The sequence below is a fragment of the uncultured Thiothrix sp. genome (genome assembly GCF_937876535.1).
Taxonomy (GTDB): domain Bacteria; phylum Pseudomonadota; class Gammaproteobacteria; order Thiotrichales; family Thiotrichaceae; genus Thiolinea.
Genome location: NZ_CALFHZ010000019.1, coordinates 1 through 57,671, shown reverse-complemented (window position 1 = coordinate 57,671; position 57,671 = coordinate 1). Strand labels below are relative to the sequence as shown.

Sequence of the window (57,671 nt, the reverse complement as noted above, 5' to 3'; positions counted from 1 at the left end):
CAGCATATTCCTTATGCGATGGAAGAGGTGAGCTATGACTTTGAAGTCTTAGGCCCTTCCATGACTAATCCGGATATGATCGATATTCTGTTAGCAGGTACGCGCTCTGAGAATGTCGAAGTGCGGGTGGCTGCAGCAGAAATGGCAGGTTTAACTGTTGATATTGTGGATACAGAAACTCATGCTTTAGAAAAGGTATTGCGTAAGCTTACGAATGAGTTGGAGCAATATGACTCAGTAGCCGTCGTCGATTTCGGTGCAACGATGACCAGTATCACGGTGTTCGAGCAAGGGCGTTTAACTTTTTCACGCGAACAATCTTTTGGTGGTCGCCAACTGACTGAGCAAATCATGCATCGTTATGGCTTAACTTGGCAGGAGGCTGGTTTAGCGAAAAAGGAAGGTAATTTACCTGAAAACTATATCTCAGAAGTTTTAGATCCTTTCAAAGACAACATGGTTCGCCAGCTACATCGTTTCTTACAGTTTTATTATGCTTCCAGCCAACGTGAAAGTGTCAGTCAAATCCTTATTTCAGGTGGTTGCGCCCGAATTCCGGGTATTGATGAGCAAATTCAATCAGTTATTGGTACACCTGTAAAAGTAGTTAATCCCTTCACGCAAGTCGGCCTTGGTTCTAAGGTCAGCCCTGTGCGTTTTACTAACGATATGCAAGCCCTACTGATTGCGGCAGGCTTGTCCTTGAGAGGATTAGACTAATGGCAGGCTTAAACTTACTACCTTGGCGTGATAAAGAGCGCGAACTCAAGAAAAAGCAATTCTTTGCTCTATTAGGGGCTTCAGCCGCTTTAGCGAGTTTGATCGTGTTTGCTGGCCATACTTATATGCGCAATGCGGTCGACTACCAAGCATCACGTAATAAATTATTAACCGACGAGATTGCTGATCTAGATAAGCAGATTGAGCAAATTAAAAAGCTTGATTCTACCAAACAAGCCTTATTAGATCGCATGCAAATCATTGAAACTTTACAAAGTACCCGCCCAGCGATTGTGCACTTATTCGATGAGATGGCCAATGCTTTACCTCAGGGTATGTATTTAGAAGCACTTAAACAAAGTGATACAGTGGTTCATGTAGAAGGTAAAGCAGAGTCGAATGCCCGAGTTTCTACCTATATGGATAGCTTAGATGCTTCCCAATGGCTGAACTCCTCTAACCTAAATATTATTTCTGTAGCACGTCAAGATGGGCGGCCGACACCTCTCCGCGATTTTAAACTTGATGTCCAACAACTATTAAAACAGGACGAGGAGAAGAAAAATGAATCTGCAGGAGGTTAATAATCTCGCGGAGGATCCGGGTAGTGTACCTTGGCCGGTCAAAGTAATTGTAGTTGTAGCCTTAATGGGACTTATTATGTTCTTAGGCTATAAATTAGTGATTACAAGCAGTATTGAAGAGCTAGATGGTTTGCAACGTAAAGAAATAGAGCTTCGTACTACGTTTGAAACTAAACAAAAACGTGCTAGCCAATTGGCTGCTTATGAAAAGCAACTTGAGGAAATGCAACATTCTTTTGGTACTTTAATGCAGCAATTACCGAGTAGTACTGAAATACCTGCTTTGATTCTAGATATTTCTGAGAAAGGTGTTTCTAATGGTCTAGAGATAGAACTATTTGAGCCTTTGCCTGAAATCCTAAAAGAGTTCTATGCAGAAAAACCGATTAAACTGATTGCAATGGGAACTTACCAGCAATTAGCGACCTTTGTAAGTGATATTTCTGGTTTACCGCGGATTGTAACTATTCATAATATTAATCTTTTACCAGAGGTTAATAAAAATGCTGGTACTACCCCTCAGCCCAGTAGTTCAGCAGAGCAAGAAGGCCCACGGCGCTTACGAATGGAGGCTCTGATTAAGACTTATCGCTACTTAGAAGAGAGTGATATAAAACCTAATCCAGCTGATAAAGCAGCAACAGCTCCAGCAGCTGCTCCAAAAAAATAATGAATTAAGTGAGCCTGCGGAGAATGATTATGTATAAAAATAATTTAAGAAAATCAACCCTGTTAAGCTTGCCAGTATTACTGAGTGCTTTAATATTAACGGGCTGTGGCGATAACATGTCTGATCTTCATGCTTATATGAATGAAGTTAAAGCACGTCAGCCTGCGCCTATTGAGCCGATTCCAGCGATTAAACCTTATGTGCGCTTTATTTATCCAGGCCATGATACGGATCCTTTTGATAGTGCAGTCTTAGAGGCTAAGACAGTAGCAGAGATTCCTGAGTCAGTATTGATTGATAAAAATCGGGTTCCAGAATTTTTAGAAACCTTCCAATTAGATAGTTTGCGTATGGTTGGTACAGTATTTAAAGATAAAGAGCTCTGGGCGCTGATTAGAATCCCTGATGGGGCAGTGCATCGGGTAAAAACTGGTAATTATATTGGTAAAAATCATGGGAAAATTACAAGTATTAAAGATGTAGGGCTGTCATTATCTGAAATTGTAGATAATGGTTTTGGTGGCTATAAAGAGCGTGATAATGAGTTGGCTATTTCTACGTTAAATCAGCCCTGATAATTTTATTGAGTAAGGTTAGCTATAATGAAAATAATAAAGCAAACCACTGCACGTAATGTTGTATTGTTATCGTGCCTATCGTGGGCAGCAGTTGCTGCAGCTGCTAATAATCAGTTGGAAAATATTAGCGTCAATGAAGCAGCAGCAGGTAAAGTTGAGGTTCTGCTAAATTTTTCTTCTCCAGTCGCTATTCCTAAAGGTTTTGTGATGGAGAATCCGCCACGGATTGTCTTTGATTTTCCAGGGGTAGAAGTTGCTCCTACTGCACGGCATAACCATACTAAGCGTGGAGTAGTGAATGCTGTTCAAGCTGCTGGCTCAAAAGGGCAAGCTCGCCTAGTATTTAACTTAGACTCATTAGTCGATTATACGGTTGAAAGCAGTGGCAATGATATGGTGCTTCTGTTCTCACCAACTGGTAAATCGACCCAAAGTGGTCAAGCCAAAACTACACAACCTGAGCTACCTGTAGCGGATATTAATCCCGAGGATTCTTACCATTGGTACACTAAGCCAGGCCAAGAGAAAGCTGCCCCTGCCCCAACGGTTGATCCGAAAAAAATTAATCCAGCAGCTCAAACTATTGCGCAAGTGGCACCGCCTCCTGTCAGGCTCGAGGAGGTTCCTCCACCGCCTAAGGTGACCCAGCCTTTAGTTTATAGACCTGGAGTGCCAGTCCCTGCACAAACTAAAAAGGTAGCTAAACCCCCTATAGTGAGTGCACTAGCGGAGGCACAATCGATTTATGGTTTACGCTCTGTTGATTTTCGTCGTGAGCCTGATGGTGGTGGACGAGTCATTATTACTTTGCCAGACAATGAAACCAAGATTACCGATGATAAAACCGCAAACACGCTCAACCTAACTTTAGAAGATGTCGATGTGCCTATGAACTGGCAAAAACGTCTTGATGTTGTCGATTTTGCGACCCCTGTATCCACGATTCAGATTTCTCAACGTGAGATGAACGGGCGCGTTAGTGTGATGGCTAGTGAGGATTTTACTTATCGAACAGAGCGCGATAAAAATATCTATACAGTTTATATCGATAAAATTAAAGCACCCAAGAAAGAACAGCTAGGTGAGAAAAAGAAGAAAACCTTTACTGGTGAAAAGCTCTCACTGAATTTCCAAGATATTGAAGTGCGTGCAGTACTGCAGTTGTTAGCAGATTTTACTAATAAAAATATCGTGGTGAGTGACACTGTAGAAGGTAATATCACAGTACGCCTCAAGGATGTCCCTTGGGATCAGGCTTTAGACATTGTGCTAGAGTCAAAGAATCTGGGGATGCGTGAGAATGGTAATGTCATTTGGGTAGCCCCGAATGTGGAGTTAGATGCAAAAGATGCTCAGGAAATCGAAGTAGCCAAACGCAAGATTGAGTTGGAACCATTAGTTACTGAGTATGTACCAGTTAATTTTGCTAAGGCTGCTGATTTAGCTACTCTCATTAAAAGTAAAACGGTGGCAGAAGGTGATACTAGCCATTCATTGTTATCACCCCGCGGGAATGTGTCCTTCGATGATCGGACTAATACGCTCTTAATTCAAGATACAGCCACACAAGTAGCTGAAATTCGCGATTTGATAAAGGTGTTGGATGTTCCTGTCCAACAAGTAGCTATTGAGTCACGGATTGTTATTGCTAATGACTCTTTTGGTAAGCAATTGGGTGCACGTTTTGGTGTAACTCCTCATTGGTCAAATAGCGGTTCTAGTGGGATCGCGGGTGCGGGTTTAGGTTCTTCAACGGATACTTATTATAACTCTCTGGCTAGCAACTCAACAGGAACAGCAGGCCAAGTGAAATTACCAGGTCTGACCGACCGCTTGAGTGTGAATCTACCAACTTCCGCAGCAGCGGGTAAGTTTGGTTTCTCAATTCTTACTTCTGACTTTTTGTTAGATTTAGAGTTGTCCGCCTTACAAGCTGAAAGTAAGGGTGAGATTATTGCGACCCCTCGGGTTGTTACTTCGAATCAAACCAAAGCGGTTATTGAACAAGGTGTGGAAATTCCCTATCAAGAAGCGAGTTCGGCGGGTAATACAAGTACTTCCTTTAAGAAAGCCGTGTTGAGTTTGGAAGTAACTCCACAAATTACGCCGGATGAGCATATTTCAATGGATTTGAAGGTCAATCAAGATACGGTAGGTGCGGTGTATAACAATATTCCAAGTATTGATACCCGCGAAATCCAAACCAAAGTTTTGGTAGAAAATGGGCAAACCGTCGTCTTAGGTGGTGTTCATGAGGAGAATCGTATTAAAGGATCAACTAAAGTGCCCGTCTTAGGCGATTTACCAATGGTAGGTCAAGTATTCCGCAATACGAATCGGAGTGATACCAAGCGTGAGCTGTTAATCTTCGTTACGCCGAAAATTATCGACAGCAAATCTAAGTAATTGCTGGTTTTAGGAATCAAGTCAGATGATTTGGCTTGATTCCCTTGCGCACTGCTGGCATAACTCCACCATGCAAGACAACATCATCTTAGTTGGCCTCATGGGGGCAGGCAAATCGACTATTGGTCGGCAATTAGCGCGGCGTTTTAATCTTGAGTTTTATGACTCGGATAAGGTGATTGAGGCGCGCACTGGAGTGCCGATTCCAACGATTTTTGAAATGGAAGGCGAACAAGGCTTTCGGGATCGCGAGGAGCAGATTATTGCTGAGCTTACTCAATTGCGTGGGGTGGTCTTAGCGACCGGTGGTGGAAGCATTCTACGGGCTAATAATCGCGCTGCTTTGAAAACGGGAGGCAAAGTTATCTATCTTCGTGCTTCAGCCGAACATTTGTATAGTCGGATTCACCACGACAAAAATCGCCCTTTGATGCAAACTGATAATCCGCTGCAAACTTTACGTAATCTCTTACAAGCACGTGAAGCTCATTATCTAGAAGTGGCTGATTTGATTGTGCCTACTGGTAAGCAGAAAGTGGCGCATATCGTTAATCTCATCGCACAAAAATTGAACCAGCTACAGGATGTATCTTATGCAAACGCTCAATCTTGATCTTGGTGATCGCAGTTATCCTATCTATATTGGTCAAGGCTTATTGCAGCTGCCTGAGTTGTTAACAGTGCATGTACAAGGCAAAAGTTGCGTGACTGTATCCAATGAAACTATTGCACCCTTGTATTTGGATTCAATTAATACAGCTCTAAAGGCTTATAAACAGTCTGCAGTGATTTTGCCGGACGGTGAGGCTTATAAGAACTTAGATACTCTCAATCAGATTTATACTCATTTATTGGAAGCCAAAGCTGACCGCAAAACGACGCTCATTGCTTTAGGTGGTGGTGTAGTAGGGGATATGACGGGCTTTGCCGCGGCTAGTTACCAACGGGGTGTAAATTTCATTCAAGTACCTACTACCCTGTTGGCGATGGTTGATTCTTCAGTCGGTGGTAAAACTGGAGTCAATCATGCTCTAGGTAAGAATATGATTGGTGCATTTCATCAGCCACAAGCCGTTATCATTGATACCAATACTTTAAGTACTTTGGCGGATCGAGAACTTAGTGCGGGCATCGCTGAGGTGATTAAGTATGGTTTGATTCGTGATCTAGAGTTTCTGGCTTGGCTGGATGAGAATATGGATGCTTTGTTAGCACGTCAGCCAGAGGCTTTAAGCTATGCAATCTATCGGTCTTGTCAGCATAAAGCTGAAGTTGTGGCCTCTGATGAGCGTGAGTCTGGTCAGCGTGCTTTATTGAATTTAGGCCATACTTTTGGGCATGCGATTGAAGCGGCGATGGGCTATGGGCAATGGTTGCATGGCGAGGCAGTGGCTACCGGCATGGTCATGGCTGCTGAACTGTCAGCACAAATGGGTTGGTTGGCTCAAGCTGATGTAGTTTATATCCGCCAATTATTAGAGCGAGCGCATTTACCCGTTGATCCACCTACTACGATGACGGGTGATGATTTTATGCGATATATGTCAGTGGATAAAAAAGTCTTGGATGGTAGTTTGCGCTTAATTCTGATGAAATCTTTAGGCGAAGCGATTGTCACCGCAGACTTTGATGCAGATGCACTCAAGCGTGTACTACGTCGCGAAGTAAAAGGGTAAATCAAGATGACTGCTTCCTATGCCGCACAACCTGAAACGACACGTGGACGGCGTTTTCCGGAAGCAGCCCCAGCTTACCGCTCAGAATTTCAGCGTGATCGTGATCGCGTCATTCACTCCAAAGCATTTCGACGCCTTGAATATAAAACCCAAGTTTTTGTCAATCATGAAGGTGATTTGTATCGCACGCGCCTGACACACTCCATTGAAGTCGCACAAATTGCCCGCACGGTAGCGCGCAGCATGGGCTTAAATGAAGACCTGACCGAAGCCATTGCGCTCGCCCATGATTTAGGACATACCCCATTTGGACATGCTGGGCAGGATGAGCTTAATGCTTGCATGCAAGCCTATGGTGGCTTTGAGCATAATTTGCAATCTTTACGGGTCGTGGATTGGCTGGAAGATAGCTATGCGGAGTTTGCAGGTTTGAATCTCACTTTTGAAACGCGCGAAGGTATTCTCAAGCATTGTGCAGTTAAACATGCACAGGGCTTAGGTGAGGTAGGTGAGCGCTTTTTGACTAAGACTCAAGCCTCCCTAGAAGCACAGCTTACCAATTTAGCTGATGAAATTGCCTATAATAATCATGATATTGAAGATGGTTTACGTTCAGGGCTGATTAGCTTAGAACAAATGCAACAAGTTCCGATTTTTGCACAGCAATATGCTTTAGTAGTACAGAAATATCCGCAATTAGAGGGACGTAGTTTAGTGCGCGAAACTTTGCGGCGCTTAATCAGTGCTATGGTGGTGGATCTGATTGAAACCAGTCAGGCAGCTATTGATGCATCTAGGGTGCAAACTTTAGATGAGGTACGTCAGCAAGCTAAACCTTTGATTCAGTATAGCGAGGCTATGTGGGCGGCTAAGAATGAGCTCAAGCGTTTCTTGCGGGAAAATCTCTATTTTCACCCTACGGTGTATCGTATGTCGTGGCGTGCACAGAGAGTAGTACGTGAACTCTTTAACGCTTATTTGCAGGACTCACGCCTGTTACCACCTAAATACCAAGCTTTTATAAAACAGTATGAGCAGGCTGCAGGCGAAACAGGGCGCGCGCGCGCGATTGCTGATTATATTGCAGGGATGACAGATCGCTATGCGCTCAAACAATATGCTGAGCTATTTGATATGGACAGAGTAAAATTCTGAAAAAACTATTAGAGTGTAAACCGCAGCTTACACTTTATCTTATAGTATTCAGTTTCTCTCTACATATCGACCCTAAGTCGTTGACCTAGGTTATGACAACATAACCTAGGTACTTTTATCTAATCACCATCAATCTTAATAATTCAGCATTCTTTGTGCAGATGCAGCATAATGTTCAGCACTATGAAAAGTTTGATTTAATCTGTCCATGACACCTGCCATTCTGACGGTTCGTAAAGCTGGTTTACCTTTCCAAACTCATGAATATCAACATGACCCTACGGTTAGCTCCTATGGCTTAGAAGCGGCTGAAGCGCTACAAGTGGAAGCCTCGCGTGTTTTCAAAACTCTGGTGGTAGCTTTAGACAGTGATATGAAAAAAATGGCAATAGGCATTGTACCTGTGACACAGCAGCTGGATGTTAAAGCATTAGCCAAAGCAGTCGGTGCAAAAAAAGCCGAACTGGCAGATCCCAAACAAGCTGAGCGTACTACCGGCTATTTAGTGGGGGGTATTAGTCCTTTAGGACAAAAACGTAAATTACCCACCGTGTTGGATGAGTCTGCTCTAAATTTTAAGACGATTTTTGTCAGTGCAGGTCGACGTGGCTTAGAACTTGAATTGTGCCCGACGATTTTAATGGAACTCTGTCAAGCGGATGCGGTCGCTATTTGTCGGTGAAAAAAATTCTTTACAATGCAGCACTGCTGATTAATTAATAAACTATTCGAACATTTGAGAATTAGAAGGAACTACTATGCTGGAGCAGAGTAAACATAAAATTCGTAAAGCCGTTATCCCCGTAGCAGGCTTAGGTACTCGGATGCTACCTGCGACTAAAGCTATTCCCAAAGAAATGCTCCCAGTAGTGGATAAGCCGTTGATTCAATATATTGTGAATGAATGTGTTGAAGCTGGCATCCGTGAAATTGTGTTAGTCACACATAATAGTAAGAACTCTATCGAGAATCATTTTGATACCAGTTTTGAATTGGAAACTATGCTGGAAAAGCGTGTAAAGCGCCAGTTATTGGATGAGGTGCGGTCAATCTGCCCTAAAAATGTCACGATTATGCATGTGCGCCAAGGCGAAGCTAAAGGTTTAGGTCATGCGATTATGTGTGCACATCCTGTGGTTGGACATGCCCCCGTCGCAGTGTTATTGCCCGATGTTTTAATTGATGATGCTGCGTGTAACTTAAAAACTGATAATTTAGCTGAGATGTTGCGCTTATATGATGAAACGGGCATTAGTCAAATTATGGTTGAGCCTGTGCCAATGGATAAGGTTTCATCTTATGGTGTAGTAGATATTAATGGGCACACCCTAGAGCCGGGTTGTTCTGTGGCGATGAGTGCGATTGTCGAAAAACCTGATGTGGACAGTGCACCTTCTAATCTGGCTGTAGTTGGGCGCTATGTTTTATCTCCGCATATTTGGGATTGGTTAAAACGCACTCCCTTAGGTGCAGGTGACGAGATTCAGTTAACGGATACGATTGCACTTTTAATGCGCGAGTATCAGGTTAATGCCTTCCATTTAAGTGGTAAAAGCCATGATTGTGGTTCTAAACTAGGCTACATGATGGCCAATGTTGAGTATGGCCTGCGCCATCCCAATATTGCTAAAGATTTTGCGAAATACTTAAAAGAACAAGTGAAGTCTTTATAAATTACAAATGTTTTTTTAGGAGTGACTGGATAAATCCAGCGCTCTCATGTGGATTAATTTCAGTATTGCGAATCAAGCGATCAAAGTGCCGTGTTAAAGCACGAATTTCCTCTAAAGTATTAATTACCACATACATATCGCCCACATAAATGACTGCACGTTGCGAGCCAAACACGGTTAAGGGGGCAGAGAAGGTTTTGCGCCCATCATAAAGAAATAAGCGATAGCTTGGATAAAGATCATCTAGCAAGCGTTGAATATGCTCCAACTGCTGGCGACGTAAGCGCTTCGGTAGTTCCTCCCAGATTCCTACACCTTGCGCAAGCATTTTCAACCGTTGCAAGGGTAAGCAAACTTCCATTTCTGATTCATCAATCCGGTTATAGGCCAGTTGCGAGTTGGTTTCCAATTTGCGAATTTCGAGCGGCACTTGCGTATATTGGCGCTCGTAGTCAATGACTTCTTCAATCATCAAAGAGTCGGGTAGATTAGAGGGAACATAACGAATTTTGTAACCAATCGCATCGCGATGCCATTGTCCTAGTTTAGTGTGTTGCCCATTCAGGACTTGCTCAATTTCCAGCGCAGAGGACACCGAAGAGCGGATATGCTCATCCTGTGATAAGCCTAACAACCAATCAATACTGACCTTGTAGGCTGCTGCAATATTGCTCAGTGTTTCTGCACGCGGTAAGCGCAATAATTGATCGGACAAGAGTTGCGCCAGCGCTGAGCGATTAACGCCAATCGACTCGGCAAACTGCGCCTTATTCAATCCAGAGTGTTGAATCAGTAATTGCAAACGCTTCTGGAAAAGCTCTCCGGTTTCTCGTTTAGAATTGGTCATCACTACTAGCTTTGTTACTTAGTAACACCATTTGTTTACTTTAGTGAACTAATCCTAGTTTAGTTATTTACTAATAACAAATGTGTCATAGTGTTTAGTGGGCAAATCCATTCGCAAGCCTTAAAATGGCTTAATAGCGATTGGGGATGAATGCCATGACAGAAAAACTAAAAAAAATAGAATATCTTACCCTGGGTTTAGTATGCAGTTTTTATCTACTCTGGGGTGTTTTGACGAGCTTGCATAGCTTATTTCCTATCTGGGTTCTCGTCCCAGCATTGGCGGTTTTGCTAAGCTTTTACGGCTCTTTGCAACACGAAATCATTCATTATCACCCTACGCCTTGGCAAAAACTCAATGAGGGCTTAGGTTCGCCGCCTTTGGCTTTATATTTACCGTTTATTATTTATCGCGATACCCACCGCCAGCATCATGTGCTGGAGAATATCAGTTATCCCAGTAAAGACCCTGAGTCTTATTACATGACGAGCGAGCGCTGGGCGGCGATGCCTGTTTGGTTGCAAGGTCTGTATACCTTAAATAACACTTTACTAGGGCGTATTTTGATTGGGCCAGCCTTGGGTGTGACTGGTTTTTTAATCAGTGAATTTAAAAAACTACAAGCGGGTGATAAATACACTCAACAAGCGTGGCTCGCTTATTTGCCTTGGTTAGGGTTAGTGCTTGCGTGGTTGCTGTATTGGCAATTTCCACTTGGTGTTTACTTGTTAGCCTGCTATTTCTCGATTTCACTGACCTCGATTCGTATCTTTGCCGAGCACCAAGCAGTGCACACCCCTGAACAGCGTACTATTGTGGTCGAGGCGAATGGCTTTTTAAGTTTTCTTTTCCTGCAAAATAGCCTGCATTCGGTGCATCACAAATATCCTGCTTTGCCTTGGTACAAATTGCGCCAAACCTATCAGCAAGAGCGAGAGGCAATCTTGCAAGAGAATGGCGCGTATGTGTTCAAGAATTATCTTGAGCTTTTTAAGCGTTATGCGTTTAAAGCGAAAGAGGGTGTAGTGCATCCGTTATAATTCATTGATCTTCATTAGACTTGCGTCTTAGATTACGATAAAAGTCATTAAGCATTAGCCATTGCTTGCTCAGCTCGATACTTATTGTTAAAAATAGATTTCGATTGGGTAATTGCTAGGCATCCTATGCGTTTTAACGAAGATACGCGCGTCAAAATCCCAACGCTTTTGCACCTAATGCGCTTGGGTTATACCTATCTGTCTTTGAAAACAGTTCAATGGGATGAGGAAAACAATATTTTCCCTTCCTTGTTTCGTGAAGCTGTTAGCTTGCTTAATCCAGAGCTGGCCCCTGATGATATTGAGCGATTGCGTGAAGACACCAGCCTATTGCTCAACAATGAGGATTTAGGCAAAGCTTTTTATGAGCGGCTGATCCAGCGTTCCGGTATACGTTTAATTGATTTCGGTAATTTCGACAACAATAGCTTCCACGTTGTCACTGAATTAACGTATAAAAATGGTGATGATGAGTTTCGACCCGATATAACCTTGTTAATTAATGGAATGCCGTTGGTATTCATCGAGGTTAAAAAGCCTAATAATCGTGATGGAGTGATAGCGGAACGTAATCGTATTAATACGCGTTTCCAGAACAAGAAATTCAGGCGCTTTGTCAACGTCACTCAGTTGATGCTGTTTTCCAATAATATGGAATATGACAATGATTCGTCTGAACCGCTGGAGGGTGCATTCTATGCTTCAAGCTCCTATCAGCAGGCAGTGTTCAATTATTTCCGTGAAGAAGAGCCACTGAATATTGCTGCCTTGCTAAGCCCTGAAGATGATGTTACTGAAGCATTAGTGCTTCGAGATAACAACTGCTTAATTATCAAAAATAGCCCAGAATTTATTACCAATAAAGACCCGAACACTCCAACCAACCGTGTATGTACGTCATTACTGAGTCGAGAGCGTTTGCGCTTTATCCTGCGTTACGCCATTGTTTATGTGAAAGAAAAAAATGCTTGGGAGCAGCATATAATGCGCTACCCGCAACTGTTTGCCACTAAAGCGCTTGAGCAAAAACTTAATGCAGGCAAGCGCAAGGGAATTATTTGGCACACCCAAGGCAGCGGAAAAACCGCGCTGGCGTATTACAGTACTCGTTATCTGGTGGATTACTTCCAGCAGCAACAGGTTATTCCAAAGTTTTACTTTATCGTAGATCGGCTGGATTTGCTTAATCAAGCTTCCAAAGAGTTTATCAGTCGCGGATTAACCGTTCATAAGATTAATTCCCGTGAAGCTTTCGCACAGGACATCAAGCAAACGACGGCGCTTCACAATGACACGGGCAAGCTCGAAATTACGGTCGTCAATATCCAAAAGTTCAAGGATGATCCAGAGGTGATGCGCGTGAAAGATTACGCGGTCAATATTCAGCGTATTTACTTTTTGGATGAAGTTCACCGCAGCTATAACCCACAAGGGAGCTTTTTGGCTAACCTTGAACAGTCAGACCAAAACGCCATTAAAATTGGGCTGACGGGTACTCCGTTATTAGGCACAGACACTAATTCTAAAGTCTTGTTTGGTGACTATATCCACAAGTATTACTACAACAAGTCTATTGCTGATGGTTACACCTTGCGCCTGATTCGCGAGGCGATTGAAACCAATTATCGAATGGCTTTGCAGGAAGCACTGGCAAAAATTGAGGTGGAAAAGGGCAAGTTGCCGATGAAGGACATTGTTGCCCACCCTACTTTTGTAAAGCCGATGTTGGCCTATATCGTGCGCGATTTTGAAAAAAGCCGTGCCACCCTGAATGATTCAAACATTGGTGGGATGGTGATTTGCGACAGCTCTGAGCAAGCCAAGGAACTGTTTGCACAGTTTCAGGCCGATTATGCGTTTAAGTCGATTGCGGAAATGCCAAGTGACTATGACGCGGGGGTCTTGCTAAAACACAAAGTGAAAACTGCTGCCTTGATTTTGCATGATGTCGGCTCGAAGGAAGAGCGCGATACGTGGGTGGAGGATTTCAAGGCAGGCACTATTGATCTGCTGTTTGTCTACAATATGCTGCTGACAGGGTTTGATGCTAAACGCTTGAAAAAGCTCTATCTAGGTCGTGTCATTCGTGACCATAATCTGCTGCAAGCCTTGACTCGGGTGAACCGCACTTATAAGCAGCATCGCTATGGTTATGTGGTGGATTTTGCTGATATTCGTAGCGAATTCGACAAAACCAATAAAGCCTATTTTGATGAGCTACAAAGTGAGCTGGGCGATGAAATGGAGCATTATTCCAAGCTGTTCAAATCCGCTGAGGAAATTGCAGCAGAGTTGGAAGCGGTCAAGGATGTACTGTTTCAATACGATACCTTAAACAAAGAGCTATTCTCACGCCAAATCACTGAAATTCAGGATCGGGCACAAATATTGTTACTAAAAAAAGCTCTGGCGGATGCTCGCAGCCTGTATAACTTGTGCCGTTTGTTAGGTTTTAATGAATTGTTGCAACGTCTGCCGTTCGCGCAAATCAACGCATTGTATAATGAGGTGGATAATCATTTAGCAATGCTTAACCTTAAAGATCGCCTTGAAAATCAATCTGATACCAGTGGCTTATTGAATATGGCACTGGAAGAAGTGCTGTTCAAGTTTGTCAAAATCGGTGAGGAGGAACTCAAGCTGGCGGATGAGTTGAAAGATGCCTTGCGCCGTGCCCGCGAAACCATGACCAGCAATATTGATCCTAAAGACTCCGACTTCGTGCAACTCAAAGAGGAACTAGAACGCCTGTTTAAGAACCGTAATCTTAAGGCAGTTAGTCAGGAAGAGATGAAGCATAATATGCTCACTCTCAACAAAATTCAGGACAAAGTACGCGAAATCAACCGCAAAAATCGTTTGTTGCAAAGCAAATACGCAGGTGACATCAAATTTGTGCGCGTGCATAAACGACTGCTAGAGCACGGTGCAATCTCTGATAGTGAGCGGCGCATTTTCGAGGCACTGCAATTGGTTAAACAACAAGCCGATGACAGCGTGCTGCAAAACAGGAACATCCTTGACAACGACAGTTATTTTGAGCGCATGATGCAGCGGCATGTGGTACAACAATTTCAACAAACACAACACATCAAGCTAACCCCCGCTAGTACCCGCTATATCAATCAGTTGGTCGTGAAAGAGTATCTGGATGAATTTAATGGGGTGACTCCTTGGTAGCAGGCTTTGCAATTAGTATTACCGTAAGTAATAATAAAGGTCTAAAGTAATACTGGAGAGCTTGGTATGAATGCTTTTGTTTCGACAGTGACACAAAAAGGTCAAGTTACCATCCCCAAGAGTGTACGGGATAGCCTGCATCTGGTCACAGGGGACAGGGTTGAATTTGTCCTTAATGATCGGGGGGAAGTAGTCATCAAGCCTGTTACCCGCAAGGTAGTTGAAGTTGCTGGGCTGTTAAGCAAATACAAGAAGTCCCGTCCGGTGAGCATTGAAGAAATGGATCAGGCGGTTGCCCAATACATCAGAGATGAGGCTTTATGAAAGCGGTTGATACCAATGTGCTGGTACGCTTTCTGGTACAGGACGACGAGCAACAGATGCAAATCGCCACTCAATTGTTGGCAGATGCCGAAGCCAACAAGCAGCCCTTGTTTGTCAGTAACGTGGTCGTGCTGGAACTGATGTGGGTGCTGAAAAGTGTTTATGAAGTACCCCGAGACGAACTACTAGGCTCTTTGAGTGAATTGCTGTCTATGGTGGCACTAGAATTTCAGGATTCCTTGAGCGTCCGTGATTTTGTTGGCAGCGCACAAAACAACACCTATGATCTGGCAGATTTGCTGATTGCCCATGTGGCGCGGGGCAAGGGCTGTGATACGACGCTGACCTTCGATAAGAAAGCTGCTAAAGCCCCACATTTCACCAAACTGCCTGTATTGGAGTAAGCCCTTGGTAGTCCTCGATTTTAAGAAAAGCACCACCGAACTGATCGATAATTTGAAAAATATCTGTGCTGCTTACGGGCTGGGTAATGATGGCAATGAATTCAAGATCATCACGCAGGTTTTCCTGTATAAATTCCTCTGCGACAAGTTGGCGTATGAGCTGAAAAAAGCGGATCCGGCTACTGCTAACGCCGCAAACTGGGAGCAGCACATCGCTAGTCTCGACCTTGATGATTATGAAATGCTGACCATGCTGTTACCCGAAGGCACGGCATATTTGCGCCCAGAACACTTGATTTCCAATTTATTTGCGCGGCAAAACGAGGCTAATTTCGCCAAGCTGTTTGATGATACCCTGCGTGAAATTGCGATTGTCAACAGCGATATTTTCTCGGTGAAAACTGGCGGTGGAGCACAAGTGCGCTTGTTTGATGCACTCAGCCAGTTTATTGCAGACCCTGCTGAACGCGACAATTTTTGTAAAGTGATTATCAACAAACTGGTGAACTTTAGCTTTGAGCATATTTTTACGCAGGGTTTTGATTTCTTTGCAGATATTTTTGAGTACTTGATCAAGGACTACAACAAGGACAGTGGCGGCAAATACGCGGAATATTATACCCCACACGCGGTCGCTAAGATTATGGCGGCGATTCTCGTGCCCACTGATCTTCGTGGCAAAGTAATGAATGTCAAATGCTACGATCCGTCGGCCGGATCGGGAACTTTGCTAATGAATCTTGCTCATGCGATTGGGGAAAATCGATGCAGTATCTATTCGCAGGATATTTCGCAAAAATCGTCTGGGCTGTTGCGACTCAATTTGATTCTGAATAATTTAGTGCATTCCATTCCGAATATTATTCAAGGCAATACCGTGTTGTCGCCCTATCACAAGGATGGGGCTGAGCTGGCGAAGTTTGATTACATTGTTTCCAATCCGCCGTTCAAAATGGATTTTAGTGATTTTCGTGACGATCTGGATACCAAGGAAAACAAGGCGCGTTTCTTTGCAGGGATTCCGAATGTGCCGAATAAAGCCAAGGATAAAATGGCGATTTATTTGCTGTTTATCCAACACATTATGTATTCGCTAAAAGACAAGGGCAGGGCGGCAATTGTTGTGCCGACAGGGTTTATTACCGCGCAATCCGGCATTGATAAGAGTATCCGTGAGCGTTTGGTGGAGCAGAAAATGCTGGCGGGTGTGGTGTCAATGCCAAGCAATATTTTTGCGACCACGGGGACGAATGTTTCAATTTTATTCATTGATAAGGGCAACCAAGACAAGGTAGTGCTGATTGATGCGTCCAACCTTGGCGAAACGATCAAGGATGGCAAGAATCAAAAAACAGTGCTTACCCCAACGGAAGAGCAGCACATTATCGACACTTTCAATGCTAAAACGGCAGTAGATGATTTTTCGGTGGTGGTCAGTTACGAGCAAATCAAAGCAAAGAACTACTCATTTAGCGCGGGGCAGTATTTTGATGTGAAGATCGAATATACCGATATTACTGCTGATGAGTTTGCCGCCAAAATGAAAGGCTTTACCGATAACCTTGATACGCTGTTTGCTGAATCGCGCCAACTTGAAGCTGAGATTAAGACCCAGTTAGCGAGTTTACGCTATGAGTGAACTGTTTTGTTCGTTGTCATTGAAGACCCTCACCCCAACCCCTCTCCCAGAGGTAGAGGAGCTAAGAAAAACAAGCTCTTGCTCCCCCTCTACCTCTGGGAGAGGGGTTGGGGTGAGGGTTCTTAAAAATTCGACTACCTTTAGCAATTGTTCAACAGCTTGTTGGACGATTAAGAAACCCCTCCTAACCTCCCCTTGTCAGGGGAGGAACAAGAAAAGTGTGCTACTGCCTCTTCGCCCCTCCCCTGACAAGGGGAGGATGGGAGGGGTTTCTTCTTCGACGAACGCCGAATCCCGCCAGCTTGAAACCCAGTTAGTGAGCCTCTGCTATGAAATTTAATAGCTCGAAATACAATGAGCATTGGCAAGATAAGAAGCTTGATGAACTTGGTACTTTCAATAGAGGTAAGTCTAAACATCGTCCAAGAAATGATCCGGCTTTGTTCGTAAATGGTAAATATCCGTTGATTCAAACGGGAGAAGTTAAGGCTGCCAATCTTTTTATTAGATCACACACTGATAAATATAATGATTTTGGGCTTAAACAAAGTAAACTTTGGCCGAAAAACACACTTGTTATAACTATTGCAGCTAACATTGCGGAGACAGCCCTATTAGGGTATCCAATGTGTTTTCCTGATAGTGTTGTTGGTTTTGTTGCCGACTCGGACGAATCATCCGAGCTATTCATGCACTACGTATTTACATATATCAGGCGGTCAATTCAGAATTCTGCAAGTGGAAGTATTCAAGATAACATCAATATTGATTATCTAACTAAACTCATGTTCAAAATTCCTGAAAAGTTTTATCAGGACAAGATTGCAGCGGTTCTCTTCTCCATCGACCAAAAAATCGAAATTAACAACCGCATCAACGCCAAACTCGAAGCCATGGCGAAAACACTCTACGATTACTGGTTTGTGCAATTTGATTTCCCCGATGAAAACGGTAAGCCCTATAAGTCATCGGGCGGAAAGATGGTGTATAGCAAGGAGTTGAAACGGGAGATTCCGGCGGTATGGGAAGTGAAAGAGCTTCACCAAATTGCAAATATCACAATGGGGCAATCGCCTGAGGGAAGCAGTTACAATGAAGATGGGAACGGCACTGTATTTTTTCAAGGCTCAACAGACTTTGGGATACGCTTTCCAAATATTCGACAATACACCACTCAGCCTAGCAGGTTCGCAAAAGCTGGTGATATTTTACTAAGTGTCCGCGCACCTGTTGGTACAATGAACATTGCTGATATTGATTGTTGTATCGGTCGTGGTTTGGCTGCACTTAAAAGTAAAGACGGATTTGATGCCTATCTTTTCTATGTGATGGATTATTTCAAGCGTTTATTTGACCGAAGAAATAGTGAAGGAACGACCTTTGGTTCAATAACTAAAAATGATTTGTTTTCATTGCAAGTAGCCTATCCCGATAAACTACTATTGCAGGCGTATGATGATGTTATTGCAGAAAATAATAAACTTGTTCTCAATAATCAAAAAGAAAACCAAAAACTAACAGCTCTGCGAGACTGGCTATTGCCCATGTTAATGAATGGACAAGTCCAAGTCACTGACAGCAAACAACATTAAAACGGTTTAAATCCCTGACTCAAGCGATAACTCTCACGCATAAAATCATAATCCTGATCCTGCACCGCTACCAAACCCTGTAAGCCAGCCGCTTGTAAACGCGCTAACCACGCGGAATGATTCAGGGCTAACAACGCTTGGCGAATGGTTTGCGTAGTATCATTATCCACTGAATTATGCATAACCAGTGGCGGGGTAGGTGCAGGGTTAATTTGCTCAATGGCCTTGAGTTGACCAAGCACCGTTTGCATCTCTGGCTTTTGCGTTTTCAGCCAGTAATCAAATACGGTACAGTCAATCGCTGCCACGTCCGTCTCGCCCGCCGCAATCATGCGCAGGGAATTAGAGTGTGAGCCACTTTCGGACACTTGAGCAAACGTCGGCGGATTCGGTAGTTTTGCCCAATGCGCCCATAAAGCATGATTACCGGAATAAGAGTCTGGGTCATTAATCACCAGACGCTTATTGGCTAAATCAGCAATGGATTGAATGCCACTATCACGCCGCACCACTAAATAAGAGAAATACTCTGGCTTACTGTGTCCTGCAAAAATCGGCTTAGCGAGCACCTGATAGCGTGCTTGTCGATCTTGTTGCAAGGTATACAGCAAGCCACAAATCCAACCCATTTGAATCTGCCCATTCGCTAGTTTTTCGCTAGCTTCTAGCCACGGCGTAGTTTGATCAAAGCGCACCGGTATGCCAGTTTGCTCGGTCAAATAATCTGCCAATAGCGCACAGATCGGATACGTATTTTCCCCTAGACAGGAAATCAGTGTGATAGCCTGCATCGCTTAAGCTCGTAAATAGGTCAGTTGCGGATCAAACAGCGCTTCAGTAATCACCGTGGCTTTGCGCTTTTTGCCTAATAATTCAATCTCAACTTGCGTGCCTGCTTGAATTAATTCGGGCGGTAAGAAACCAATCGCTACCGATTTTTGTGCCCAATGCGCATAGCCACCAGACGTGACTGAGCCAACAATTTTACCATTGTGCCAAATCGGTTCATCGCTGTGCACATCGGCATCGTCGGTTTCGACAATGAAGGTGGTGAGTTTACGTTTTGCCCCTTGCACTTTTTCTGCTAAAGCAGCGGCCTTACCAATGAAATCAGCCGTTTTGTTATAAGCCACAAAGCGACTTAAGCCAGTTTCGAGTGGGGTATAATCGGGTTTAAATTCACGCAGCCATGAACCAAAGCTTTTTTCCAAACGCAAACTCATCATGGCACGCATGCCAAACGGCTTAAGATTAAACTCCTTACCGGCTTCAGACAGCGCTTCGTATAAAGCCAGCTGCTGGCTATTATCCACATAGATTTCATAACCTTGATCGCCGGTATAGCTTACACGCTGTACGATGGCATCCGTTAAACCCACCTCACCTTGGCGCACGCTCATGAAGGGGAAAGCTTCGGTGCTTAGATCAATATTAGTGATCTTACTCAATAGAGCGCGGGCATTTGGCCCTGCAATTTGGAAGCCAATGCGTTGCAAGGAAATATTGCGAATCTCCACTCCAGACTCTGGCAAATGCTGCTCAAACCAGCGTTGATGATAAGCTTGTGCGCCGTAAGAAGCGGTGAGTTGGAAATGATTTTCGGCCAAGCAGCTAATGGTGAAGTCACCAATAATTCGACCTTTCGGGCTTAATAGTGGCGATAAACTTAGGCGACCGATTTCTGGAATACGCCCTGCCATGATGCCATCTAGCCATTCGCGCGCTTTGGGACCTGTGACTAAGAATTTACTGAAGTTGTGGATTTCATTAATGCCCACATTATTGCGCACATTGCGGCATTCTTCGCCGACCGTAGCGAAAGCATTGGAGCGCACAAAGGTCGGTGTTTCATAACGTGGCTCGCCTTCACGCGCGAAGTAATTCACATGCTCTAAGCCATAGCCTTGCCCAAAGACTGCACCTTGCTCTTTCCACACGCTATACATCGGCGTGGTATGTAGTGGGCGACCGGCTGGGCGCTCTTCATTCGGGAAGGAAATCGAGAAGCGTTTTTGATAGTTCTCAGTCACTTTATGGCGGGTATAAGCGCGAGTCGCAAATTTGCCAAAGCGTGCTACATCCATGGCGAATACATCACGAGTGGGTTCGCCTTCTACCATCCATTCGGCTAAGGTTAAACCCACACCACCACCTTGGCTGAAACCGGCCATCACCGCACAAGCTGACCAGAAATTGCGTAAGCCACCGACTGGGCCGACTAAAGGATTACCATCAGGCGCGAAGGTGAAAGGGCCATTGATAATAGTTTTAATCCCTGCGCGACCCAAAACCGGATAGCGATTGCAGGCAAACTCTAAGGATTCGCTGATACGATCTAATTGATTAGGCAATAATTCATGGCCGAAATCCCAAGAGGTCACATCGACTGCCCACGGGTCGCAACGCTGCTCGTAGAAACCAATCACCAAGCCGCGACCTTCTTGACGCAAATAGCTTTCACCGGCTGGGTCCATCACATGCGGCAATTCCGAACCGTGGTTATAAACTTCAGGAATTTCATCCGTAACTAGGTATTGATGCTCCATCGGATGCAAGGGCAGCTCAATTCCGACCATACGCCCAACTTCACGCGCCCACAATCCTGCCGCATTTACCACATGCTCAGCAATCACATTACCCTTATTCGTGACAATTTCCCAACTGCCATCAGGACGCGGGTTTAAAGCACTCACATGCGTATGTAGGTAAACTTCAGCGCCTTGCTTTTTTGCCGCAATCGCATAGGCATGAGTCGTGCCATAAGGATCAAGGTGTCCATCGAGTGGATCGTAAAGGCCACCGATTACACCGTCGGTATTAGTAATCGGCGAGAGTTTACGGATTTCATCAGGGCCAATAATTTCCGTATGTAAGCCCATGTATTGATGTTTAGCACGCTCAGCTTTAAGGTAATCCATGCGCTCAGGTGTAGTGGCTAAGGTAATGCCACCGACATGATGTAGACCGCAGGCTTGCCCAGAAATTTGCTCCAATTCACGATATAGATTAATCGTATAGCCTTGCAGTGCCGCCATATTGGTGTCGGCATTTAGGGTATGGAAACCGCCAGCCGCGTGCCATGTCGAACCTGAAGTGAGTTCAGAGCGCTCAATTAAAACAACATCTTGCCAGCCAAGTTTGGTTAAATGATATAAAACGCTCGCACCCACAACACCGCCGCCAATCACTGCGACCCTAACATGTGATTTCATAAATGATTCCTTAATCCTTAAAAGTCCGTAGCGACGCCGCCTTCACTCTTACGGCGTGCAACAAAATCGTCTAGCTCTTCGCGAATCGCAGCATCTAAAGGCGGTGGTTCGTAGCTTTGTAGAATTTGTTTATAGAGTTTGTGTGCATGCTCGTAAGTGGTCGGGCTACCCGCTTCCTGCCAAGTTTCGAAATTGCGCCAATCGGAAACTAGGGGGGCATAGAAAGCATCTTTATAGCGTGCCATCGTATGCGCAGTACCGAAATAGTGACCGCCTGGGCCGACATCTTTCACTGCTTCCAACGCAAGGCTAGCCTCATCCACGGTGACACCTTGTAGATAAACCGCCATCATTTGCAGCAAATCAGCATCCACGATTAACTTTTCAAACGAAGCACATAAACCGCCTTCCAACCAGCCTGCACCATGCATGAGGAAGTTAGCCCCGCCCATAATCGCGCCCCACAAGGCCATAGTCGATTCATAGCCTGCTTGCGTATCGACGGTATTAGAGGCACAGACATTCGAGGAGCGGTAGGGGATTTTATAACGGCGGGCAAGTTGTCCGCTAATATGCGCGGCCTGCACATATTCCGGTGTGCCAAATGCAGGTGCGCCGGATTTCATATCTACATTCGAGGTAAAGCCACCATACGCGGCGGGCGCACCACGCCTGACCATTTGCGTAAAGGCAATACCGGCTAAAGCTTCGGCATTTTGCTGAGCCACTGCACCCGCTACTGTCACGGGAGCCATTGCCCCTGCAAGGGTAAAGGGAGTGAGCATCACCACTTGATTACGTGCCGACATCTCCATAATGCCTTGCAGCATGGGTTGGTCGAGGCGTAAGGGCGAGCTGGAGTTAATAATGGTGAATAAACTAGGTTCTTGTTCCAGTTGCTCATGGCTAATTCCACGCGCAATCCGTGCAATTTCAATCCCATCACGATTGCGTTGTCTGCCAAGCGAATAGGCATGAAAGGCTTTATCGGTGAGGGTCACGCAATCCGCTAAACAGTCCAAATGGCGCACTGAAGCATGAATATCGACTGGCTCTACCGGATAACCGCCCGTGAATTGCAGAATGTTCAAGCTCTGCATCAAGCGCAGGAAGTTTTGATAGTCGGCATGCTTCCCCGCGCGTCTTCCGCCATCCATGCTACTGGCATTCGGCGCACTAGCCACCGTGCCAAAACTGGTGAAATTTTTACCGATTTGCAGATTGTGCTCTGGATTACGCGCGTGCAGAGTGAAAAGCTCAGGGACACTGGAGATATAATCCATGATCATATGCCGATCAAACTGTACCCGATTACTGCCAGCCGTGATTTTCGCACCGCACTGTTTCATTAAAGCGCGCGCCTCATCGTCCAGAATATCCATGCCCACTTCTTCGAGGATACGCATCGAGGTATTATGAATTTGCTCGATCTGCTCTTCATAGATAATTTCAATGGGCTTATACGGGTTTTTGAGCTGTTGCCATGGCAATTGGTGCAGATGAAAGTTGGAGCCACTCTCAGCGTGGCGTTGCCTAGTACGGCGGGGGCGAGCTTGGGAGGCTGCTTCGGTGGAAACGGCGGGTTCTTGGCTCATAAAATACACTCTCCTATTGAATAGCTTGAGCGCAAATCAGAGTGTAAGGGTGGTGCTTCACTCCGAGTTTTTCGGTAAGGTCTTTTCTAGATATTGTTGGAAACGGGCTTCATCGATTTTTTCACCAGTGAATACCCAGAAATACTCACGATAAAAGCGTAAGCGTTGAGTCAATAACTCACCTAATTCAAGGGCATAATAGCCAACTTGAGTGAAATAAAAAACGCGCGCACGAATCATAGCTTCTGCGGTTTCGCAGCCATGTTCTTCAAACATTTCTTGGAAAGCGTGTAAGCGTTTTCGATCTTCTTCGTGTACCAATTGACCGATACTTGGATTATTCGAACCCCAATTGCGCATCGCAGTATCTAAAGCTGGATCGAAGAGGTTTTCATTAGTCCAACAATCGGCAATTGCTAACATGCGATCAGTAAAATCATTACTACTCGCGCAAGCGGCTAATAGCTCACCTGTATTTTTCTGTTGCCAGACTTCTATTAAAGCCTGTAATAGTTCATCGCGATTTTTAAAGTGCCAATAGAAGCTACCTCGCGTAATCCCTAACTTTTCAGCTAGAGTTAGGACGCGTACCCGCTCCACACCTTCCTGAATGAATACGGTGTACGCAGCCCTAATCCAGTCTTGACGTTCAAGGTTAGCGCGGTTTTCATCGCTCATGCCTTTCTCTCTACTCTCTCTAGTACTTAACATACACTATTGTATTGACAACGCCAAACACTAATGTATTTTGAAGCAAAAATAGTTTAAAACCGAAAATTTACTCAGCCATCACCAAGACTTGACAAGGAGATTAGTAGCATGAGCAAACAGTATGACGCGATTATTATCGGTGCTGGCATCATAGGCGCAGCCATTGGTTTAGAGCTCGCGCGCCGCGGCTGGAAAACCCTGAATGTGGATAAACTAGGGGCAGCTGGCTTCGGTTCCACCTCCAATTCCAGCGCTATTATTCGTACCTACTATTCTACCTTGGATGGTACTGCAATGGCTTATGAAGGTTATCACTATTGGCGAGATTGGGCGAAATATGTCGGAGTAGAGGATGAATCTGGTCTTGCTCAATTTAATGAGTGCGGCTGCTTAGTGATGAAAGTTGAACACAATGGCTATTTAGAAAAGGCCATCCAGCTTTCTAAAGAATTGGGTATTCCTTATCGCGAAGTTAGCCCTGAAGAATTGCAGGAGTTTATTCCGGGCTATGATGCGCGTTTGTATTACCCGCCTAAACGTCCCGATCAAGACGGTTTTGCAGAACCAACTACTGGAGCTTTGCGTGGTGCAGTGCACTGGCCAAAAGGCGGCTATGTAAATGATCCCCAATTGGCTGCGCATAATTTACAGCGTGCTGCCGAAGCTGCAGGTGGAGCATTCCGTTTCAATGCTGAGGTGGTGGAGATTCGCCAAGCAAATGGACGGGTTTGCGGCATTAGTTTAAAAAATGGCGAGCAAATTGATTCGCCAGTGGTAGTAAATGTGGGTGGCCCTCACTCATCCAAGATCAATGCGCTAGTTGGTTTGGCGGATAAAATGAAAATGAGTACCCGTGCCTTACGCCAAGAAATTCCCCATGTTCCACCGCCACCACATTATGATTATATAAAATTAGGTATGGTCACTTCGGATAGTGATGTGGCGGTTTATAGTCGTCCGGCCAGCGGCGGTATGATGCTGCTGGGTAGTGAGGATCCAGAGTGTGATCCAAAAGAATGGGTTGATCCTGACACTATGAGCCGTGATCTGACCGAGCATGCAGTCACTCATATCATGCGGATGGCACAGCGCTATCCTGATTTAGGTATTCCTAATCAAGTGCGCGGTACAGTCGAGGCTTATGATGTCACTGAGGATTGGATTCCGATCTATGACAAAACGGATTTGCCCGGTTATTACATCGCGATTGGTACGAGTGGTAATCAATTCAAGAATACAGCTGTTGCGGGCAAGATGATGGCAACTCTGATTGTGGCTTGCGAAGCAGGGCAAGATCATGACAAAGATCCTGTACAATATACGATGGAGTATTTAGGGCGTACTTTGAGTATTGGCTTTTATTCTCGGAATCGGGAGATTAATCAGGAGAGTAGTTTTTCAGTGCTAGGCTAAATATTGCCTGTAGCTAGCCTGAGATTTAATCTTCGCTCGGGCTAGCTGAAGTTTTTCTTTATGCTAATCCAGCACTAAGCTCCACTCTCCTTTAGAGTAGCGCCAAGTTTTCCCATCCTGCTCCAAGCATTTAGCATGATCATGATAGTCAAAGTAGCGTGGCCCACCGATTAACTGCCATTCTTGGTTAGGTGTAAATGGAGTTTGTGCATAAAAATTCAAAGGAATCAAGGATTCATAGTAATAATCATAATGTCCTATCGCTTCGCTATGTAAATGCAACATGACTTCATCCCAGAACAGCTTGCTGAGTAAGTCTTCAAACTTTCCTAGCCATTCTGCCCAATCCCATTCAAGGCATTTGAAGCTCGCTCCAAAATGAATCACTTGTTGTCGATAATGCCCAGATTCTGGATTAGTGCCTGCTAAAGCAAACATCTCACGAGTTAAAAATGGCCAAGTATCGGTGCTCGGTAATTGTTCAATGACTTTAAGATTCCTAACCTGTAATAAAGTGGGTTCAGTTGTACTCCAGCGTGAACCCAAAATAGCGCCATAGGCAATAGATATTTGTCCCATAAGTTTCTCCCTGAATCGTTATCTTTTTGAAAATAGGCTATGCTCAGATTGATCGTCTTGAGAAATTAATCGCTAGCTAAGCTTAACTACAATCAACAAAGGCTGAATCATGCCACGAATTTTTATCTCCTATCGACGCGATGATTCTGGTTATATTGCAGGTATGCTCGCTGAACGCTTAGAAGCGGTGTTTGGCTCTGATTCGGTTTTTATTGATGTTGATGCTATTCCTTTAGGGGTCGATTTTCGTGAATACTTAAATCAGGCTGTCGCTAAATCCGAGTTGATGTTAGCGTTGATTGGCAATGAGTGGCTGAATGTTAAAAATGCACAGGGCTTACGCCGTCTTGATGATCCAGCAGATTTTGTGCGTATTGAAATTGAAGCGGCTTTGAAACAGAACATCCCTGTTGTTCCTGTGCTACTCGAACAAGCGCGAATGCCGCTGGAGGCTGAGTTACCACCTAGCTTACAGCTTTTAGCTTTCCGGAATGCTACCGAAATACGCTCAGGGCGCGACTTAAATTACCATATTGAACAGCTGATCCGAGGCATTAAAAACCAGTATGGTGTAACGGTTCCAAGTACGGTTTCTGGTACTCAGCCTTCTAAATCTAAGCAAGAAAAGGTTGCAGATAAACCGGATGAAGAGGCCACAGCAGCTAAGCCTACTCAAACTTCGACTAGAACCAAATTTAAGCCCTTGTTCTTACCTTTAGTGGCTGTAGGAAGCTTAGCAGTGCTGGGTTTGGCTATTGGTATTTGGATGAATTCGCTTTCGAATCAGCCTCAGTCAGAACCTAACTCAACTCCGCTAACCAAGATAGAACCTAGTTCCAATAGCTTTCCACTGAATAAGTTAGCTAGCAATAATGATTTGAACAATAAGGTTGTTCAACAAGTGCCTAGTCTTAATACATCCAAAGTCCCACCCGTTGAGCAACTGCCTTTGCCTAATCAATTTGATATTAACTCGATTACACCTAGCAAAGCAGGGAACGTGCTGCCCACTAATCCAAGCTCGGCTAGCTATTTTAAACCCTGTTTGGCAGGTACGCGGAATGTGATTGTAGGGTCAGGTTATGACACACGCGCTGAGGCTTTAACACGCTTAAAGAAGTTTCGTACTCAATATCCCACTTATACTTTTAAACTCTTAAATACTGTGGCAAATAGTACCAGTGCGCCCTATAGCAATGAGCAATCAGCGATTGTAGTTGGGCATGGTTTGGATCTGGACACAGCCGTCCGTTTAGCCAATCAAGTGCGTACTGAAGGATTGGCTACAGATGCTTATATTTCTACACAAACGGTTGATTCTGACTGCTTTGATCTTTCGTAACTAATTCCATTAAACAGCTTGCAAAATCAAATCCGCTGCCCGTTCTGCCACCATCATCACCGGCGCATTAATATTCCCCGACGTGACATTCGGGAAAATAGACGCATCCACCACCCGTAAGCCTTGCACACCATGTACGCGCAATTGGCTATCCACTACTGAATTTTCTGCACTGTTTCCCATTGCACAAGTGCCACACAGATGATAAATCGAGCCACAATTAGCGCGAAAGAACTCCAACATATCTGCATCTGTTTGTACGGGTAGCCCCGGAATCGTTTCTTCCGTAATGATGTTCTGCAAGGCTCTGGTTTGCACGATTTGGCGCATTAAACGGCTAGCTGCTAGGGCATCTTGAATATCCTGTTCCGTGCTGAGGTAGTTGGGATTAATCGCAGGTTTTTCACGGCTAGCAGGACTTATGGCGTGTATGTTGCCACGGCTACTTGGGCGACAGGCTGCGATGGCGAGCAATACCCCCGGATAAGGATCGGTTTTGATCGCGACTTTGCCATCTTTCGGGATGGTGTAAGATAACGGATTGAAATAAAGCTGAATATTGGGGTTAACTAACTCAGGATTGGTTTTGAAGAAGCCGCCGGTTTGATTAACACTTAAAGCGAGTGGGCCAGTTTTGAAAAGCAGGTATTGTAAACCCATTTTGGCCTGCTCAATCAAAGAGTTAAAGCGCTCATTCAAGGTGGGAACATTCGTTTTGTAATAGTAGCTGGCGCATAAATGATCTTGTAAACCTTCGCCCACTTGGGGCAAATGCTGCACCGTAGGGATACCTAAATTCTGTAGACCTGCACCATTACCAATACCCGATAATTCCAACAATTTGGGGCTTTCTACCGCCCCTGCACTAATAATAATTTCACGTCTAGCATGGCAAACGACAGGCTTATCAGCATGAGCCATTTGCACAGCGATAGCCCGTTTCTGTTCATCAAATAAAATACGCTCAACCACTACCTCAGTTTGTACGCTTAGATTGCTGCGCTTTAGTGCTGGTTGCAAATAAGCGCGTGAGCTAGAGTCACGAATACCGTGGTCGATATTCACATCATAAACGCCGAAGCCTTCCAGTTGTGCACCATTGAAATCGGTATTTTCAGGGAAGCCTATTTCACGACAAGCACTTAGAAAATTATTGCAGACGGGGTGCATGCCTGAGCGCAAGGAGCTGACATGAATTTTGCCCTCGTGTCCATGCCAGTTTGAGTCGGGATTCCAGTGATTTTCAAGGCGTTTGAAATAGGGGAGCACCGATTGATACGACCAGCCTGAATCACCCGTCGCATTTGCCCAATCATCAAAATCTTGCGCCGCCCCGCGCACATAAATCATGGCATTAATCGCACCTGAGCCACCGCGTACTTTGCCACGCGGCACATACAGATTGCGCTGTGCTAATGCGCTTTGGGGTGTGGTGTAATACATCCAGTTATAGCGTGGGTTGTAGTAGAGCTTGCCATAACCCATTGGCATCTTGAACCACGGATGATTATCTGTGCCACCCGCTTCCAACACCAGCACGGTAAATTCGCCCGAGGCACTCAAGCGTTCTGCTAAAATGCAGCCAGCCGAACCCGCGCCAACAATGATGTAATCGTATTCAACCTTTGGCTGGTGCATGATCTTTCACATCGTAAGGAGTAGGGTGCATTTGCAGATGTAGGCGCTCGCCAGTGTAAGGACTATGAGCTTCAACCACAGCCCAATCCACTTCAATACCTAAACCCGCAGTAGTGGGTGGAATGATATATCCATCCTGCCAATCAATCGGTTTGTGTAGTATGTCGGCGTAGAAACCACCCCAAGTTTCGATACTTTCTTGAATTAAAAAGTTTGGAGTCGCAGCGCCTAATTGGATGCTAGCAGCCGCACCTACCGGGCCGTTATAAAGATGCGGTGCAATTTGCGCGTAATAGACTTCGGCTAAGCTAGCGATTTTTTTCGCCTCCAAAATGCCGCCCACACGTCCTAAATTCATCTGTAAGATGCTTGCGCCACCTGCTTGCAAGAGTGCCGCAAACTCATATTTAGTAGTTAAGCGTTCACCTGCTGCAATGGGAATCGTGGTTTTGCGCGCCACTTCAGCCATCGCTTCAGGCTGCCCCGGAGGAACGGGTTCTTCAAACCATAAAGGATCATAAGCTTCTAAACGTTTTGCTAAGCGAATCGCAGATGCGGGTGTCATTTGTCCGTGTGTACCAAATAATAGATCGCATTGATCACCGACCGCTTCCCGAAGCAACTTACAAAATAGCTCTGAGCGCTGCATCACTTCTAAAGAAATATGATGCCCCGAATACGCGGTATAAGGCCCCGCAGGGTCAAACTTGACCGCAGTAAAACCTTTTTTAAGATTCTCGGCTGCGCATTCTGCCGCTAAATCGGGGTCACTGTAATCATATTCACCCGCTGCATTTTTCGGGTAGAGATAGGTGTAACAGCGCAATTTTTCGTTTACTTTACCGCCTATCAATTGATAAACCGGCTGATTTGCGGCTTTGCCAATAATGTCCCAGCAAGCCATTTCCAAGCCACTTAGAATCCCCATCATGCTCAGATCAGGGCGCTGGGTGAAACCGCTGGAATAACATTGCCGATAAAAACGTTCAATATGATGTGGATCGTGTCCATACAGATAACGTTGGAACACATCCTCAATCATGGGAATTTGGGCTTTAGGATGAAAGGTTGCGGAGTAAATTTCACCCACGCCTTCAATGCCACAAGCTGTTTTGAGGCGCACAAAAATCCAATACATCCCGCCAATATGCGGATAAGGCGTGGCAACGATATAGCTTGTTAATTCGGTAATTTTCATCAGCTAACCTGTGTGCAGAGTTTCAGGCAAAATTCAAAGCGACCATGCGAGTTTGGGTAAACTCTAACATGCCATGTTTACCATCATCGCCGCCTAAACCTGACTTCTTCCAGCCAGCATGAAAGCCTTGATAAGGGTCGGCAGGCGTGCGATTAATATATAATTCGCCAGCCTCAATGCTGGTTGCGACGCGCATCACATCTTTGTAACGATTGGTGAAAAGCACAGAAGACAGACCATATTGATGATCATTGGCGAGTTCGAGCGCTGCTTCCAAATCTTGGTAGGGCATGACGCAAAGTACAGGTGCAAAGGTTTCCTCTTTTACCACTTGCATACTGTGATTGACATGCGTGAGGAGGGTTGGTGGATAGAAATAGCCAGAGCCTTCAGGTAAATACCCGCCAACCTCACAGATGGCACCAGCTTGAATCGCCGCTTGGACTAAAGCATGTGTACGGGTTTGTGCCTCTTGACTAATTAAAGGCCCCATCGCCTCTGGGTGTTCAGCACGATTAGCAAAACTCCGTCCTTCCATTGCTTGACGCAATAAAGTTACCATCTGCGGATAAACGCTGCTTTGCACATAAACTCGCTCAACCGCAGTACAGAGCTGGCCGCAGTTGGTCGTTTTTGAGTTAATAATGGCGGTGGCGGCTGCTTTTAAATCCGCATCATCTGCCACAATCGCGGGTGTTTTTCCACCTAGTTCCAACGACACTTTAGTGATATTCGTTTTGCTGTAATCCAAAACCTGCCGACCTGCCTCGACACTACCGGTTAACGAGATAATGCCGACTTCTGGCTGACGACACAGCGCCTCGCATACAGCATGATCCATGACCGCAATTTGTATCACGGCGTTGGGTAAACCGGCTGCTTCCACACTTTCTGCAAGGGCTAGCGCAGAGCAGGGGGTATGATTGCTGGGGCGAATAATCACAGTATTGCCGGTGATCAAAGCAGGGGCGAGTTTGCGCAGTAGGGTATAAATCGGGTAGTTAAATGGGATTAAACAAACTGCTACTCCAATCGGCTCACGCATTAATAACAGTTGTTCATTAGGAGAGTCACTCGGAATAACTTCGCCTTCAATTTTCCGGCTCCACTCCGCATGATAGCGGGTAATTTCTGCGCCATAAATCACTTCAGCTTCCGCATCGGCAAGGCTTTTTCCCGATTCAGCAGCCAGTACCGCGCCAATTTTGGCAGCCTCTTTGACTAATTGATCGGCTAACTTGTGTAAATAAGCAGCGCGTTCATAACTGGCTAATTTTGCCCAGGCTTTTTGCGCTTGTTTGGCTAATTTAACGGCTGATAAGAGTTGCGATTCGCTAGCAAGGTTGAATTCAGCAACGATAGCTTCAGTCGCAGGGTTGTCAACTTGCAATCTATTACCCTCGCCGCTCAACCATTGTCCGCCCAAATAATGTCGGTCATTTGCCATTGCTAACTCCTCGTGTAAGTTTGGTATTACATGATGGTGCTCACTATATAAGTTTCTAGTCGTTTTGCTAGTAGTAAATAGAGCTAACTCTATTAAGGTCGATAAATAAGAATTTAATATTTTTTGTGCGATGCAGCAAAAAAATGCTGCAGTTTTTGCTTTCTTGAAGTTGTAATTTTAATAGAGTAGCATCGGGTCATCTCTCTAACTCTACTCTGCCGTTTTTCACTTAAATCCACTGAAAGCTGGACTGGAGAATGTTATGTCTAAATTTCCGGAAGCTGATAAGCACCCAATGATCCCTACGCTTATCGCTGACCTCGATAATAAGAAAATCTCACGCCGTGAATTTTTGCGTACTACTACTTTATTAGGCATGTCGGCAGTTGCTGCTTACACAGTAGCAGGCACTATTTTGGGCGAAAATTTGATGCCAGCCGCAATGGCAGCCGAAGAAACTCCGAAAAAGGGTGGAGTTTTAAAAGTCTCGATGCCAGTGCAAGAGATTACTGATCCAGCCTTATTTGACTGGACTGAAAAGTCGAATGTAGCTCGTCAGTTCTTAGAGTATTTAACAATTACCGGTGCTGATAATGTCACTCGTCCGATGCTGGCAGAAAGTTGGGAAGCGAATGCCGATTTAACCGAATGGACGTTCAAACTACGTAAAGATGTGAAATGGAGCAACGGTGATCAGTTCAATGCGGATGATGTAGTCTTTAACTTCACCCGCTGGCTTGATCCGAAAACAGGGTCGTCAAATGTTGGTTTGTTCTCCGCGATGGTAAAGGATGTGGATACCGGCGAGAAAGATAAAGATGGCAAACCGAAAATGACCAAGCAGATGATTGAAGGTGCGGTTACTAAGGTTGATGATTACACCGTCAAGCTCAAAATGAGTTCACCCCAATTAGCCATCCCAGAAAATCTATACAATTACCCAACTGCAATTGTGCACCGCAACTTTGAAAAAGATGGTAAAGATTTAATCAAGAATCCGATTGGTACGGGGCCGTATAAATTAGACAAGTATAAAGTTGGTGAAATCGCTATCCTCAAACGTTCTGATCAACCCTATTGGGGCGGCGACGTTTATATCGATGAAATTCAATATATCGACCACGGTCCAGCTTCTACGGCGCAATTAGCGGCGTTTGCTTCAGGGCAGGTCGATATGATTTATGAATTTGATATTGCTTCTTATGCACTCGCAGAAAGTGTGCCGAATTCTACGATTTATCCTTCACAAACCGCCCAAACCGGCTGTATTCGGATGCGGGTGAGTGAGAAACCTTACGACAATAAAAAGTTGCGTCAAGCAGTCCAAGCTTGTGTTGATGCAGATAAATATGTGCAAACGATTTATCAGGGTAAAGGTGGTTTAGTAGGCGAACATCATCATGTTAGCCCCATTCATCCTGAATATGCCGAATTGCCTAAGCTCAAGCAAGATCATGAAAAGGCAAAGAAGTTGTTGGAAGAAGCAGGTTATAAAGATGGCATTGAGCTGACTTTAGATTGCGGTAACACCAATGGCCCTTGGCAGCAACAGGCTTGCGAAATTCTTAAAGAGCAATGTGCTCCAGCGGGGATTAAGATCAAGATTAATCTAATGCCAGCAGCGAAATATTGGGAAATTTGGGATAAAACTCCATTTGGGATCACGGCTTGGACGCATCGCCCCTTAGGTACTATGGTTCTAAGTGTGGGTTATCGTGCGGGTGTGCCTTGGAATGAAACCAACTACAACAATCCAGAGTTTGAGGCCGCTTTAAATAAGGCCGAAGCACTGATTGATGTTGCTAAGCGTAAAGAGGCGATGAAAGATGTGCAACGTATTCTGCAAGACGATGCGGTGATTGTACAACCCTTATGGCAATCTAACTTCTTCATTGCAGCCAACAAGGTTAAAGGTGTGAAAGCGCATCCGACTCAATATCATCAATTCAGTACTCCTTATAACAAGGTCTGGCTAGATGCTTAAGTTTTAATCTCTAACTAAAAGCCCGCTAACAAGCGGGCTTTTGGTTTTGCCACCAAAAAACCACAGGAAGTCTAACTGCATGACCTAGCAGAGGGAGAGCAGCAGGCTGTAGAAGGAGTGTTAGCTTATGATCGTATTAGCTGCGAAACGGCTAGTAGCGATGCTGCTGATCATGTTAGTTGTGTCGTTTATTCTATTTTCCCTATTTGAAGCCGATAAAATGGCGGTAGCGGGTAAGGTGCTTGGGCCTTATTCATCCGTTGAGCAACGTGAAATTTGGTTAAGTCAAAACGGCTATAATGAACCCTTTTTCACCCGCTATACGCAGTGGATTGGAGGTGCCTTACATGGGAATTTTGGTGATTCGCTACAGTATAAAGTTCCGGTTTCTGAATTGCTAACGGATCGCCTTAAGAATACCGGCATTTTAGCTTTGGTGTTTTTTCTTATTATGATTCCACTATCACTCACACTGGGGGTTTTAGCGGGAATGAAAGAAGGCTCGTGGATGGATCGAGTCATTTCAGTTTTTTCTGTGTTAACTACCTCTATCCCTGAGTTTGTCACAGCTACCTTTTTAACCGGCTTATTTGTTTATACTTGGCATCTTCTACCCGGTACTTCCAGTATGACTGGTGGGTTTAGCTGGAAAGAGATGATCTTACCCGTTGCAGTCTTGGTAATTTATGACTTTGGCTATGTTACGCGGATGACTCGCGCTTCGATGGCGGAAGTGATGACCTCACAATATATCCGCACTGCTGTCCTCAAAGGCTTGCCGTATAAGCGCGTCATTATGCGCCATGCTTTACGCAATGCCTTGATTGCTCCTTTCACGGTTATTGTGCTGCAGTTGAATTGGCTGTTGTCTGGGTTAGTCGTGGTTGAAGTGTTCTTTGCGTATAAAGGATTCGGTTATTTGCTCGTGGATGCGGCTCTATTCGGGGATATTTATGTGATTGAGGCTTGCGTAATGGTTGCAGTCTTCGTGGCAGTCTTTTCGCAATTTATCTCCGATATTGGTTATACCTTATTGAATCCACGGATTCGCTTTAGCTAGGAGCCAAGCCATGACTGATAGTGTTAAATTCGACAATGAATTACCTGCCAAGCGTGAATCTCGGGTAAAGCGTTTTTTTAAAGTCTTAGCTTTAATGCGTGAATCCCCAGTCGGGATGATTGGCTTATTGATTATTTTATTCTGGGTAGTAATGGCTATCTTAGCGCCATTTTTACCCTTATATGATCCCAATGCGATTATGGCACCCTTCCAAAAAATTGGAGCGCATGCTCCCGATGGTGGGACATTTTGGTTGGGTACGGATCACAAAGGTCGCGATATTTTGTCGCGTATTATTTGGGGTGCACAAAAGGTTCTGGTGTGGGCAACTTTCGCCACCTTTGTGGCCTATGTCGTTGGCATGATGATGGGGGTGTTGGCAGGCTACAAAGGCGGCTGGGCAGATGAAATAGTCTCCTTCATTGCTAATATTTTCCTGTCTTTCCCTTTCATTATTCTCTGCATCATTATTGTCGCTACTTTGGGCGCGAGCGGTTGGACAGTGGTGGTGGCGGTAACCTTTGCCTCCGCGCCGCAGATTATGCGCATTGTGCGTGGTTTGGTGCTTGATTTGAAAACACGCGATTATATTTTTGCTGCGCAAACCCGTGGCGAAACCCCTTGGTACATTATGCTGGTTGAGCTGCTACCCAATGCGCGTGGCCCGTTAATCGTCGATGCCTGCTTGCGTTTAGGTTACACCGTGGTCGCCATCGCCACTTTAGGTTTCTTAGGTTTGGGTTTGCCGCCACCTGATCCAGATTGGGGTTTAATGCTCAAAGAGGCCGTACCTTTAGGCGCATTCGCAGGGCATACCATGTATTTACCCGCTGCCGCCTTAGCCTCATTAATTTTGGGCTTTAATTTGCTGGCGGATGGTTTACGCGAAATTTCACTACGGGATTAAGGAGTAAAAGCATGTCGAGTACTACAGCCATTACTCCAGTCTTGGAGTGTAAAAACGTCAATATTTCCTATTACACGCGCTCAGGCGAAGTGCCAGCGGTAATTGATTTTAATCTGACACTAATGCCTGGGGAGTCGATTGGTATTGTGGGGGAGTCAGGTTGCGGCAAGTCGACCGTAGCACTGGCGATTATGAATTACATGGGTAAGAACGGGCGCGTCAAAAGCGGGCAAATTCTGTTCAATGGCCGCGATTTGCAGAAGATGGGTGATGAGGAACTGCGCCGTATTCGTGGCTCACAAATCAGCATGGTTTACCAAGAGCCAATGGCGTCCTTGAATCCATCCATGAAGATTGGTGAGCAACTGATTGAAGTGCCGCTCTACCATGAGAATGTGAGCGAAGCGGAGGCTGCCCAACGCGCTAAGGATATGCTGGCAGCGGTGCGATTGCCTGATCCGCAGCGGATTATGGATTCTTATCCTCACCAGATTTCGGGCGGGCAACAGCAACGTGTTGTCATTGCGATGGCTTTATTATCCAAACCTGCCTTATTGCTCTTGGATGAACCAACCACGGCTTTAGATGTGACGGTCGAAGCGGGGATTGTGCAACTGATTAAGGACATTTCCAAGCAGTTCGGCACCTCGATGATTTATATCTCGCACAATCTCGGCTTGATTCTGGAGACTTGTGATCGCATTACGGTGATGTATTCAGGCGAAGCAGTTGAAACCGGTTCGGTGCAGACTGTGTTCAATGAAATGCGCCATCCGTATACACGTGGTTTGTTTGCCTCGATTCCTTTGCCCGGCAGCAATAAAAATTCGCGCCCCTTAGTGCCGATTCGTGGGCAATTACCGCTGCCGCAAAATCGTCCGCAAGGTTGTTATTTCGGCCCACGTTGTGACTTTTTCCAAGCAGGGCGCTGCGATAGTAAAACTGGTGTTCATATGCAGCTTGTACCGAATGAGGAAAGGCACGATGTGCGCTGCGTGCGTTTTGCGGAAATTGATTGGGCGAACCATCGTCCCGTGGGTTTGAGTGGCGAGCAGGCCGAAATCGGCAAAGTAGTACTAGAAGTAAATCACATGAAAAAGTATTACACCCTCAAAGATAGCTCGATGATGGCGCTGATCAAGGGCAAAAAAGTCCAATATGTGAAAGCCAACGAGGACATTAATCTGATTGCCCATGAGGCTGAAACGGTTGCCATTGTGGGCGAGTCAGGTTGCGGCAAATCGACTTTCGCTAAAGTCTTAATGGGCTTGGAGGAGGCTACATCGGGTGAAGTTAAACTGAATAGTGTCGATATTAGTCAATTGCCAGTCGAGCAACGCAAAGCGCAAATGGTGTCTTTGTTGCAAATGGTGTTCCAAAATCCCTTCGATACTTTAAACCCTAGCCACACAGTTGGTTCACAAATTGCGCGCGTGATTAAGAAGTTTGGCATTGAGCAAGACCCCGATAAAATCAATCAGCGCGTGATGGAATTACTCGATTTAGTGAAATTGCCGCGTGATTTTGCCCGCCGTCGGCCGCGTCAATTATCCGGTGGACAAAAGCAACGGATTGGTATTGCGCGTGCCTTCGCAGGCCGCCCTGCCTTGGTAGTTGCGGATGAACCGGTATCGGCACTTGATGTTTCGGTGCAAGCAGCGGTAACTGGTTTATTGACTGATATTCAGCGCAATTTAAAAACCACTTTGCTGTTTATTAGCCATGATTTGTCCGTAGTGCGCTATGTATCGGATCGCATTGTGGTGATGTACCTTGGGCGCATTATGGAGCAGGGCACGACCGATGAAATTTTCAACCCGCCGTATCACCCTTATACCGAAGCTTTGCTATCTGCGATTCCGATTGCTGATACTTCAGTGAAAAAACGCCATATTGTCTTGGAAGGTGAATTGCCTTCGCCGGTAAATCCGCCTTCTGGTTGTCCGTTCCAAACCCGTTGTCCACGTAAAGTCGGAGCGCTTTGTGAAACCCAAATGCCACCTTTGCAGCAAACTGAAACAGGACACGCGATTCTTTGCCATATTCCACTGAGTGAGTTGAGCAAGGTTGAGCAGGTGATTCAGGTGGATGCGGCTTGAGAGTGATCTCATATAAAAACACCAGCAGGCTTGCGTTTAGCCTGCTTGGGTTTGGCGGTTAGGTGTTCCGTTTCTTAGGGCGATGCGGCAAGCAAACCTATACTTTTCGCAGTTTTTCTCATTTTGTTATATAACTACTACAGCTTTCTATTACACGAAATTTTTCAAACCTAATGAATCACTTGATCATGGGGCAACATCTCGCACGCAGTATTCGCGGGCGTCCGGTGAGTCCTCCTTTCGCAACATAAGTTCTCGCTGAGTTGTCACGAAATCTTGTACTTGTGGAGTTTTGATCATGTCTGATTTATTTGAAAATCCTATGGGTTTAATGGGCTTTGAGTTTGTTGAATTCGCCTCACCCACTCCGAATGTGCTAGAGCCCTTATTTGAAAAAATGGGCTTTAGTCTGGTTGCCAAGCATCGCTCCAAAGATGTATTGCTGTATCGTCAAGGCGATATTAATTTCATCATTAATCGCGAACCGAAAAGCTTAGCCACGTATTTTGCTGCTGAACATGGCCCCAGTGCTTGCGGTTTAGCTTTCCGTGTCAAAGATGCACACAAAGCTTATAAGCGTGCTCTGGAATTGGGCGCACAACCGATTGAAATCCCGACCGGGCCAATGGAATTACGCCTACCAGCCATTAAAGGTATTGGTGGCGCGCCCTTATATTTAATCGACCGCTTTGAAGAAGGTAAGTCGATTTACGATATTGATTTTGAGTGGGTCGAGGGTGTGGAACGTCATCCGCAAGGTTATGGCTTTAAAGTGGTTGATCACCTTACCCACAATGTCTATCGCGGGCGCATGGCGTTTTGGGGCGCATATTATGAGAAATTATTCAACTTCCGTGATATTCGCTATTTCGATATTAAGGGCGAATATACTGGCCTGACGTCGCGCGCCATGACTGCGCCGGATGGCTTAATTCGCATTCCGTTAAATGAAGAAGCAGGGCGTGGCGGCACAGGGCAAATTGAAGAGTTCCTGATGCAATTCAATGGCGAAGGTATTCAGCATATTGCGCTGCTGTCGGATGATTTATTGGCGAGTGTGGATCTATTGCGCCAAGCCGGTGTGCCGCTGATGAATGCGCCGAATGATGTCTACTATGAAATGCTCGAAGAGCGTTTGCCGAATCATGGCGAGCCGGTGGATGAATTAAAAATGCGCGGTATTTTGTTGGATGGTTCGACCACCGACGGGCAGCCGCGTTTGTTGCTACAAATTTTTTCTCAGACTTTATTGGGGCCGGTATTCTTTGAATTTATTCAACGTAAACAAGACCAAGGCTTCGGCGAGGGTAATTTCAAAGCACTATTTGAATCACTAGAGCGTGATCAGATTCGACGCGGTACTTTGCAAGCCTAAGGCTTCAGCCTAAACTGCGTGTTTCTCAGTATTGAATAATCGGTATCTAGTCTACTAGCTGCCGATTTTTGTTTTTATAAGGATTAATAAAACATGCGCACCACGGATTTTATTCGCTCAACCCCAGCTTTGGGTTGGGTGATTCTCTATGCTTCTTTAGCAATCGGTATTTTTGGTAATTTACTCGGGATTCTAACACCCCGTGTCCAAGCGCATTTTGCTTTGGATTATCCACAAATGAGCTTTCTGATGAGCTTGATTACGGTGGGTTCCTTATTTGGCGCAATTTTAGGGGGCGATATTGCCAAGCGCTTTGACCAGCGGATTTTGCTGCTGATTTATACCAGTATCATGCTGATCTTAGTCCTCACGTTGGTCAATACCCAAAGTTATTGGCTGTTTGTGTTGGCGTATACGGGTATGGGGGTGCTGGATGCCGCATTGTTTACCATCGCGCATAGTTTATTGGCGAGAATGAGTCAGAATGAAGAACATCGCACCCGTATGCTAAGCCTTGCAGATGTAGGCTTTAGCTTTGGCGCCTTATTTGCGCCGGTCTGGGTGAGCCTGATCTTAAATTGGAAATCTGAGTGGCAGCAGCCGTATTTATTGTTCACGGGCTTTATGGTTATTTTACTAGTTGCATTTAGCCCTAAGCGTTTCTATCCCGCTACTTCAGAGTCTCATGCTGTTGATTCAACTGCAAATACTCAACACAGTAATCAATTAGGCGTTTATTTAAAAATCCTGCGTCAGCCGATTATTTTATTGGTGTTAGCTGCCTATATCTTTTTAGGCTTTGTGGAATGGGGGCAATCATTTTGGCTGACGAGTTATGTCACCAAAGGCTTAAATCTGAGTGAGACTAGTGCAAATACTAGTATTTTCTTTTTAATGCTAGGCATGCTTATAGGACGGGTTTGGCATGCGTTTTTAGCCAGCCGCTGGAGTGCACAGCAAAAACTGCAAGGCTTAGCGATCCTCTGTTTATTCGGCGTAATCACACAAAATAGTTTAGGGCTAAACGGTTGGGTGAATACAGCGATTTATCTATTCTGGGGTTGTAGCTTTCTAGTCGGTTTAGGGATGTCAGTGGCTTTTCCGATTTTATTGGGACAAATGATTGAGCTATTTCCTGAGCAGGCTTCACGCTTATCTGCGTTATCAGTGATCTGTATTTCTATAGGTTCAAGCATTGCTGCTTTATTAGTCGGCTATTTAGCCGAATGGATGGGTATGCGTTTAGCATTCACTGTTTTTATTCTGGCTGCGTTGGCTTATGTGATTTTTGTAACAGCGCTACTTAAACAACGGAAACGTGAAGCTGTCATTGCAGTCCTAAGTTAACACGTGTGCTAATACTTGGTTATGCAAGATTATGTCGATGAAGCTCCTAAGCCCAAATACAGCAATAATTTACCGCGTGCCAAATTATTTTTGCGTGCGCGCTTGGGCTGGCTATGGGGTTATCCACTTTCTAAGCAAGATCAGCAGGTTTTAAGCTGGCAAATCCTCTATGTACCTGGCCCTTGGGATCAAGAAGTCCGGCAACTACAAACTGAGGACTTAGCCCAAGCTGCATATAGCTATCAGCGGCTTGTGCATGCTTTTCCACGTGCGTTGCCGCAGCTAGTTGGTTCAGTTGAGCTTTGGGAAAAGCGCGTGAGCTTAAAGCTGCAAGCGGTGCGTGCCTTATTAGAAAATAAAGTGGTGCAACCGTGGCAAGCTTTATTATTAGCCGAGCAAGGTACGGCGCGTTTAGTGCGCCAAGTCAACCAGTTGAAACAGCAGTGCCCAACCCTAGTGCCTTTACTGGATGCCTTAGTTTGGTGCTTATCGCTCAACCCTAAGCTCTTAGAGCAAGCCGTAGATTGGCTGGAGCACGAGCAACTAGCCCTCAGTCAAATCTTAGAAAATTTCCCAGATGGCATTAAAATTTGTCTTTTGCTGTTTACCCTCAGCCAAGAGTTAAACACTAGTCGTACGAGTCATTTAGTTAGTCTTTTGGCGAATCCAGTTTGGCAGGCCGAAGGTGCATTTGCCTATAAGCGGTTTTTCGCTAGTCAGCGTCATTATTTTGAAGGCTTCCCTCTCCAAGCGGCTGCTTTCAAATTAGAGCTGCCTGCTTTGCCAGCAGTCTCAGAGGCTGCGGAAACTTGGCAAGTTTGGCTAGAGGATTTGATGCGTTTGTCGACTAAAGAGTGTAGACGTTTAATTGATCTTGTGACCAGTCTGCTCACTCCTACAGTTTTAGCGGCTTGGCAGGATTGGCATAAAGACAGCCAGTTATTTCTAGCTGAGTTTAAAGGCTTAGCGAGTGAGTATTACAAATTCTATCAGGCTACTTACCCTGCTAAACAACGGAAAGCTTTAGAAAAGCAGTTTAGTCAGGCAGCACGTGAGTCATGGATAGGCTTCAAACAACAAGAAATGCCTTTGGTGCATAAGCTCAAACCTTGGTTAGACGATTTGCAGGCGTTTGGCCAAGTACCAGAGCTGACTAAAGCTTTAAGTAATTTAGAGTCTCAGTTACAGCGTTTATCTGAAACCAGCCCTTGGCGACAACCACAAACCGTTTTAAAAGTTTTCCAACATTGGCAACTTAGCTATGAAGAGTCTGATGCACGCCGTTTTAAACGCTTGGTGCGAGCATGGTTGAGTTATTTAAAAGGCTCTAGCAGTGCTGAAGCTTTAGAAGCACGTTTAAAGCCTTGGTCTAAGCTGCTTGCTTATTATACTCAACAGCAACAGCAGGCTGTATATCTGCTAGAAGCAGCGCTTGGGTATAAGGAGATGACGGGGCGTGAAGCTGATTTCTTTACCAAGCTTGGGCTGGTTTGTGAATCTGCGCCAGAGCAGATAGACGATGGTTTTCGATTTTATTATTTCTATGAAATCATTCCCGTGCATTGGCCTTGTGTAGATTATTTCCGCCAGACTTTAGCGCTCAAGGAGCGCTTTGATGAGCCGCGCTTAGTGGTCGCCTTTGATGCTTTCTTAGCAGCTGATCCTTCAGCAGAACACTTTAAGCGCCTATTCACGTGGTGGCAAAGCTTAGAAGCTGAAACCAGTTATTCCGAGTCTTTGCAAGTCATTGAGGTATTGGCCTATTTGTATCGGGCTGGCTATCAGGAGATTTACTACTATGTGAGCTTAAATAAGCTTTGGTCTTGCGTGCTTAAAATGGCTGAGCTACTTCCTTTATTGCAAGCTGAGATGCAAGTATTACCCAGCTTTTTAGAAGTACCTGAAGACTTACTGACTTATCCAACAAGCCTGCATGGTTCTTTAGAATTATTGGGTCGCTATCATCCAAAGTCAGTGCAGGTGGCTGAGCGAATTTTAGAAAGTGTCAAAGCTAATTCTGCCAAAGTAGAGCAGCAACGAGCTTATGTGCAGACGAAACTTGCTGAGTGTACCGATGAGCGCTTAGCGGGTTTTCTAAAGCAGCGTTTAGTTAATTTAGAGCAGCGTCTTCAGCAGGATGAGCCAATCACGTTATCCGAGCAGCGTTTAGATCGTTTCAGAGAAAAGCTCTTGCATGCTACCCTCCATGAATTTTTTAGAGCTTGGGAAGCAAATTGCTTACAAGCATTGCAAGCACAATTACATAAGGCCTTTGGTTTAGAACAGATTCCACCTGAATGGTTGGCTGATACGAATAAGTTAAATTCGCTCTTAGCCTTAGCGAGTTTAGAACCAGCTGTGCGGCGAGTGGTTGGGTGGTTATGTCAAGCACAACAGCAAAATGCTTACCCCTTAGTGACTGCACCAGCCAATCAGGTTTGGCTGAGCAGAATGCAAAAGCGGGGTGTAAATACGCAAATTTGGGTAGAAGGCTTCAAGCTAAAGACAGAGTTGAAGCTTGAAAATAAGACCCAAACTATCTACATGCGCTTTGCCAAAGATATTTTTGAAGTCTTTCGCATGGGGGATCACTTTCAGACCTGTTTAAGCCGCGGTGGAGTGAATTTCTTTTCAGTAGTCGCTAATGCAGCAGATATTAATAAGCGCGTATTGTATTTTTTTGATGAGCAGCAACAAGTGATCGGACGTTGTTTATTAGCGATTTCGGATCAAGGGGAATTAGTCAGATTTTATCTTTATAGCCATTTACCCCATAAAGCATTAGAGCCTTGTCTGCAGTTATCTGTGAGCGAATTAGTCCAGCGAATGAATATTCAGCTAGGGGCTGGCGGCACTATTAGTAAGCTGGTGTCAACTGCTTGGTATGATGATGGAATTGAAAGCTTAAATTTTGAGGTAGAGCAGGCAGTATTTACTCAACTAAGTGTTCAGCTAACCCAACTCAAGGCAGATTCTATTTTCACCGCTGTCGTACAAGCATTTGCACCAGATGCTTTAAACGAATTAGGCATTTTAAGTGTTTTACGTTGGTCGGTTTTAGATAAATATTTTGATTTAAAGCTCGGTTTGGCCTTGGGCTGTTTGCAAAACAATTTGCTTAGTGAGGCAGGCTTACGCGAAGTTGTGCACTTATTATTGTTTCCTCAAGCAACTGAGATAAGCCTTGCAGAAAAAATGGTGGCTATTTGGCCGCTCGCTGAGCCTTGGCTTTGGAGAAGGCTGCGCGAAGATATACTCAATACCGCGGCTTTCAATCGGTTGGAAATGGATTTACTGATTCAACAACAACCTTGGCAAGCTTTACGGTTATTCCATTTTTCAAAACGGCGTATTGAGCGGCGGATGGGTAATTTTTTCAGAATGAAATTGGATTATTATCAGGCCAAAACTCTAATCGCAGTTAAACGTTTAGCTTTAGCGCAGAAAATAATTGAGCAGTTGACCGAGGAGAAATACTACGAAGAGGATTTGCTGCAATTGCGGAAGGCTTATGCAGCTAGCTCCAACAGAATGACTTAGGATGCAGTCTCACCCTAAGTCATGAATAAACTTAAGCGTTTATTTTTTTACGCCTTCTAAAGACAGAATCAATTCAACTTCTTTAGAAGCAGGCCCTAAATCATAGCTAATGCCATAATCAGCTAAAGCGAATTTAGCAGTACCTTCAAAACCACGGCGGAAACCACCCCAGGGGTCTTTGCCTGCACCGATTTCGTGTACTTTGACTTCTAAGGGTTTAGTCACGCCTTTTAGGGTCAAATCGCCGGTTAAAGTACCAGTACCATCACCATTTGGTTTGTAAGCAGTGCTGACAAATTTAGCTTCTGGGAATTTCTCCACTTCAAAGAAATCTTTGCTACGAATATGTTTGTCACGCTCAGCATGGTTGCTATCCACACTAGTGGTTTTGACCGTTACTTCGACTTTAGCTGTTTCTGGTTTAGCTTCGTCATAACTAAACGTGCCTGAAAAATCATTAAAGCGGCCGTATAACCAGCTATAACCCAAATGCTGGATACGGAAATTAATGGAGGCATGCATATTCTCGCTGTCGATGGTGTAGTCATCGGCTTGCGCAATAGCGGCACTACCTAATAAACCTAAAGCTAATACTGAGCTGGCTAATAAACGTTTCATGAATAGTTATCCTAAGCTTGTGATGAACGACCTAACATACGAGTTAGGGTGTTATCTTTCCAATAAACATGGTGAAAAATGGCTGCTAGTGCATGTACAGCAACTAACAACATAAATAAGGTGGCAGCAATCTCATGGACCTCACCAGCAATTTCGCCGCGCTGCTCATTGCTTGCTAAGAGGGCAGGCAATTCAAACAGGCCAAATACCTCAATACCTTTGCCTTTGGCAGTAGAAATTAAATAACCGCTAATCAGAAGGACGACCAATAAGCCATATAAAGCGAGATGACCTAATTTGGCTAAACGGTGAGTGAATTCAGGGGCACCTTGAATAGTGGCAGGTTTGGGGTTGCTGAAATTCCACACGAGGCGAAATAACAGCGCAAAGCCTAAAGCTATGCCAATGCTTTTATGCCAAAACGGTAAAGTATGATAAAGCGGGTCGTAATAAGTGAGTTCGACCATATAATCGCCCACAAAATACATACCTATTAGTAAGAGTGCCATTACCCAATGCAGGGTGATAGAAACCCAGCCATAGGCGTGTGTGGTGTTCCGTATTTGCATCGCAATTCCTTGAGTGCGGTTGTTCTAATCTTGAGCGCTACTCTAGGTTATTATTCATTGTTACGGAAGTTGCGTTAAATTTAATTATTTTTAACTTATAGTTAAGAAAAAAAGGTTTTAAACCAATAAAACGCATGAAGTTTTCATTTTGATCGAAAATATAAATTTTTTTAATCCTAGAAAAAACTTAACCCTTTTTTAACAAAAAACTTTGTTGTACGATGTGCGTGTTAGGAGGAGAGGCTCCCGTTTATTCGGGCACAAACCCCGTCAGCATGGCTCGACGGGGGACGTGCCGTATATCATAATTCCAGCCAGCATAGCGAAATTTATCCTATTAAATCATCTTAAGGGATCTTGTCTAGCCAATCCTTCAGAAGGAGCTTGGAATGATACCGGTCAGAGCCAGTGACTATTTAATGCAACGGCGACGGGTGACGGAAACACAGTGGTCGCGCTTCATTACTGGCAGTGCAAAGGTGCGTGAACAGCTAGTACGCCCTGAAATTTATGCTTCTTGGCAGCGTTGTGCTGCTCACCTTCATCCCCGTCTGCACACTCAAGCTCCCTTAGATGAAAGTTATCTAGTTCAACAACGCTGGCAAGAATCACCTCTACGGGCTGCTGCCCAACGTGAGCGCGAGCAAATCATGCAATTAGCTCATGAAGGCTCATTAGTGGCGGCTTTAGCGGATGTCCAAGGTCATTTACTCTGGACTTTTGCAAGCCCCCATATGCAGGCACGTGCGGAAGCGGTGAATTTCGCAGCAGGGGGGCATTGGCGGGAGGACACTGCGGGTACTAATGCAATTGGCTTAAGTTTGAAATTAGGCAAGGCTACTACCGTATTTTCTTCAGAGCATTATTTACCTTTTGTACACGACTGGGTTGGCTATGCCGCGCCGATTGTGCATCCGCAAACGGCACAAGTTGTGGGTATTTTGAATATTTCTAGTACTTGGAATCATCACACCCCTTTAGGGCAAGCTGCGGTTTGTGAATTAGCGCGAGCGATTGCAGAGCATTTACCAATTTGGCAGCCTCGCGCTGAGTTAGAATTACATGCACTTGGCATACCACAAGTAATTTTCCGTGGGCAAGTACAACGTCTCTCCCAGCGGCAATTAGAGATTCTCTGTTTGCTCGCATTGAATCCACAGGGTTTGACCCTGGATTCCTTCCATGCTGCTTTATATGGTGATATGCCAATTACCATTTCCACACTTAAAGCTGAGCTTTCGCATTTACGACGCCTATTGGATGGTCAAATCGGCTCGCGTCCTTATCGCTTACTCATGCCACTTTGGGCGGACTTTATTGATGTCTGGGAACGTTTACGTTCAGGGCGCGTGACTGAAGCAGTGGAGTTATATCGGGGGCCTTTTTTGCCGCATTCAACTTCACCCGAATTAGAAGAGTGGCGCTATTGTGTGGATGCTGTCATGACCCGTGCGGTGGATGCTTGTGGAGATTTTTCGGTGCTCCTAGAAAAAATGCGTTTAGGCTCAAGTGGCAGTGTCTTAGTGCGCGATCGTCTAGCAGAGTTATTGTTGGATTCAGTTTCTTCTTGAATACTAGGTAAGCTTATTACTTTTAGCGGATTGTTTTGGGTGAATAGCTCGTTTATATAGAGCTAAGCTTCAGGATGGTTTAGCAGCGCTAATGGGAGGAAACATGAATTTTATCCGCAATATGCTTGCCTTGATTGGTGTACTTGCTGTGCTTGGGGCTGCCGTTGCTTATTTCAAATACGGCAATCTGTTCATGCAAATAAGCTCGATGGCTGCTGAGCAGGAAGCTTTAGCGCAACTTGATCCAAAAGCTAAAGAAATCTATTTAAAAATGTGGAAGAAGCTTAAAGAAACAGGTAATTCAGCTGAAGCCACGATTGTAAAATATCCCTTAGCTGACGGTGTGAGTCCTGCCGATGCCGAGCAAAGCATGAAAATGGTAGCGAATGAGCACAATATTAAAGCCGTTGGTGAGTTGCCTTTATCAGAGCAGGTCAAATTAGAAACCGGACAAGATCAACGCTTCCTAAAAATCTTTCAATTCTGTAATCCACAAACTGCTATGCGTATGGTTGATTACAGTGATGCCTATTCAGCTTACCTACCTTGCCGAATCGCAATGGTGCAAGACAAACAAGGCAAATACTATCTGTACTCACTGGATATGGATATTATGCTTCATGGTGGGAAAACCTTACCACCAGAGCTATTTGTAGAGGCTAAAAAGGTACAAGCAATTATTACCGATATTATGCAGCGCGGTGCAGCAGGCGATTTCTAAATTTAGGCTAAACCTCATTCGGCTCATCAATAATAAACTCATACAGATCGTTAACGTTTAAGCTAGCTTTGACTGAGTTCAGTGCAAAGCTAGCGCCAGCCATAAAATATTCCACTTCCCAGTTTTGCTCGCGTCGATAGATTTCTACAATGGGAGAATCTTGTGAGCACAGCAGGTATTCTTGCAGAGAAGGTAACAGGCGGTAAGCTGCAAATTTTTCAGAGCGATCAATCCGTGCAGTCTGTGCAGATAAAATTTCCACCACTAAGCAGGGTGATGTATTGTAATAATTATTCAGCTCCCGCTCGCAGGTGACATGCACATCAGGGTAGTAAAAATAATCTTCGTGCAGCGTTTGAATCCGTACTTTCATATCCTGACTCACCCGACAGCGTGAACCACGTAGCTGCATAAAGAGCAAACCTGCTAAATTCATTGCTAACCTATCGTGATTGCGACTAGCCTCGGTTTTGGTATATACATAACCGTTCACAAATTCTTGTTTAGTGGTTTCTAGGCGTTCATTTTCATTCACTAAATAAGTTTCTGCGCTGATCACAGGCGGTGGTTTACAAGCAGACATGGATGAATTTCCTTAACTAAGGGATTTAAGAGTAACTGCTCTAGGGATCACTGCCAAGCCTTTCATCGGAGTAATAGAGGCTATTGTGATGCTATTCACAGTACACTGTGGGTTCTAGCAAAATTTGCCTTTGAGGGATTTTATGGGTGGCCAAGCAATAAAAAATACACCAGTACGTCGCTATCAATTGGCTGAATACGAGCAGCTAAAAGCTGAAGTTCTTACGCAACTACAAGCTGATTTTCCTGAATGTAGAATGGCAGCAATACCCGCTTATCGAAGCAAAACTTCCTTTGGTGATTTGGATATTTTGTTTGAAACGCCTAGCTTAGCAATTGACCTTAAAGCTTATCTGCAAGAGCGGTTTCAATCTCCTGAAATTGTGCGTAATAGCCATGTTTTTTCCTTTGCCTATCGAGAGTTTCAGGTTGACCTGATTGGCTCTTCTAGTGAGGATTTTGAGATTTCCTTGCATTATTTTTCTTGGAATGACTTAGGCAATATTATTGGGCGTTTGTATCACAAAATGGGCTTTAAATATGGGCATGATGGCCTACATTTCTTATTTAAAGCCGATAACTATCAATTTGGCGAGATTTGTCTGTCTAAGGAAATCCACCCAATTTTAGCCTTTGCAGACTTGGATGCGGAGCGCTTTTTGGCAGGTTTCGACACCTTAGAAGATATTTTCCGCTATGCCGCTTCTTCGAGTTTCTTTAATAAAGATATTTACTTATTTGAAAATCGGAATCATGCCTCCCGGATTCGGGATCGCAAGCGCCCAACTTATAATGCTTTACTGCAATGGCTAGAAACCCAAGCTAATTTACCTGCCTATCCTTGGGCTAGTGTCAAAGAACAGGGCGGTCGACAAACACAAACTATTTTCCTTGAACGTGCGTTTGAGTTTTTCCCAGAGTTTCAAACCAGCTATTTGAAAATGCAGCAGGCGTTTGAGGTTTGGCAAACTGTGCGCGAGAAGTTTAATGGTCGCTTAGTCCAAACTTGGACTGGTTTAGAAAATCAAGCCTTAGGCCAGTTAATGCAACAGCTAAAAGCGCAAGGGTCTAATGAGTTTGGCGATTTTCAGCAGTGGATTTATACCCAGCCCCATGCTGAGATTGAGCGTTGGGTTAAGGCACAGGTTTAAACTTTAAGCCGTGCCAAGCGATTCGCATTCAAGACAACCGTCACTGAGGAGAGGGCCATCGCAGCCCCAGCCAGCATGGGATCAAGCAAGACTCCAAAAGCCGGATAGAGGATGCCCGCTGCAATCGGAATTCCGACAACATTGTAGGCAAAGGCAAAAAATAGATTTTGCCAAATCGTGTTAGTGCTTGCTTTAGAGATGCGAATCGCGCGTTCAATGCCGTTTAAGGAGCTACCGATTAAGGTCACATCGGCGGCGGCAATCGCTACATCCGTGCCTGCACCAATTGCAAAGCCCACATCGGCTTGTGCTAGTGCGGGGGCATCATTAATACCATCACCCACCATTGCGACTATTTTACCTTGTTGCTGTAACTGACTAATCACGGCTAATTTATCAGCGGGTAGGACTTCAGCATGTACGTGTGTAATACCTAACTGTGATGCTAACTGTTCAGCGACTTCGCGCCGATCCCCAGTCAGCATCACTAGCTCCAAACCTTGGTTCTGTAAGCGGTGGATACTGCTTAAAGCATCGGTTTTGAGCGCATCCGCAATCGCAAATAGAGCGATAATCTCAGTTTGAGTGGCTAAAAATACTGGGGTTTGCCCCGCTGTATCCAGTGTTTTTAAGCGCTCCTGCCAAGCTGCTAAGTTTAAGTTTTGCTGCTGCATTAGACGGGTATTGCCAATGAAATAGATTTGCTCAGCAAGGCTAGCTTGGACACCATGCCCCGTAATGCTCTGAAAACCTTTCAGTTTTAAATCTTTTAGGTTAGCTGCTTTAGCAGCAGTGCGTAAGGCTTGGCCTAAGGGATGCTCAGAGCCTTTTTCTAAAGAAGCAGCGAGCTGTAAAACAGTGTCAGCTTCATAAGCTTCAGCAGGATAAATGGCATTTAGAATAGGTTTACCTTCAGTTAAAGTGCCGGTTTTATCCAATACAATCGTATCGAGCTTAGCCGCTTGTTGGAGGGCATCGCCATTACGAATCAAAATGCCGTTTTGAGCTGCTTTCCCAATGCCAGCAATAATCGCAATCGGTGTTGCCAAGCCCAAAGCGCAGGGGCAAGCAATGACTAACACAGTCATCGAGGTAACTAGTGCATAGCTTAAAGTGGGTTCTGGCCCAAGCCAGAGCCATAATAGAAAAGTAATCAGGGCTATCGAGACGACTATAGGCACAAAAACAGAGGCGACTTGATCCGCTAAACGCGCAATAGCCGGTTTAGAGCTTTGGGCTTGGCGAATCATTTCAATGATTTTGGCGAGCACCGTGTCGGCACCAATATGACTAACTTTTATTACAAAGCTGCCATCCCCATTCTGCGTTCCGCCTGTGACCAGCGAGCCTTTATTTTTAGCAACAGGCAAAGCTTCACCCGTAAGCATGGCTTCATTCACATGGGAGTTACCCTCGATAATTGTACCGTCTAAGGGAATAGTTTCACCGCTACGCACACGCAAGGTTTCTGCTAAACCGACTTCTTCTAAGGGAAGATCCAGCTCTTCCCCATGGCGTATCACGTGCGCCATTGGTGGTTGCAAATTCATTAGATGCTTAATGGCTGCTGTCGTGCGTCCACGGGCGCGCATCTCTAAGGCATGGCCTAAATTAACTAAAGCAATGACCACTAAAGCGGCTTCAAAATAAGCATGTTGGGCAAGGCTTGGAAAAGCATTAGGGAATAACACCACGAGCATCGAATACAACCAAGCGGTTCCAGTTCCTAGTGCAATCAGGGTATCCATATTGCTGGCGTAGTGTTTGAGTTGCTGCCAAGCTCCACGAAAGAAATGACCACCTGAATAGATTAACACACCTAAGGTAATCAAGCCCATGACCAACCAAAACCAGCGCCCCAAGCCATGCATATGTGGTAAAGCATGTAAGAGCATATCACCAACCATAAGGAAGCTACCGGGAATAGCGGCCACCCAAACGCGCTGCCAAAGCTTGCGATAATAAACTGCTTCAGCGGCTTCCTTGTCTACTTCAGCTTGTCGACCTTGCATCAGTGCCGCGTCATAACCGGCCTGCTTAACAGCTGTCACCAAAGCTTCAGGTTGAGCACTACCAGTTACTAAAGCAGTGCGTTCGGCAAGATTCACATTCGCCGCTTCGACACCATCGACTTGTTTTAAGGCCGCTTCGACTGAACTCACACAACCAGCACACATCATGCCAGCAATGGAAAGGCGCACAGGTTTAGTCATTATTCAACCAATTCGGTCGGGTAGCCTGCTTCGGTCAGCGTTTCAATAATCAGCTCTGCATCAACCTCGCCTTGTACTTCAGCCGTTTTAGTTGCTAAATCTACCGATACTTGCTCAACCCCCTCTAGGGCTGCTATCTTGTGTTGCACCGCTGAGCTACAACCCCCACACTTCATATTTTCTACTGTAAATTTCATTTCAAATCTCTCCAAAAGAACCACCTAAACCTTAACAAATCACCACTGGACTAAGCCAAAGACCTTGCAAACTCTAGCATTCTGCAAGCGGCTTACCTAGGTTTAAAAGCAAAATGGGTATAGCTCCATCGAAACCTAAGCCTAAACACGTTATCCTAATTGGACTTGTTTTTAAGGACGCAGTGCATGACTCAAGCATTCAAAATCAAACTAGCCGCGATTGCCAAGGATGAAGGCTTTTATCTGCCTTTATGGGTGTATCACCATTTGCGTTTTGGTTTTGATGTATTAGATATTCGCATAAACGATACCACTGATAATTCTTGGCAGATTTTAGAAAAACTTAAGGCTATCTATGGTGAGCGTCTGCGCTTTAGCTTAGCTGATGAAGAAATGGCAGAGTGCCAAGCAACAGGTGTTCACTTTCAAACCTATATTTATAATAAAATTTATCAGGAAACTTTAACTGAAGATTTTACCCATCTAATGTTTCTAGATATTGATGAATATTGGTGTTCAGTCAATTTTTCAGAAACAATTAAAGATTTTTTGGCCAAAGTCAGTGATTTCGATGTTTGTATGTTTCAATGGTTAATGGAGCTACCCAATCCTGAAAAAAAACTAAATGACTTTTCTTTTAAGCTGATCATGAAAGGGCAGCATAGTAATCATGTAAAAAGCTTGGTTAATTTGAGTGCTCCCGTTAAAGAAGTAAGAATTCATAATTTCCTTCTTGAAAAAGGGAAGTATATTTTACCTGATCAAACTGAAATAGACTTTGAAAAAAATAATCAGAACAATGCTATTGTGCCAGGTTTTTTGTTTGAACCATCCCGATTAAAACTAAGTGGTTATTTTATCTTTCATTTTGTCTTTCGCTCTCAAGATGAATATATATCAAGTTTACTGCGTGGTAATAAGCAAAGTGGCGGTAGTTTTTTTCTAAAAAGGAATCGACACGGTTTTATTCCTTCCTTTGCAAGAAGGTATATTCTTCGTTGGAGTATTTTAGAAGATAATTTGCTTGATTATAGAAAAAAATATATTCAAGTTGTTAAGGTAGTTAACGATGAGCTTAATGAGGCGGGTTTATCTGTTTTAGAGAGAAAGAAAGTTGTCTTAGATTATCTAGAGAGCGATATATTTCTTCAGCAAGTTAATGAAAATAAAATGCGCGGGATAGATCAGTCTATTTATGGGGTGAAAAAAATAAATAATCCTCTTAAAGCTAAAGTTTATGATATTGACTTTGATAAACAGACAGGTTATTGCAGGTTTAGCTGTGAAATAGATAGCCAAAAAATTGACTATAGCTTAGTTATTACACAAAGCTTTGCGAAGGAAAAAGTGCCTGCTAAATTTCATTTGCTCAGCACAGAACAACAGCCAGACTCTATTATTAAAAGGTTTAGCGCTGAGATTGCTATTGGTGATTTGACCTATATAGTTTATAGTGGCATTCCTCCTTTTTGTTTAGCCGCCCAGATAAATGGACAGCTGTTTTTATTAGAAATGTATCAATTTCGTGAGTTAGGCAATCTAATTTACCCGGAAGTTATGCAACTTCGTAAACTTATGTTTAAAAGCGCTGCAGAAAATTCTTTAACTACTTTTAAATCGTGGCTATTCATTAAAAAAGCAAATTTTCTGGAGAGGGTTTTAAAAAATTAACTTGGATCATGACGAAGATTTAAAAAGAGCTATTAAGAATGAAGCCAGTGTTTAAAGTAAAACTAGCAGCTATTGCTAAAGATGAGGGCTTTTATCTACCTTTATGGGTTTACCATCATTTTTATTTTGGCTTTGATGTGCTCGATATTCGAGTCAATGATACTACTGATAATTCTTGGCAGGTTCTAGAAAAGCTAAAGTCTATTTATGGTGAGCGTTTACGCTTTAGCTTAGCTGATAAAGAGATGGCAGAATGCCGAGCTAAGGATGTGAACTTCCAAGTGCATGTTTATACTCAAATTCATCAAGAAACTTTGGCTGAGGATTTTACTCATTTAATGTTTTTGGATATTGATGAGTATTGGTGTGCTGCAAATTTTTCTGAAACAATCAAAGATTTTTTAGCTAAAAAACATGATTTTAATGTTTGTATGTTCCAATGGCTCATGGAGGTGCCTAACCATGCGAGGAAGATAGAGGATTATGTTTTTCAAGAAACTTTACAGGGACAAAAAGCCGATCATGTAAAAAGCTTGTTAAATATAAAAACTCCTGTACGAGCGGCACGTATACATAATTTCATTATCAAAAAGGGAAAATATATCCTTCCTGACTCGCAAGTCATTGAGTTTCCAGAGGCTGATTCGGCTCGTGGGGTCTTGTCAGCAGAGGTTTTTGCGGCTAAACGTTTGGTTTTAGATAATTATTTTATCTATCACCAAGTGTTCCGCTCTCAGGAGGAGTATATATCGGGCTTGTTACGGGGAAATAAGCAAAATGGTGATGATTCACTATTAAAGACCAATCGTTTTGGTTTTATAAGTGGTTATTTGGATGAGTTTAATATTAACTGGCAGCTTCCAGTGCAGGCTTTAGCCTTGTACCAACAAGGGTATGAAAAAATTACTCAAGCTTTATCCTTCGAGTTATTAGCGGCAAAGTCTTTAGTCTTAAAAAGAAAGGATACAGTATTAAATTATTTAGAAAGTGACATTTTCCTACAGGAACTTCATAAACATAGAATGCTTGGCTTATCACCAGACATTTATCTACCCAAACCAGTAAAGTATCCTATCAGAGCCAAAGTTAAGGCTGTGAGTTTTAATGAAACTGATAATTGTTGCAGTGTTATTTGCAATATTATTAGTGAAGCCATTAATCTTGATTATGAGTTGGCTATTACACAAAGTTTTAATAAAGACTTGATTGAGGCAAGGTTTAATTTACTTGAAATCAAGCAAAAACCAGATCGCATTGTAAAGCGATTTCAGATTGAAATTGATATGGCTCATTTATCTCATGTAATCTACAGTAAATGGCCTCCTTTCTGTTTAGCAGCAAAAATTAATAACGAACTAGTTTTGTTAGAAAGAGCAGCGTTTCGTGAGTTGGGTGACATTGTTGCACCAAAGGCCAGAAAACTACGTAAGCTAGCATTAGGGCAACAAAACCAATCAAAGCCAAGTTTTTGGCACAGATTATTCAGAAAAATTTAACCTGCTACCAACTTGTTAATTTGGCGTCCATTAGTATCAAAGTTACTAGGCTCTAACCAAGCGTCAAACTTTTGTTTTAGTGCTGGCCATTCACTATCTAAAATCGAATACCAAGCAGTATCACGATTACGGTGTTTATATACAGTTGCTTGACGGAAAATACCTTCGAATTGAAAACCTAAGCGCTCAGCAGCTTGGCGAGAAGGCTTATTTAAGGCATCACATTTCCATTCATAGCGCCGATAGCCTAAATCTTCAAAGGCATAGTGCATCATCAAATACATAGTTTCAGTGGCAGCCCGCGTTTTTTGTAAGGCAGGTGAGAAATTAATATGCCCAACTTCAATTACGCCATTGGCAGGATCAATCCGTAAATAGCTCGCCATACCGAGTGCTTTACCTTCAGCATTTAGGATGCTATAGAAAACAGGATCTTTACTGCTGGTATTTTTTTCTAACCACGCGCTAAAGCTTGTAAAATCAGTGAAGGGGCCATAGGGTAGGTAAGTCCAAATACGGTGTTCTTGATCGGCAGTAAAGGCGGCAAATAAATCTTGAGCATGTTGCAAACTCAAAGGTTCAAGTCGGCAATATTGCCCCGTTAAGATAGGAAAGCTGGGTACAGGTTTAGCTTGCCAAGCCACAGGAAAGCCAATGGCTTGGCCAAGTTCGTTATAGTGTTGTGCGTCGTTATTAGGCTGCATGAGTCGCTCGCTTTATAAGCTAGGTTGTTGACGGGTAACAGAGTGAATACTAGCACCACCGGAGGCTAAAGCATCGATATTCAATAATTCGATTTTGTGTTCGGGATAAGCTGTTTGTAAGGCGCGCCGCGCCGCATTATCAGTCAGTACATCGCCAAATTCCTGCATTAAAACAGCTTTGTTGCACACATAAAAACCTAAATAGCTTGAGGCAAAATTAGAACTAATGAACTCAACGCGCGCACCTTTAGGTTTATTTAACACGATCACTTCTAAACGTTTGCCGTTGGCATCGGTGGCTTGGTTGAGGATGTCTTGGTGACGCAAAGTAAGAGCGTGTTCTTGAAAGTCTGGGTTGGGTTCATGGCTTACTAAAACCTTTCCCACCTGTACAAACCGAGCGTAATAATCGGTGCGGCGCTCAGCTAAATTGCCAGTCGGATTGCCCGGCAGCCAAATCACTTTTTGTATGCCCATTAAGCGCTGTAAACGCGCTTCCAGTTGGGCTTTGGCTAGATCACTATTTCGCCCCTGATAGTACACACTGCTTTCGGTTAAAATAGCAGTTCCGGCTCCATCTACTTCAAGATTGCTGCCATCTAATTCGAAATCGGCCTCTAAAAGCTCAGCTTGTAGCTGTTGAGCCATAAACTTAGCGAGTTGGCTGTCATGCTTATAGGCTTCAGGTTGATCCCAACCTTTGAAATGGGCGTCGATCGCCTGCAATTGACCGGCTGCATTTATTAATAAACTAGGTGAACTGTCACGTATCCAAAGGTTATCAAGAGGGTGTGGTACATAAGTGACAGAGTTGCCGTAAAACTCTTGAATCCGCTCTTGCTCATTTGGGCGGATTAATAAGGATACTGGCTCATATTTCGCGATGGTTTGCGCAATCAGCACTAAATTATTTCGGATCGGAGGTACAAATTCTTTTGGCCAAAAGCGTGGCTGTACCCCATGAGCCATCCACGTGGAATGATGTTTAGCGTATTCAGCCGGTAAGGTAAAACGATTAGGCTCAGCTGCAAGAGCTGATAAATACGGCCAAGTTAAACCGTAAGCGAGACTGGTTTGGAGAAATTGGCGGCGATTGAGGGTTGTCACTTTAGCCTACAGTATTTTTTTCGACCCAGCGTCGACGGCCATCATTTAATGTCTCTTGTTTCCAAAATGGGGCTTGGTGTTTGAGGTCTTCCATAATTTGCCGACAGGCTGCAAAGCTTGCACGCCGATGCGCCGACCACACAGCCACGAGCACGATTGGCTCAGCCGGAATCAGCTCACCGACCCGATGGGTTAGCAGCACATGATCTAGACTCCAATCTGTACAAGCCTTCGCTACTAATTGCTGCAAATGCTTTTGTGTCATGGCGGGATAATGCTCCAAGCGCATGGCTTGTACTGGGTCACCTTCGTTAAAGTCCCGCATCGTGCCGACAAATACCGCATTCGCACCACTGTGCTTGGCATTAAAGCTGGGTTGTTGTTGAAAAGCTTGAATCGCTTGCCAAGGATCGAAAGCATTATCAGTGACTTTAATTTCAATCATCTTAGCCACCCGTGACAGGCGGGAAAAAAGCAAGCTCATCCCCATCGGCGAGTAAGGTATCTGCCTCACAATAGGCTTGATTACGCGCTACTAAAACATTCGTAGGAAATTCAGTGTGCGTAGTTTGTTGCCAGAGCTGTCGTGCGGTTAAGCCTTCCTGCCAGGGACTTTGCACTTGGCTTAACCCAACTTGTTCTTTTAGGCTCGCAAAAAATAAAATTTTGATACTCATAGTGCCTCCGTGATTAATATGACTATAACCGATTCTGTAGAGGCTTTAGAGTTTTATCTGCTGATTAGTGACTGCTTGAAACCAGTCTGGATCGTGGCTGGCGACCATAAGCATTAAGCCTTGTTGTTTGAGGTTTTCCAGCATTTCTAAGGTTAATAGACGTGCACTGTGATCCATATTGGCGGTGGGTTCATCTAATAATAAAGCGCTGGGTTTACGCAATAAGGCACGTGCTATTGCTAGACGCTGTGCTTCGCCACCGGAAAGTTGTTTGGCCTTATTTTTAAGTAATGAGTCTAATCCAGCCCAAGTGGCTACCGCCTCAATCTGCTGAGTTTGCTCAAGACGAGATAAGCCACGTGCTAAAGCAAAGGCTAAATTATCCCAAACACTGCCTTCAAATAATTGACATCCTCCCCGCCCTAAAGGGCGAGGATTCCTCCGGCGAGACGCTCATGT

The 57,671-nt window shown here is 44.4% G+C and carries 48 protein-coding genes and 1 pseudogene (1 of these 49 running past the window's edge); 30 read left to right on the top strand and 19 right to left on the bottom strand.

What is annotated here, in order from left to right:
• The 10 genes from pilM to galU form a co-directional block, all read left to right on the top strand.
• Positions 1–720: the 3' portion of a type IV pilus assembly protein PilM gene (pilM, locus tag Q0230_RS10810; protein WP_298610038.1), read on the top strand. The gene continues 333 nt to the left of window position 1, outside the view; the window shows 720 of its 1,053 coding nt (coding positions 334–1,053); the start codon falls outside the window, past its left edge; its stop codon occupies positions 718–720.
• Positions 720–1,304 carry a PilN domain-containing protein gene (locus Q0230_RS10805; RefSeq protein WP_298610037.1) on the top strand — a complete coding sequence of 195 codons (585 nt, stop codon included), beginning with the start codon at positions 720–722 and terminating at the stop codon, positions 1,302–1,304. Before pilM ends, Q0230_RS10805 begins: the two co-directional genes overlap by 1 nt.
• Positions 1,285–1,974: a type 4a pilus biogenesis protein PilO gene (locus Q0230_RS10800; protein ID WP_298610036.1), complete on the top strand. Its 690-nt coding sequence runs from the start codon at positions 1,285–1,287 to the stop codon at positions 1,972–1,974. The genes Q0230_RS10805 and Q0230_RS10800 overlap by 20 nt, the downstream gene beginning before the upstream one ends.
• A gap of 29 nt (positions 1,975–2,003) precedes the next feature.
• Positions 2,004–2,549 carry a pilus assembly protein PilP gene (locus Q0230_RS10795; RefSeq protein ID WP_298610033.1) on the top strand — a complete coding sequence of 182 codons (546 nt, stop codon included), beginning with the start codon at positions 2,004–2,006 and terminating at the stop codon, positions 2,547–2,549.
• A 27-nt stretch (positions 2,550–2,576) separates the two neighbouring features.
• Complete coding sequence (gene pilQ / locus Q0230_RS10790; protein ID WP_298610032.1) at positions 2,577–4,958, top strand: type IV pilus secretin PilQ; 2,382 nt, start codon at positions 2,577–2,579, stop codon at positions 4,956–4,958.
• 70 nt (positions 4,959–5,028) lie between these two features.
• On the top strand, positions 5,029–5,571 hold the full coding sequence (locus Q0230_RS10785) for a shikimate kinase (RefSeq protein WP_367274137.1): 543 nt from the start codon (positions 5,029–5,031) through the stop codon (positions 5,569–5,571).
• The gene (gene aroB, locus Q0230_RS10780) at positions 5,552–6,634 is read left to right on the top strand and encodes a 3-dehydroquinate synthase (RefSeq protein WP_298610030.1); all 1,083 of its coding nucleotides are present in this window, start codon (positions 5,552–5,554) and stop codon (positions 6,632–6,634) included. The genes Q0230_RS10785 and aroB overlap by 20 nt, the downstream gene beginning before the upstream one ends.
• 6 nt (positions 6,635–6,640) lie before the next feature.
• Entirely contained in the window at positions 6,641–7,789 is a 1,149-nt protein-coding gene (locus Q0230_RS10775; protein ID WP_298610029.1) for a deoxyguanosinetriphosphate triphosphohydrolase, read from the top strand.
• A 208-nt stretch (positions 7,790–7,997) separates the two neighbouring features.
• The gene (gene ybaK / locus Q0230_RS10770; RefSeq protein WP_298610028.1) at positions 7,998–8,471 is read left to right on the top strand and encodes a Cys-tRNA(Pro) deacylase; all 474 of its coding nucleotides are present in this window, start codon (positions 7,998–8,000) and stop codon (positions 8,469–8,471) included.
• 76 nt (positions 8,472–8,547) lie between these two features.
• Positions 8,548–9,462 (top strand): UTP--glucose-1-phosphate uridylyltransferase GalU, encoded by a 915-nt coding sequence (gene galU, locus Q0230_RS10765; protein ID WP_298610027.1) that lies wholly within the window; start codon positions 8,548–8,550, stop codon positions 9,460–9,462.
• A gap of 1 nt (position 9,463) precedes the next feature.
• Here the strand turns inward: galU and Q0230_RS10760 are convergent, their stop codons facing one another.
• Positions 9,464–10,309: a helix-turn-helix transcriptional regulator gene (locus Q0230_RS10760; RefSeq protein WP_298610025.1), complete on the bottom strand. Its 846-nt coding sequence runs from the start codon at positions 10,307–10,309 to the stop codon at positions 9,464–9,466.
• 155 nt (positions 10,310–10,464) lie between these two features.
• Between Q0230_RS10760 and Q0230_RS10755 the strand changes: the two genes are divergently transcribed.
• The 6 genes from Q0230_RS10755 (at position 10,465) to Q0230_RS10730 (ending at position 18,488) form a co-directional block, all read left to right on the top strand.
• Positions 10,465–11,349 (top strand): fatty acid desaturase, encoded by an 885-nt coding sequence (locus Q0230_RS10755; protein WP_298610024.1) that lies wholly within the window; start codon positions 10,465–10,467, stop codon positions 11,347–11,349.
• Between the two features lie 126 nt (positions 11,350–11,475).
• Entirely contained in the window at positions 11,476–14,529 is a 3,054-nt protein-coding gene (locus Q0230_RS10750) for a type I restriction endonuclease (protein ID WP_298610023.1), read from the top strand.
• Between the two features lie 66 nt (positions 14,530–14,595).
• Complete coding sequence (locus tag Q0230_RS10745; RefSeq protein ID WP_298610022.1) at positions 14,596–14,853, top strand: AbrB/MazE/SpoVT family DNA-binding domain-containing protein; 258 nt, start codon at positions 14,596–14,598, stop codon at positions 14,851–14,853.
• Positions 14,850–15,257, top strand: a complete 408-nt coding sequence (locus Q0230_RS10740; RefSeq protein WP_298610021.1) for a PIN domain-containing protein — start codon at positions 14,850–14,852, stop codon at positions 15,255–15,257. Before Q0230_RS10745 ends, Q0230_RS10740 begins: the two co-directional genes overlap by 4 nt.
• A 4-nt stretch (positions 15,258–15,261) precedes the next feature.
• Positions 15,262–16,896, top strand: coding sequence for a class I SAM-dependent DNA methyltransferase (locus tag Q0230_RS10735; protein WP_298610020.1), 1,635 nt, complete (start codon positions 15,262–15,264; stop codon positions 16,894–16,896).
• 329 nt (positions 16,897–17,225) lie between these two features.
• Positions 17,226–18,488 carry a restriction endonuclease subunit S gene (locus tag Q0230_RS10730; RefSeq protein WP_298610019.1) on the top strand — a complete coding sequence of 421 codons (1,263 nt, stop codon included), beginning with the start codon at positions 17,226–17,228 and terminating at the stop codon, positions 18,486–18,488.
• Here Q0230_RS10730 and Q0230_RS10725 read toward each other — a convergent pair.
• Genes Q0230_RS10725 through Q0230_RS10710 form a run of 4 tightly spaced genes read right to left on the bottom strand, consistent with a single transcriptional unit; the run spans position 18,485 to position 23,973 of the window.
• On the bottom strand, positions 18,485–19,279 hold the full coding sequence (locus Q0230_RS10725; RefSeq protein WP_298610018.1) for a PhnD/SsuA/transferrin family substrate-binding protein: 795 nt from the start codon (positions 19,277–19,279) through the stop codon (positions 18,485–18,487). The genes Q0230_RS10730 and Q0230_RS10725 overlap by 4 nt on opposite strands.
• Positions 19,280–19,282: 3 nt before the next feature.
• The gene (locus Q0230_RS10720; protein WP_298610017.1) at positions 19,283–21,700 is read right to left on the bottom strand and encodes an FAD-dependent oxidoreductase; all 2,418 of its coding nucleotides are present in this window, start codon (positions 21,698–21,700) and stop codon (positions 19,283–19,285) included.
• A 17-nt stretch (positions 21,701–21,717) separates the two neighbouring features.
• Positions 21,718–23,295, bottom strand: a complete 1,578-nt coding sequence (locus Q0230_RS10715) for a trimethylamine methyltransferase family protein (protein ID WP_298610015.1) — start codon at positions 23,293–23,295, stop codon at positions 21,718–21,720.
• Positions 23,296–23,352: 57 nt separating this feature from the next.
• Positions 23,353–23,973 carry a TetR/AcrR family transcriptional regulator gene (locus Q0230_RS10710; protein ID WP_298610014.1) on the bottom strand — a complete coding sequence of 207 codons (621 nt, stop codon included), beginning with the start codon at positions 23,971–23,973 and terminating at the stop codon, positions 23,353–23,355.
• 141 nt (positions 23,974–24,114) lie between these two features.
• Here Q0230_RS10710 and Q0230_RS10705 point away from each other — a divergent pair, with 141 nt between their 5' ends.
• Positions 24,115–25,419: an FAD-binding oxidoreductase gene (locus tag Q0230_RS10705; RefSeq protein WP_298610013.1), complete on the top strand. Its 1,305-nt coding sequence runs from the start codon at positions 24,115–24,117 to the stop codon at positions 25,417–25,419.
• Between the two features lie 63 nt (positions 25,420–25,482).
• Here the strand turns inward: Q0230_RS10705 and Q0230_RS10700 are convergent, their stop codons facing one another.
• On the bottom strand, positions 25,483–25,998 hold the full coding sequence (locus Q0230_RS10700; RefSeq protein ID WP_298610012.1) for a hypothetical protein: 516 nt from the start codon (positions 25,996–25,998) through the stop codon (positions 25,483–25,485).
• 109 nt (positions 25,999–26,107) lie between these two features.
• Between Q0230_RS10700 and Q0230_RS10695 the strand changes: the two genes are divergently transcribed.
• A complete protein-coding gene (locus Q0230_RS10695) occupies positions 26,108–27,340 on the top strand; it encodes a TIR domain-containing protein (RefSeq protein WP_298610011.1) in 1,233 nt (410 codons plus the stop codon).
• Between the two features lie 9 nt (positions 27,341–27,349).
• On the opposite strand, the gene Q0230_RS10690 is transcribed toward Q0230_RS10695, so the two are convergent.
• From Q0230_RS10690 to aldA, 3 genes are read right to left on the bottom strand one after another with little or no spacing between them, the layout of a single operon-like run.
• Positions 27,350–28,978, bottom strand: coding sequence for a GMC family oxidoreductase (locus tag Q0230_RS10690; RefSeq protein WP_298610010.1), 1,629 nt, complete (start codon positions 28,976–28,978; stop codon positions 27,350–27,352).
• Positions 28,959–30,176, bottom strand: a complete 1,218-nt coding sequence (locus Q0230_RS10685) for a mandelate racemase/muconate lactonizing enzyme family protein (RefSeq protein WP_298610008.1) — start codon at positions 30,174–30,176, stop codon at positions 28,959–28,961. Before Q0230_RS10685 ends, Q0230_RS10690 begins: the two co-directional genes overlap by 20 nt.
• Before the next feature lie 22 nt (positions 30,177–30,198).
• The gene (aldA, locus tag Q0230_RS10680) at positions 30,199–31,623 is read right to left on the bottom strand and encodes an aldehyde dehydrogenase (RefSeq protein WP_298610007.1); all 1,425 of its coding nucleotides are present in this window, start codon (positions 31,621–31,623) and stop codon (positions 30,199–30,201) included.
• Positions 31,624–31,885: 262 nt separating this feature from the next.
• Here aldA and Q0230_RS10675 point away from each other — a divergent pair, with 262 nt between their 5' ends.
• From Q0230_RS10675 to Q0230_RS10645, 7 genes are all read left to right on the top strand, one after another.
• Positions 31,886–33,607, top strand: a complete 1,722-nt coding sequence (locus Q0230_RS10675; protein ID WP_298610006.1) for an ABC transporter substrate-binding protein — start codon at positions 31,886–31,888, stop codon at positions 33,605–33,607.
• A 127-nt stretch (positions 33,608–33,734) separates the two neighbouring features.
• Positions 33,735–34,667 carry an ABC transporter permease gene (locus tag Q0230_RS10670; RefSeq protein WP_298610004.1) on the top strand — a complete coding sequence of 311 codons (933 nt, stop codon included), beginning with the start codon at positions 33,735–33,737 and terminating at the stop codon, positions 34,665–34,667.
• A 10-nt stretch (positions 34,668–34,677) separates the two neighbouring features.
• A complete protein-coding gene (locus Q0230_RS10665; protein ID WP_298610003.1) occupies positions 34,678–35,574 on the top strand; it encodes an ABC transporter permease in 897 nt (298 codons plus the stop codon).
• 11 nt (positions 35,575–35,585) lie between these two features.
• A complete protein-coding gene (locus Q0230_RS10660) occupies positions 35,586–37,673 on the top strand; it encodes an ABC transporter ATP-binding protein (RefSeq protein ID WP_298610002.1) in 2,088 nt (695 codons plus the stop codon).
• 298 nt (positions 37,674–37,971) lie between these two features.
• On the top strand, positions 37,972–39,048 hold the full coding sequence (gene hppD / locus Q0230_RS10655) for a 4-hydroxyphenylpyruvate dioxygenase (protein WP_298610001.1): 1,077 nt from the start codon (positions 37,972–37,974) through the stop codon (positions 39,046–39,048).
• 93 nt (positions 39,049–39,141) lie between these two features.
• Positions 39,142–40,395, top strand: coding sequence for a sugar MFS transporter (locus tag Q0230_RS10650; RefSeq protein ID WP_298610000.1), 1,254 nt, complete (start codon positions 39,142–39,144; stop codon positions 40,393–40,395).
• Between the two features lie 21 nt (positions 40,396–40,416).
• A complete protein-coding gene (locus tag Q0230_RS10645) occupies positions 40,417–43,935 on the top strand; it encodes a hypothetical protein (RefSeq protein ID WP_298609998.1) in 3,519 nt (1,172 codons plus the stop codon).
• A 39-nt stretch (positions 43,936–43,974) separates the two neighbouring features.
• Here Q0230_RS10645 and Q0230_RS10640 read toward each other — a convergent pair whose 3' ends face one another.
• Together Q0230_RS10640 and Q0230_RS10635 are read right to left on the bottom strand one after the other, a co-directional pair.
• Positions 43,975–44,553 (bottom strand): YceI family protein, encoded by a 579-nt coding sequence (locus Q0230_RS10640; protein ID WP_298609997.1) that lies wholly within the window; start codon positions 44,551–44,553, stop codon positions 43,975–43,977.
• 11 nt (positions 44,554–44,564) lie between these two features.
• A complete protein-coding gene (locus tag Q0230_RS10635) occupies positions 44,565–45,122 on the bottom strand; it encodes a cytochrome b (RefSeq protein WP_298609996.1) in 558 nt (185 codons plus the stop codon).
• A gap of 389 nt (positions 45,123–45,511) precedes the next feature.
• Between Q0230_RS10635 and Q0230_RS10630 the strand changes: the two genes are divergently transcribed.
• Both Q0230_RS10630 and Q0230_RS10625 read left to right on the top strand, forming a co-directional pair.
• Complete coding sequence (locus Q0230_RS10630) at positions 45,512–46,693, top strand: transcriptional regulator (protein ID WP_298609995.1); 1,182 nt, start codon at positions 45,512–45,514, stop codon at positions 46,691–46,693.
• 103 nt (positions 46,694–46,796) lie between these two features.
• Complete coding sequence (locus tag Q0230_RS10625; protein WP_298609994.1) at positions 46,797–47,414, top strand: DUF302 domain-containing protein; 618 nt, start codon at positions 46,797–46,799, stop codon at positions 47,412–47,414.
• Between the two features lie 7 nt (positions 47,415–47,421).
• Here the strand turns inward: Q0230_RS10625 and Q0230_RS10620 are convergent, their stop codons facing one another.
• A complete protein-coding gene (locus Q0230_RS10620) occupies positions 47,422–47,997 on the bottom strand; it encodes a Uma2 family endonuclease (protein ID WP_298609993.1) in 576 nt (191 codons plus the stop codon).
• Between the two features lie 142 nt (positions 47,998–48,139).
• Between Q0230_RS10620 and Q0230_RS10615 the strand changes: the two genes are divergently transcribed.
• Positions 48,140–49,147, top strand: a complete 1,008-nt coding sequence (locus Q0230_RS10615) for a hypothetical protein (protein ID WP_298609992.1) — start codon at positions 48,140–48,142, stop codon at positions 49,145–49,147.
• On the opposite strand, the gene Q0230_RS10610 is transcribed toward Q0230_RS10615, so the two are convergent.
• On the bottom strand, positions 49,144–51,360 hold the full coding sequence (locus Q0230_RS10610; RefSeq protein ID WP_298609991.1) for a heavy metal translocating P-type ATPase: 2,217 nt from the start codon (positions 51,358–51,360) through the stop codon (positions 49,144–49,146). The genes Q0230_RS10615 and Q0230_RS10610 overlap by 4 nt on opposite strands.
• Positions 51,360–51,557: a heavy-metal-associated domain-containing protein gene (locus Q0230_RS10605; protein WP_298609990.1), complete on the bottom strand. Its 198-nt coding sequence runs from the start codon at positions 51,555–51,557 to the stop codon at positions 51,360–51,362. Before Q0230_RS10605 ends, Q0230_RS10610 begins: the two co-directional genes overlap by 1 nt.
• 186 nt (positions 51,558–51,743) lie before the next feature.
• Between Q0230_RS10605 and Q0230_RS10600 the strand changes: the two genes are divergently transcribed.
• A complete protein-coding gene (locus Q0230_RS10600) occupies positions 51,744–53,228 on the top strand; it encodes a glycosyltransferase family 2 protein (RefSeq protein WP_298609989.1) in 1,485 nt (494 codons plus the stop codon).
• A gap of 38 nt (positions 53,229–53,266) precedes the next feature.
• The gene (locus Q0230_RS10595) at positions 53,267–54,724 is read left to right on the top strand and encodes a glycosyltransferase family 2 protein (RefSeq protein WP_298609988.1); all 1,458 of its coding nucleotides are present in this window, start codon (positions 53,267–53,269) and stop codon (positions 54,722–54,724) included.
• Here Q0230_RS10595 and Q0230_RS10590 read toward each other — a convergent pair.
• From Q0230_RS10590 to Q0230_RS10570, 5 genes and pseudogenes are all read right to left on the bottom strand, one after another.
• Positions 54,721–55,428, bottom strand: coding sequence for a GNAT family protein (locus Q0230_RS10590; protein ID WP_298609987.1), 708 nt, complete (start codon positions 55,426–55,428; stop codon positions 54,721–54,723). The genes Q0230_RS10595 and Q0230_RS10590 overlap by 4 nt on opposite strands.
• 12 nt (positions 55,429–55,440) lie before the next feature.
• A complete protein-coding gene (locus Q0230_RS10585) occupies positions 55,441–56,535 on the bottom strand; it encodes an agmatine/peptidylarginine deiminase (protein ID WP_298609986.1) in 1,095 nt (364 codons plus the stop codon).
• A 1-nt stretch (position 56,536) separates the two neighbouring features.
• A complete protein-coding gene (locus tag Q0230_RS10580) occupies positions 56,537–56,980 on the bottom strand; it encodes a molybdenum cofactor biosynthesis protein MoaE (protein ID WP_298609985.1) in 444 nt (147 codons plus the stop codon).
• Between the two features lies 1 nt (position 56,981).
• Positions 56,982–57,212: a MoaD/ThiS family protein gene (locus tag Q0230_RS10575; protein WP_298609984.1), complete on the bottom strand. Its 231-nt coding sequence runs from the start codon at positions 57,210–57,212 to the stop codon at positions 56,982–56,984.
• A gap of 45 nt (positions 57,213–57,257) precedes the next feature.
• Positions 57,258–57,593: pseudogene (locus Q0230_RS10570) on the bottom strand (ATP-binding cassette domain-containing protein); the annotation flags it as partial.
• Positions 57,594–57,671 lie beyond the last annotated feature (78 nt).

Excerpts from the sequence above, each read along its gene's own strand:
- aroB (WP_298610030.1), top strand. The coding sequence starts at position 5,552 with ATGCAAACGCTCAATCTTGATCTTGGTGATCGCAGTTATCCTATCTAT.
- Q0230_RS10640 (WP_298609997.1), bottom strand. The coding sequence starts at position 44,553 with ATGAAACGTTTATTAGCCAGCTCAGTATTAGCTTTAGGTTTATTAGGT.
- Q0230_RS10710 (WP_298610014.1), bottom strand. The coding sequence starts at position 23,973 with ATGAGCGATGAAAACCGCGCTAACCTTGAACGTCAAGACTGGATTAGG.
- Q0230_RS10700 (WP_298610012.1), bottom strand. The coding sequence starts at position 25,998 with ATGGGACAAATATCTATTGCCTATGGCGCTATTTTGGGTTCACGCTGG.
- Q0230_RS10760 (WP_298610025.1), bottom strand. The coding sequence starts at position 10,309 with ATGACCAATTCTAAACGAGAAACCGGAGAGCTTTTCCAGAAGCGTTTG.
- Q0230_RS10605 (WP_298609990.1), bottom strand. The coding sequence starts at position 51,557 with ATGAAATTTACAGTAGAAAATATGAAGTGTGGGGGTTGTAGCTCAGCG.
- Q0230_RS10785 (WP_367274137.1), top strand. The coding sequence starts at position 5,029 with ATGCAAGACAACATCATCTTAGTTGGCCTCATGGGGGCAGGCAAATCG.
- Q0230_RS10745 (WP_298610022.1), top strand. The coding sequence starts at position 14,596 with ATGAATGCTTTTGTTTCGACAGTGACACAAAAAGGTCAAGTTACCATC.
- Q0230_RS10705 (WP_298610013.1), top strand. The coding sequence starts at position 24,115 with ATGAGCAAACAGTATGACGCGATTATTATCGGTGCTGGCATCATAGGC.
- Q0230_RS10740 (WP_298610021.1), top strand. The coding sequence starts at position 14,850 with ATGAAAGCGGTTGATACCAATGTGCTGGTACGCTTTCTGGTACAGGAC.
- aldA (WP_298610007.1), bottom strand. The coding sequence starts at position 31,623 with ATGGCAAATGACCGACATTATTTGGGCGGACAATGGTTGAGCGGCGAG.
- Q0230_RS10690 (WP_298610010.1), bottom strand. The coding sequence starts at position 28,978 with ATGCACCAGCCAAAGGTTGAATACGATTACATCATTGTTGGCGCGGGT.
- Q0230_RS10695 (WP_298610011.1), top strand. The coding sequence starts at position 26,108 with ATGCCACGAATTTTTATCTCCTATCGACGCGATGATTCTGGTTATATT.
- Q0230_RS10660 (WP_298610002.1), top strand. The coding sequence starts at position 35,586 with ATGTCGAGTACTACAGCCATTACTCCAGTCTTGGAGTGTAAAAACGTC.
- Q0230_RS10670 (WP_298610004.1), top strand. The coding sequence starts at position 33,735 with ATGATCGTATTAGCTGCGAAACGGCTAGTAGCGATGCTGCTGATCATG.
- Q0230_RS10650 (WP_298610000.1), top strand. The coding sequence starts at position 39,142 with ATGCGCACCACGGATTTTATTCGCTCAACCCCAGCTTTGGGTTGGGTG.
- Q0230_RS10730 (WP_298610019.1), top strand. The coding sequence starts at position 17,226 with ATGAAATTTAATAGCTCGAAATACAATGAGCATTGGCAAGATAAGAAG.
- Q0230_RS10645 (WP_298609998.1), top strand. The coding sequence starts at position 40,417 with ATGCAAGATTATGTCGATGAAGCTCCTAAGCCCAAATACAGCAATAAT.
- Q0230_RS10615 (WP_298609992.1), top strand. The coding sequence starts at position 48,140 with ATGGGTGGCCAAGCAATAAAAAATACACCAGTACGTCGCTATCAATTG.
- Q0230_RS10675 (WP_298610006.1), top strand. The coding sequence starts at position 31,886 with ATGTCTAAATTTCCGGAAGCTGATAAGCACCCAATGATCCCTACGCTT.
- Q0230_RS10635 (WP_298609996.1), bottom strand. The coding sequence starts at position 45,122 with ATGCAAATACGGAACACCACACACGCCTATGGCTGGGTTTCTATCACC.
- Q0230_RS10720 (WP_298610017.1), bottom strand. The coding sequence starts at position 21,700 with ATGAAATCACATGTTAGGGTCGCAGTGATTGGCGGCGGTGTTGTGGGT.
- pilQ (WP_298610032.1), top strand. The coding sequence starts at position 2,577 with ATGAAAATAATAAAGCAAACCACTGCACGTAATGTTGTATTGTTATCG.
- Q0230_RS10685 (WP_298610008.1), bottom strand. The coding sequence starts at position 30,176 with ATGAAAATTACCGAATTAACAAGCTATATCGTTGCCACGCCTTATCCG.
- Q0230_RS10715 (WP_298610015.1), bottom strand. The coding sequence starts at position 23,295 with ATGAGCCAAGAACCCGCCGTTTCCACCGAAGCAGCCTCCCAAGCTCGC.
- Q0230_RS10590 (WP_298609987.1), bottom strand. The coding sequence starts at position 55,428 with ATGCAGCCTAATAACGACGCACAACACTATAACGAACTTGGCCAAGCC.
- Q0230_RS10795 (WP_298610033.1), top strand. The coding sequence starts at position 2,004 with ATGTATAAAAATAATTTAAGAAAATCAACCCTGTTAAGCTTGCCAGTA.
- Q0230_RS10610 (WP_298609991.1), bottom strand. The coding sequence starts at position 51,360 with ATGACTAAACCTGTGCGCCTTTCCATTGCTGGCATGATGTGTGCTGGT.
- Q0230_RS10575 (WP_298609984.1), bottom strand. The coding sequence starts at position 57,212 with ATGAGTATCAAAATTTTATTTTTTGCGAGCCTAAAAGAACAAGTTGGG.
- Q0230_RS10630 (WP_298609995.1), top strand. The coding sequence starts at position 45,512 with ATGATACCGGTCAGAGCCAGTGACTATTTAATGCAACGGCGACGGGTG.
- Q0230_RS10725 (WP_298610018.1), bottom strand. The coding sequence starts at position 19,279 with ATGCAGGCTATCACACTGATTTCCTGTCTAGGGGAAAATACGTATCCG.
- Q0230_RS10775 (WP_298610029.1), top strand. The coding sequence starts at position 6,641 with ATGACTGCTTCCTATGCCGCACAACCTGAAACGACACGTGGACGGCGT.
- hppD (WP_298610001.1), top strand. The coding sequence starts at position 37,972 with ATGTCTGATTTATTTGAAAATCCTATGGGTTTAATGGGCTTTGAGTTT.
- Q0230_RS10800 (WP_298610036.1), top strand. The coding sequence starts at position 1,285 with ATGAATCTGCAGGAGGTTAATAATCTCGCGGAGGATCCGGGTAGTGTA.
- Q0230_RS10580 (WP_298609985.1), bottom strand. The coding sequence starts at position 56,980 with ATGATTGAAATTAAAGTCACTGATAATGCTTTCGATCCTTGGCAAGCG.
- Q0230_RS10805 (WP_298610037.1), top strand. The coding sequence starts at position 720 with ATGGCAGGCTTAAACTTACTACCTTGGCGTGATAAAGAGCGCGAACTC.
- ybaK (WP_298610028.1), top strand. The coding sequence starts at position 7,998 with ATGACACCTGCCATTCTGACGGTTCGTAAAGCTGGTTTACCTTTCCAA.
- Q0230_RS10595 (WP_298609988.1), top strand. The coding sequence starts at position 53,267 with ATGAAGCCAGTGTTTAAAGTAAAACTAGCAGCTATTGCTAAAGATGAG.
- galU (WP_298610027.1), top strand. The coding sequence starts at position 8,548 with ATGCTGGAGCAGAGTAAACATAAAATTCGTAAAGCCGTTATCCCCGTA.
- Q0230_RS10620 (WP_298609993.1), bottom strand. The coding sequence starts at position 47,997 with ATGTCTGCTTGTAAACCACCGCCTGTGATCAGCGCAGAAACTTATTTA.
- Q0230_RS10625 (WP_298609994.1), top strand. The coding sequence starts at position 46,797 with ATGAATTTTATCCGCAATATGCTTGCCTTGATTGGTGTACTTGCTGTG.
- Q0230_RS10665 (WP_298610003.1), top strand. The coding sequence starts at position 34,678 with ATGACTGATAGTGTTAAATTCGACAATGAATTACCTGCCAAGCGTGAA.
- Q0230_RS10750 (WP_298610023.1), top strand. The coding sequence starts at position 11,476 with ATGCGTTTTAACGAAGATACGCGCGTCAAAATCCCAACGCTTTTGCAC.
- Q0230_RS10600 (WP_298609989.1), top strand. The coding sequence starts at position 51,744 with ATGACTCAAGCATTCAAAATCAAACTAGCCGCGATTGCCAAGGATGAA.
- Q0230_RS10755 (WP_298610024.1), top strand. The coding sequence starts at position 10,465 with ATGACAGAAAAACTAAAAAAAATAGAATATCTTACCCTGGGTTTAGTA.